The sequence below is a fragment of the Lentibacter algarum genome, from assembly GCF_018860975.1.
Lineage (GTDB): Bacteria > Pseudomonadota > Alphaproteobacteria > Rhodobacterales > Rhodobacteraceae > Lentibacter > Lentibacter algarum_A.
Genome location: NZ_JAHKQI010000005.1, coordinates 510,439 through 567,075, shown reverse-complemented (window position 1 = coordinate 567,075; position 56,637 = coordinate 510,439). Strand labels below are relative to the sequence as shown.

55 protein-coding genes (2 of these 55 cut by a window edge) are annotated in these 56,637 nt (G+C 57.5%); 24 read left to right on the top strand and 31 right to left on the bottom strand.

All coding sequences use genetic code 11. From position 1 onward, the window contains the following. Together ccoN and fnrL are read right to left on the bottom strand one after the other, a co-directional pair. On the bottom strand, positions 1 to 413 hold the 5' end (the start) of the coding sequence (ccoN, locus tag KO498_RS06980) for a cytochrome-c oxidase, cbb3-type subunit I (protein ID WP_215959154.1). 1,195 nt of this gene lie to the left of the window's left edge; 413 of the gene's 1,608 nt are visible here — the first part of the coding sequence; it begins with the start codon at positions 411 to 413; its stop codon lies beyond the left edge, outside the window. Between the two features lie 129 nt (positions 414 to 542). Further along, entirely contained in the window at positions 543 to 1,289 is a 747-nt protein-coding gene (fnrL, locus tag KO498_RS06975) for a transcriptional regulator FnrL (protein WP_215959153.1), read from the bottom strand. Positions 1,290 to 1,354: 65 nt separating this feature from the next. Here fnrL and hemN point away from each other — a divergent pair, with 65 nt between their 5' ends. Beyond that, a complete protein-coding gene (hemN, locus tag KO498_RS06970) occupies positions 1,355 to 2,710 on the top strand; it encodes an oxygen-independent coproporphyrinogen III oxidase (RefSeq protein ID WP_215959152.1) in 1,356 nt (451 codons plus the stop codon). 159 nt (positions 2,711 to 2,869) lie between these two features. On the opposite strand, the gene KO498_RS06965 is transcribed toward hemN, so the two are convergent. From KO498_RS06965 to KO498_RS06945, 5 genes are all read right to left on the bottom strand, one after another. Beyond that, positions 2,870 to 4,459 carry an ABC transporter ATP-binding protein gene (locus tag KO498_RS06965; RefSeq protein ID WP_215959151.1) on the bottom strand — a complete coding sequence of 530 codons (1,590 nt, stop codon included), beginning with the start codon at positions 4,457 to 4,459 and terminating at the stop codon, positions 2,870 to 2,872. Next, positions 4,456 to 5,562, bottom strand: a complete 1,107-nt coding sequence (locus KO498_RS06960; RefSeq protein WP_215959150.1) for an ABC transporter permease — start codon at positions 5,560 to 5,562, stop codon at positions 4,456 to 4,458. The genes KO498_RS06965 and KO498_RS06960 overlap by 4 nt, the downstream gene beginning before the upstream one ends. Further along, positions 5,562 to 6,650, bottom strand: coding sequence for a microcin C ABC transporter permease YejB (locus KO498_RS06955; RefSeq protein ID WP_215959149.1), 1,089 nt, complete (start codon positions 6,648 to 6,650; stop codon positions 5,562 to 5,564). Before KO498_RS06955 ends, KO498_RS06960 begins: the two co-directional genes overlap by 1 nt. A gap of 4 nt (positions 6,651 to 6,654) precedes the next feature. Further along, on the bottom strand, positions 6,655 to 8,592 hold the full coding sequence (locus tag KO498_RS06950) for an extracellular solute-binding protein (RefSeq protein ID WP_252731306.1): 1,938 nt from the start codon (positions 8,590 to 8,592) through the stop codon (positions 6,655 to 6,657). A 189-nt stretch (positions 8,593 to 8,781) separates the two neighbouring features. Beyond that, positions 8,782 to 9,321: a c-type cytochrome gene (locus KO498_RS06945; RefSeq protein WP_215959147.1), complete on the bottom strand. Its 540-nt coding sequence runs from the start codon at positions 9,319 to 9,321 to the stop codon at positions 8,782 to 8,784. A gap of 120 nt (positions 9,322 to 9,441) precedes the next feature. Here KO498_RS06945 and KO498_RS06940 point away from each other — a divergent pair, with 120 nt between their 5' ends. The 7 genes from KO498_RS06940 to KO498_RS06910 all read left to right on the top strand — a co-directional run bounded on the left by KO498_RS06940 (position 9,442) and on the right by KO498_RS06910 (position 16,190). Further along, complete coding sequence (locus KO498_RS06940) at positions 9,442 to 10,272, top strand: prephenate dehydratase (RefSeq protein WP_215959146.1); 831 nt, start codon at positions 9,442 to 9,444, stop codon at positions 10,270 to 10,272. An 81-nt stretch (positions 10,273 to 10,353) separates the two neighbouring features. Further along, positions 10,354 to 11,250, top strand: a complete 897-nt coding sequence (locus KO498_RS06935) for a CPBP family intramembrane glutamic endopeptidase (protein WP_215959145.1) — start codon at positions 10,354 to 10,356, stop codon at positions 11,248 to 11,250. A 1-nt stretch (position 11,251) separates the two neighbouring features. Next, positions 11,252 to 12,157, top strand: coding sequence for a CPBP family intramembrane glutamic endopeptidase (locus KO498_RS06930; RefSeq protein WP_215959144.1), 906 nt, complete (start codon positions 11,252 to 11,254; stop codon positions 12,155 to 12,157). A 61-nt stretch (positions 12,158 to 12,218) separates the two neighbouring features. Further along, on the top strand, positions 12,219 to 13,169 hold the full coding sequence (gene accD, locus KO498_RS06925) for an acetyl-CoA carboxylase, carboxyltransferase subunit beta (protein WP_215959143.1): 951 nt from the start codon (positions 12,219 to 12,221) through the stop codon (positions 13,167 to 13,169). Further along, positions 13,166 to 14,437 (top strand): bifunctional folylpolyglutamate synthase/dihydrofolate synthase, encoded by a 1,272-nt coding sequence (locus tag KO498_RS06920; protein ID WP_215959142.1) that lies wholly within the window; start codon positions 13,166 to 13,168, stop codon positions 14,435 to 14,437. Before accD ends, KO498_RS06920 begins: the two co-directional genes overlap by 4 nt. Before the next feature lie 200 nt (positions 14,438 to 14,637). After that, the gene (locus KO498_RS06915) at positions 14,638 to 15,264 is read left to right on the top strand and encodes a rhodanese-like domain-containing protein (RefSeq protein ID WP_215959141.1); all 627 of its coding nucleotides are present in this window, start codon (positions 14,638 to 14,640) and stop codon (positions 15,262 to 15,264) included. Then, positions 15,261 to 16,190, top strand: coding sequence for a LysM peptidoglycan-binding domain-containing protein (locus KO498_RS06910; RefSeq protein WP_215959140.1), 930 nt, complete (start codon positions 15,261 to 15,263; stop codon positions 16,188 to 16,190). The genes KO498_RS06915 and KO498_RS06910 overlap by 4 nt, the downstream gene beginning before the upstream one ends. A gap of 70 nt (positions 16,191 to 16,260) precedes the next feature. Here KO498_RS06910 and zapE read toward each other — a convergent pair whose 3' ends face one another. Beyond that, the gene (gene zapE, locus KO498_RS06905; protein WP_215959139.1) at positions 16,261 to 17,325 is read right to left on the bottom strand and encodes a cell division protein ZapE; all 1,065 of its coding nucleotides are present in this window, start codon (positions 17,323 to 17,325) and stop codon (positions 16,261 to 16,263) included. 136 nt (positions 17,326 to 17,461) lie between these two features. On the opposite strand from zapE, the gene KO498_RS06900 reads away from it, so the two are divergent. Then, the gene (locus KO498_RS06900) at positions 17,462 to 18,700 is read left to right on the top strand and encodes an MFS transporter (protein ID WP_215959138.1); all 1,239 of its coding nucleotides are present in this window, start codon (positions 17,462 to 17,464) and stop codon (positions 18,698 to 18,700) included. Between the two features lie 9 nt (positions 18,701 to 18,709). Continuing rightward, a complete protein-coding gene (locus KO498_RS06895) occupies positions 18,710 to 19,333 on the top strand; it encodes a hypothetical protein (RefSeq protein ID WP_215959137.1) in 624 nt (207 codons plus the stop codon). 205 nt (positions 19,334 to 19,538) lie between these two features. On the opposite strand, the gene KO498_RS06890 is transcribed toward KO498_RS06895, so the two are convergent. From KO498_RS06890 to mbfA, 6 genes are all read right to left on the bottom strand, one after another. Next, a complete protein-coding gene (locus KO498_RS06890; RefSeq protein ID WP_215959136.1) occupies positions 19,539 to 20,453 on the bottom strand; it encodes an ornithine cyclodeaminase family protein in 915 nt (304 codons plus the stop codon). A gap of 17 nt (positions 20,454 to 20,470) precedes the next feature. Then, positions 20,471 to 20,911: a YaiI/YqxD family protein gene (locus tag KO498_RS06885; RefSeq protein ID WP_215959135.1), complete on the bottom strand. Its 441-nt coding sequence runs from the start codon at positions 20,909 to 20,911 to the stop codon at positions 20,471 to 20,473. After that, positions 20,908 to 22,335: a Si-specific NAD(P)(+) transhydrogenase gene (gene sthA, locus KO498_RS06880; RefSeq protein ID WP_215959134.1), complete on the bottom strand. Its 1,428-nt coding sequence runs from the start codon at positions 22,333 to 22,335 to the stop codon at positions 20,908 to 20,910. The genes KO498_RS06885 and sthA overlap by 4 nt, the downstream gene beginning before the upstream one ends. Positions 22,336 to 22,343: 8 nt before the next feature. Then, positions 22,344 to 23,174 carry an S-formylglutathione hydrolase gene (gene fghA / locus KO498_RS06875; RefSeq protein ID WP_215959133.1) on the bottom strand — a complete coding sequence of 277 codons (831 nt, stop codon included), beginning with the start codon at positions 23,172 to 23,174 and terminating at the stop codon, positions 22,344 to 22,346. A gap of 139 nt (positions 23,175 to 23,313) precedes the next feature. Next, entirely contained in the window at positions 23,314 to 24,246 is a 933-nt protein-coding gene (locus KO498_RS06870) for an AEC family transporter (RefSeq protein WP_215959132.1), read from the bottom strand. A 35-nt stretch (positions 24,247 to 24,281) separates the two neighbouring features. Beyond that, complete coding sequence (mbfA, locus tag KO498_RS06865) at positions 24,282 to 25,256, bottom strand: iron exporter MbfA (protein WP_215959131.1); 975 nt, start codon at positions 25,254 to 25,256, stop codon at positions 24,282 to 24,284. A 119-nt stretch (positions 25,257 to 25,375) separates the two neighbouring features. Between mbfA and KO498_RS06860 the strand changes: the two genes are divergently transcribed. Further along, positions 25,376 to 25,990: a TetR/AcrR family transcriptional regulator gene (locus KO498_RS06860; protein ID WP_215959130.1), complete on the top strand. Its 615-nt coding sequence runs from the start codon at positions 25,376 to 25,378 to the stop codon at positions 25,988 to 25,990. Here KO498_RS06860 and KO498_RS06855 read toward each other — a convergent pair. Then, positions 25,987 to 26,976 (bottom strand): 4Fe-4S dicluster domain-containing protein, encoded by a 990-nt coding sequence (locus KO498_RS06855; protein ID WP_215959129.1) that lies wholly within the window; start codon positions 26,974 to 26,976, stop codon positions 25,987 to 25,989. The two genes, KO498_RS06860 and KO498_RS06855, sit on opposite strands and share 4 nt — an antisense overlap. Before the next feature lie 142 nt (positions 26,977 to 27,118). Here KO498_RS06855 and KO498_RS06850 point away from each other — a divergent pair, with 142 nt between their 5' ends. Continuing rightward, complete coding sequence (locus KO498_RS06850) at positions 27,119 to 27,457, top strand: cupin domain-containing protein (RefSeq protein ID WP_215959128.1); 339 nt, start codon at positions 27,119 to 27,121, stop codon at positions 27,455 to 27,457. A 157-nt stretch (positions 27,458 to 27,614) separates the two neighbouring features. Here KO498_RS06850 and KO498_RS06845 read toward each other — a convergent pair whose 3' ends face one another. Next, positions 27,615 to 28,823: an aminopeptidase P family protein gene (locus tag KO498_RS06845; RefSeq protein ID WP_215959127.1), complete on the bottom strand. Its 1,209-nt coding sequence runs from the start codon at positions 28,821 to 28,823 to the stop codon at positions 27,615 to 27,617. Between the two features lie 148 nt (positions 28,824 to 28,971). Here KO498_RS06845 and KO498_RS06840 point away from each other — a divergent pair, with 148 nt between their 5' ends. Continuing rightward, positions 28,972 to 29,958, top strand: a complete 987-nt coding sequence (locus KO498_RS06840; RefSeq protein WP_215959126.1) for a P1 family peptidase — start codon at positions 28,972 to 28,974, stop codon at positions 29,956 to 29,958. Here KO498_RS06840 and KO498_RS06835 read toward each other — a convergent pair. Further along, positions 29,955 to 30,746 (bottom strand): alpha/beta hydrolase, encoded by a 792-nt coding sequence (locus KO498_RS06835; protein ID WP_215959125.1) that lies wholly within the window; start codon positions 30,744 to 30,746, stop codon positions 29,955 to 29,957. The two genes, KO498_RS06840 and KO498_RS06835, sit on opposite strands and share 4 nt — an antisense overlap. Positions 30,747 to 30,832: 86 nt before the next feature. Between KO498_RS06835 and KO498_RS06830 the strand changes: the two genes are divergently transcribed. Continuing rightward, positions 30,833 to 32,305: an NAD-dependent succinate-semialdehyde dehydrogenase gene (locus tag KO498_RS06830; protein ID WP_215959124.1), complete on the top strand. Its 1,473-nt coding sequence runs from the start codon at positions 30,833 to 30,835 to the stop codon at positions 32,303 to 32,305. A gap of 53 nt (positions 32,306 to 32,358) precedes the next feature. Here KO498_RS06830 and KO498_RS06825 read toward each other — a convergent pair whose 3' ends face one another. The 7 genes from KO498_RS06825 to KO498_RS06795 form a co-directional block, all read right to left on the bottom strand. Beyond that, positions 32,359 to 33,543, bottom strand: coding sequence for a PLP-dependent aminotransferase family protein (locus KO498_RS06825; protein WP_215959123.1), 1,185 nt, complete (start codon positions 33,541 to 33,543; stop codon positions 32,359 to 32,361). 195 nt (positions 33,544 to 33,738) lie between these two features. After that, positions 33,739 to 34,206, bottom strand: coding sequence for an Hsp20 family protein (locus KO498_RS06820; RefSeq protein ID WP_215959122.1), 468 nt, complete (start codon positions 34,204 to 34,206; stop codon positions 33,739 to 33,741). Between the two features lie 141 nt (positions 34,207 to 34,347). Next, entirely contained in the window at positions 34,348 to 35,172 is an 825-nt protein-coding gene (locus tag KO498_RS06815) for a trypsin-like serine peptidase (RefSeq protein WP_215959121.1), read from the bottom strand. Positions 35,173 to 35,241: 69 nt separating this feature from the next. Then, on the bottom strand, positions 35,242 to 36,537 hold the full coding sequence (gene glcF / locus KO498_RS06810) for a glycolate oxidase subunit GlcF (protein WP_215959120.1): 1,296 nt from the start codon (positions 36,535 to 36,537) through the stop codon (positions 35,242 to 35,244). Beyond that, entirely contained in the window at positions 36,537 to 36,872 is a 336-nt protein-coding gene (locus KO498_RS06805) for a hypothetical protein (protein WP_215959119.1), read from the bottom strand. Before KO498_RS06805 ends, glcF begins: the two co-directional genes overlap by 1 nt. Then, on the bottom strand, positions 36,869 to 38,002 hold the full coding sequence (locus KO498_RS06800) for an FAD-binding protein (RefSeq protein WP_215959118.1): 1,134 nt from the start codon (positions 38,000 to 38,002) through the stop codon (positions 36,869 to 36,871). Before KO498_RS06800 ends, KO498_RS06805 begins: the two co-directional genes overlap by 4 nt. Then, positions 38,002 to 39,438, bottom strand: a complete 1,437-nt coding sequence (locus tag KO498_RS06795) for an FAD-linked oxidase C-terminal domain-containing protein (protein ID WP_215959117.1) — start codon at positions 39,436 to 39,438, stop codon at positions 38,002 to 38,004. Before KO498_RS06795 ends, KO498_RS06800 begins: the two co-directional genes overlap by 1 nt. A gap of 155 nt (positions 39,439 to 39,593) precedes the next feature. Here KO498_RS06795 and KO498_RS06790 point away from each other — a divergent pair, with 155 nt between their 5' ends. Both KO498_RS06790 and KO498_RS06785 read left to right on the top strand, forming a co-directional pair. Beyond that, positions 39,594 to 39,953 carry a hypothetical protein gene (locus KO498_RS06790; protein WP_215959116.1) on the top strand — a complete coding sequence of 120 codons (360 nt, stop codon included), beginning with the start codon at positions 39,594 to 39,596 and terminating at the stop codon, positions 39,951 to 39,953. Positions 39,954 to 39,968: 15 nt separating this feature from the next. Beyond that, a complete protein-coding gene (locus KO498_RS06785) occupies positions 39,969 to 40,769 on the top strand; it encodes a crotonase/enoyl-CoA hydratase family protein (protein WP_215959115.1) in 801 nt (266 codons plus the stop codon). Between the two features lie 135 nt (positions 40,770 to 40,904). Here the strand turns inward: KO498_RS06785 and KO498_RS06780 are convergent, their stop codons facing one another. The 5 genes from KO498_RS06780 to ypfJ all read right to left on the bottom strand — a co-directional run bounded on the left by KO498_RS06780 (position 40,905) and on the right by ypfJ (position 47,385). Continuing rightward, the gene (locus KO498_RS06780; RefSeq protein WP_215959114.1) at positions 40,905 to 43,568 is read right to left on the bottom strand and encodes a TRAP transporter large permease subunit; all 2,664 of its coding nucleotides are present in this window, start codon (positions 43,566 to 43,568) and stop codon (positions 40,905 to 40,907) included. 13 nt (positions 43,569 to 43,581) lie between these two features. Further along, positions 43,582 to 44,571 (bottom strand): TRAP transporter small permease subunit, encoded by a 990-nt coding sequence (locus tag KO498_RS06775; protein ID WP_215959113.1) that lies wholly within the window; start codon positions 44,569 to 44,571, stop codon positions 43,582 to 43,584. A 133-nt stretch (positions 44,572 to 44,704) separates the two neighbouring features. Then, complete coding sequence (locus tag KO498_RS06770; protein ID WP_215959112.1) at positions 44,705 to 45,790, bottom strand: TRAP transporter substrate-binding protein; 1,086 nt, start codon at positions 45,788 to 45,790, stop codon at positions 44,705 to 44,707. Between the two features lie 252 nt (positions 45,791 to 46,042). Then, positions 46,043 to 46,546, bottom strand: a complete 504-nt coding sequence (locus tag KO498_RS06765) for a protein-tyrosine phosphatase family protein (RefSeq protein ID WP_354667631.1) — start codon at positions 46,544 to 46,546, stop codon at positions 46,043 to 46,045. Beyond that, positions 46,543 to 47,385: a KPN_02809 family neutral zinc metallopeptidase gene (gene ypfJ, locus KO498_RS06760; protein WP_215959111.1), complete on the bottom strand. Its 843-nt coding sequence runs from the start codon at positions 47,383 to 47,385 to the stop codon at positions 46,543 to 46,545. Before ypfJ ends, KO498_RS06765 begins: the two co-directional genes overlap by 4 nt. Positions 47,386 to 47,485: 100 nt before the next feature. Between ypfJ and KO498_RS06755 the strand changes: the two genes are divergently transcribed. The 6 genes from KO498_RS06755 (at position 47,486) to recR (ending at position 51,643) form a co-directional block, all read left to right on the top strand. Continuing rightward, on the top strand, positions 47,486 to 47,851 hold the full coding sequence (locus tag KO498_RS06755) for a YidH family protein (RefSeq protein WP_215959110.1): 366 nt from the start codon (positions 47,486 to 47,488) through the stop codon (positions 47,849 to 47,851). 68 nt (positions 47,852 to 47,919) lie between these two features. Then, on the top strand, positions 47,920 to 49,671 hold the full coding sequence (locus KO498_RS06750) for a DNA polymerase III subunit gamma/tau (RefSeq protein WP_215959109.1): 1,752 nt from the start codon (positions 47,920 to 47,922) through the stop codon (positions 49,669 to 49,671). Positions 49,672 to 49,674: 3 nt separating this feature from the next. Continuing rightward, positions 49,675 to 50,142 (top strand): TauD/TfdA dioxygenase family protein, encoded by a 468-nt coding sequence (locus KO498_RS06745; RefSeq protein ID WP_215959108.1) that lies wholly within the window; start codon positions 49,675 to 49,677, stop codon positions 50,140 to 50,142. Then, complete coding sequence (locus tag KO498_RS06740) at positions 50,135 to 50,569, top strand: NUDIX hydrolase (protein ID WP_215959107.1); 435 nt, start codon at positions 50,135 to 50,137, stop codon at positions 50,567 to 50,569. The genes KO498_RS06745 and KO498_RS06740 overlap by 8 nt, the downstream gene beginning before the upstream one ends. 57 nt (positions 50,570 to 50,626) lie before the next feature. Then, positions 50,627 to 50,971, top strand: coding sequence for a YbaB/EbfC family nucleoid-associated protein (locus tag KO498_RS06735; protein WP_215959106.1), 345 nt, complete (start codon positions 50,627 to 50,629; stop codon positions 50,969 to 50,971). Positions 50,972 to 51,046: 75 nt separating this feature from the next. Further along, complete coding sequence (recR, locus tag KO498_RS06730) at positions 51,047 to 51,643, top strand: recombination mediator RecR (protein ID WP_215959105.1); 597 nt, start codon at positions 51,047 to 51,049, stop codon at positions 51,641 to 51,643. A 1-nt stretch (position 51,644) separates the two neighbouring features. On the opposite strand, the gene KO498_RS06725 is transcribed toward recR, so the two are convergent. Next, positions 51,645 to 52,100, bottom strand: coding sequence for an Lrp/AsnC family transcriptional regulator (locus KO498_RS06725; RefSeq protein WP_215959104.1), 456 nt, complete (start codon positions 52,098 to 52,100; stop codon positions 51,645 to 51,647). A gap of 146 nt (positions 52,101 to 52,246) precedes the next feature. On the opposite strand from KO498_RS06725, the gene KO498_RS06720 reads away from it, so the two are divergent. Further along, positions 52,247 to 52,681 carry a universal stress protein gene (locus KO498_RS06720; protein ID WP_215959103.1) on the top strand — a complete coding sequence of 145 codons (435 nt, stop codon included), beginning with the start codon at positions 52,247 to 52,249 and terminating at the stop codon, positions 52,679 to 52,681. 19 nt (positions 52,682 to 52,700) lie between these two features. Continuing rightward, the gene (locus KO498_RS06715) at positions 52,701 to 54,245 is read left to right on the top strand and encodes an alanine/glycine:cation symporter family protein (RefSeq protein WP_215959102.1); all 1,545 of its coding nucleotides are present in this window, start codon (positions 52,701 to 52,703) and stop codon (positions 54,243 to 54,245) included. A gap of 140 nt (positions 54,246 to 54,385) precedes the next feature. On the opposite strand, the gene KO498_RS06710 is transcribed toward KO498_RS06715, so the two are convergent. Next, positions 54,386 to 56,637: the end of a Hint domain-containing protein gene (locus tag KO498_RS06710; RefSeq protein WP_215959101.1), read on the bottom strand. The gene runs 4,207 nt beyond the window's last position; only the last 2,252 of its 6,459 coding nucleotides appear in the window; its start codon lies beyond the right edge, outside the window; its stop codon occupies positions 54,386 to 54,388.

Sequence of the window (56,637 nt, the reverse complement as noted above, 5' to 3'; positions counted from 1 at the left end):
ACAACATAAAACGAGGTCGCGATCAGCGCGTTGCCACCAAAGGCAAAGATAACAGCACTGGTGTGTAGCGGGCGCAGACGTCCGAAGTTCGCATACCCCTCGGCCCACTCAAAATTGAGCGCCGGAAACGCGAGCTGAAAGGCAATCGTTACCCCGACAAGAAAGCCGACAACGCCCCAAAGCGCGGTCGCGATCACACCGGCCTTCACGACACCGTCCAGGTATTCTCCCGAGAGATCGACGTTGTAAACAGGCTCGTCCGTCTGACGCAGCGTGTAAATAAACGTCACAAACGCCGCGAGTGCAAATGTGGTCAGGTTCACCTGATACGCCAGATCCCGCCCAAAACTGGCAGCGATCAGCGCGAATAACGTGACCACCCCCAGCACAACCAATTTTATGTAGTTACTCATTTTCTGTCCCTTCAGCTTCCTACGCCGAATCGCAATTCGCCCGTAAAAAGAGTTTGCCTTGCGGGGTTTTCTCGCGACAAGCCCCCATGCGCTTTGATCTGTGTCAAAAACTTGCGGTTTCGGGCCGGCTTACGCCAACATCCCACCGTCTGCATCATCGCCAGCTTCCGCCAGCAGACGCTCGAAATCAGGCACAAGCACATGTCGCTTGCCCTGCAACCCGATAACACCGTCCCGCTTGAGAGCCGATATCTGTCGGCTGACAGTTTCAAGCGTCAGCCCAAGGTAGTCGGCCATAGCTTCCCGCGTCAGCGGCAAGTCAAACTCGAAGCTGTCGCTGCCGGCCTTCATGTGCAGCGTCGCATCCCGCCGCGCAATGATGCTCAGCAACGAGGCGATCTTCTCGCGTGCTGTTTTGCGGCCCAGAACCAACATCCACTCGCGCGCCGCGTCTAGCTCGTCCAGTGTCATCTGCAACAAGCGTTGCGCAATATGTGGTGTCTGCACCATCATTTTCTCAAACGGCTTCTTGCGAAAGCAGCACATCACTACATCGCTGGTCGCAGTCACATCATAGGCCGCCGTTTCGCGCCCTGGCCGGCCAACAAAATCAGAGGGCAGCAACAAGCCAACCATCTGGCGGCGCCCGTCTTCCATCGTTTGTGTCAGCGAGGAAACACCCTTCACCACAGAGCCGACAAACTCCATCTTCTCGCCCGACCAAACGATCGTCTGGCCCGCTTCAAAGCTCTTGTAATACTTGATTTCGTCGAGTTGCGCCAACTCGTCGGCCTCGCAACTCGCACAGACCGCGCGGTGCCGGATAGGGCATTCTCCGCAATCACGCGGAATCTGGGCCGTCATCGTCTTGTGCATTGTTTCACTTCGCGCGCTTGATCTGTGTCAAAGAAATTTCCGGTCTTCAGACCAATCCTAGGCCCATGACAAACAGAACACAACTCGCCAGCATGGGGCTTTTTGACGCAAAAGTGCCGCGTTATACAAGCTACCCGACAGCGCCGCACTTCGCGCCGACATTTCCCGCCGGCTCCTTTACCAACTGGGTCAAAGCGGTGCCCGAGGGCGGCAAAATCTCGCTCTATATTCACGTGCCCTTTTGCCGCCGCCTCTGCTGGTTCTGCGCATGCCGCACCCAAGGCACAACAAAAGACGCTCCCGTTATCGCCTATGTAGACGTGCTCAAAGCCGAGCTTGCGATGCTTGCAGCAATCTTGCCCGCTGGCGTGCAACTGTCGCGTTTGCACTGGGGCGGCGGCACACCAACCCTGCTCTCCCCCGCGCTTATGACAGAGCTGGCGCAAGCGATATCGGACGTCGCACCCTTCGCTGACGACTACGAGTTCTCCGTCGAGATCGACCCCAACGAAATAGACGAAGCGCGCTGCGATGCACTTGCTGCTGCAGGCATGAACCGCGCCTCTATCGGCGTGCAAGACTTCGACGAGCAAATCCAGCAAAGCATCGGTCGTCTGCAAAGCTACGAGATCACCCGCGACGCCGCCGAGATGATCCGCGCACGTGGTGTGCATTCGCTCAACGCCGACATCCTCTTCGGTCTGCCGCATCAGTCAAACGCCCGCATCACCGAAAGCGTGCAAAAACTGCTCGCCCTCGCGCCTGATCGCGTGGCGCTTTATGGCTACGCCCATGTGCCGTGGATGGCCAAGCGGCAACAGCTTATTCCCGAAGACGCGCTGCCAAGCCCCGAGCAACGGCTCGATCTGTTTGAAACCGCCCGCCGCCTGTTTGTCTGGGACGGATATCAGGAGATCGGCATCGACCACTTTGCGACCCCCGAAGACAGCCTCTCCAAGGCGCAACATTCGGGTGCTATGCGTCGCAACTTTCAAGGTTACACCGATGATCCCGCCGAAGTGCTCATCGGCCTCGGTGCCTCGTCAATCTCGCGCTTTCCGCAGGGCTACACGCAAAACGCCCCCGCGACCTCGGCCTATACCAAGGCCATCGGCGAAGGCCGCTTTGCCACGCACAAGGGCCACGCCCTGTCAGCCGACGACAAGCTGCGCGCCCGTCTGATCGAAATGCTGATGTGTGATTTTGAAATTCGCAACCATGAGGTGCTCAGCAATTTCGACATTTCTAAACCCGCGCTTCAGGCGCTGCTCACCGAGGCCAATGCCGCGTTTGAAGGGCGGCTCTCGCTCACGCCCCTCGGCCTTGGCATCCCGCCCGACATGCGCCCGCTTACGCGCCTGATCGCCCGTCACTTTGACGCCTACGACCTCAGCAAAGCCGGTCACAGCTCGGCGATCTAAAACCGCGCCGTTAACCAATTTCGCGCCGTGACTGGCCACAAAAACTGTCTGCACGCATTATGCATGTGTTTATGCACTGTGGTATGCACTGTGGTATGCACGCAGTGTGTAGGCCTGTTGTTTAGCCTTTTGTGGCGTTAACCATACCGCGCGCCGCGTTTACACTTGCACGTCCATCGTCGCGGCCAGCAGCGTTTTTGCATAGTCGGTTTGCGGGTTCTCAAACAGCGCTTGCGCCTCTCCGGCCTCAATCACGTCGCCCTGCTTCATAACGATCATTTTGTGGCTCATGGCGCGCACAACGTTGAGGTCATGACTGATAAACAGGTATGCCAACCCGTATTTTTCCTGCAATTTCCTCAACAAATCAACAATTTGCACCTGCACCGTCATATCCAGCGCTGACGTAGGCTCATCAAGCACAACCAGTTTTGGCCGCAGGATCATCGCCCGTGCAATCGCGATGCGCTGGCGTTGTCCACCTGAAAACTCATGCGGGTAGCGGTCCATCGTCGCCGGGTCGAGTCCGACCTCGACCATCACTTCGCTGACCAGGTCCCGTTCGCTTTTTCCGCTTTCATTCCCATGCACTCCAAGCCCCTCGGCAATGATCTGCGCACAGCTCATTCTCGGGCTCAAAGAGCCGTAGGGATCCTGAAAAACGATCTGCATTTCGCTGCGCAAAGCCCTTAGTTTCTTGGTGCTCCAGGCCCTTACATCCTGTCCGTCATAGGTGATTTCGCCCTCTGACGCGATCAGCCGCATCACCGCCAAAGCCAGTGTGGTTTTGCCTGATCCGCTCTCGCCAACGATGCCCAGTGTCTCGCCCGCGCGCACAGAAATATTGGCCGCGTTAACCGCTTTCACATGATCAACGGTGCGTTGCAAGAACCCTTGTTTGATCGGAAACCAAACCTTCAAGTCATTGGTTTTGACCAGTTCTTTCGCATTTTCCGGCACATCAGCCGGCACACCAGTGGCCCGCGCTCCGAGCAGCATTTTGGTGTAATCATGCTGTGGATTGGCGAAAATGTCAGCGGTTTTTCCTTGCTCGACGATCTCGCCCTGACGCATCACACAAACACGATCAGCAAACCTCTGCACGATGCCAAGATCATGGGTAATGAACAAAAGCCCCATGTTTTCCGAGGCTTTCAGCTCGTTGAGCAGTTCCAGAATTTGCGCCTGAATGGTCACGTCAAGCGCGGTTGTCGGCTCGTCAGCGATCAGGATGTCCGGCTTGTTGGCCAGCGCCATCGCGATCATCACCCGTTGCCTCTGTCCGCCAGAAAGCTCATGCGGATAGGCATTCAGCCGGCTTGCAGCATCGCGGATACCGACTTTCTCAAGCAGTTCAAGAATACGCCCCCGCGCCGCGTTTTTGCCGACCCCTTGGTGCAATTCAAGGCTCTCGCCAAGCTGCTTCTCGATTGTGTGCAGCGGGTTGAGAGATGTCATAGGCTCTTGAAAGATAAAGCTAATGTCGTTCCCACGGACTTGTCGCAACAACCGGTCTGAGGCACCGATCATTTCCTTGCCATCGTAGGTAACCGAGCCGGACACTTCGGCACTTCCAGCCAGCAAAGACACCGTAGAGAGCGCGCTTACCGACTTGCCAGAGCCACTCTCCCCGACCAAGGCAACTGTCTCGCCACGGTCAACATGAAACGACACATCGCGCACCGCGTGGTTGGCCTTTCCGTCTTGGCGGAAAGTGACGTTCAGCCCTTTGACATCAAGCAGGTTCATTGAAATGTCTTTCTTGGATCAAACGCATCGCGCACGCCTTCAAAGATGAACACCAGCGTCGACAGCATAATCGCAAAGGTGAAAAACGCCGTGAACGCCAGCCAGGGAGCCTCTAGCTTCTGTTTGGCTTGCAGCGCCAGTTCTCCAAGGCTCGGCGCGCTCGTTGGCAAGCCGAACCCGAGGAAATCAAGCACCGCCAGCGACGAGATCGTGCCGGTTACAATGAACGGCAGCATCGTCACCGTCGCGACCATCGCATTGGGCAGCATATGGCGGAACATGATAACACCATTGGACACGCCCAGCGCCTTCGCGGCGCGCACATACTCAAGGTTGCGCGCCCGCAAAAACTCGGCCCTGACAACCCCGACCAAAGCCATCCAGCCGAACAGCACCATAAGCCCGACCAACAGCCAGAAACTGCGGCCCAGAACGGCGAACATGATGATGATCACATAGAGCTGCGGCGTTGCTTGCCATATCTCGATAACCCGCTGAAAGATAAGATCAACCCAGCCACCGAAATAGCCTTGCACTGCTCCGGCAATAATCCCGAGAACCGAGGACGCCAAGGTTACAATCAACGTGAACAGGATCGACAGCCTGAAGCCGTGAATGACCCTTGCCAGCACGTCGCGTTTGGTGCCGTCGGTGCCAAGCAGGTTCTGCCGGTTGGGCGGCAAAGGCGCTGCGCCGGGCCTGTCAACAGCGGTGTCATAGGAGTAAGGAATGAGCGGCCAAAGCGTCCAGCCTTTGACAAAGCCTTCTGCTTCAAAAGTGCCCGCGTCGATGCTTTCAAGCATTGGCTCCGGGTCATCCAAACACTCAGTCAAGCCGCCCGACTTGATCAGACATTGCACCTCGGGGTCGCGGTAGACGGCCTCAGTCTCGAAGTCACCGCCGAAGGCTTCTTCAGGGTAGAACTTCCAGATCGGTGTGTAAAACTGTCCTTGGTAACGCACCAATATCGGCTTGTCGTAAGCCAGCAACTCGGCGCAAAGGCTCAGGCCGAAAAGCACCGCGAAAATCCAAAGGCTCCAGTAAGCCCGGCGGTTGGCCTTAAAGTTTCGCCAGCGCCGTGCGTTGATCGCTGAAAGCGCCATTAGCCTTCCCTCCGCTCAAAGTCGATCCGCGGATCAACCAGCACATACATGAGATCAGACAGAATGCCGACGACGAGGCCGATCAGCCCGAATATGAACAAAGTGCCGAACACCACCGGATAGTTGCGCGCCACCGTCGCCTCAAACCCGAGCCGCCCCAAGCCATCAAGCGAAAAAATCGTCTCGATGATCAGCGAGGCCCCAAAAAACACGCCGATGAAAACCGACGGGAACCCTGCGATCACGATCAGCATCGCGTTGCGGAAAACATGCCCGTAAAGCACCGCACTTTCTGAAAGGCCCTTGGCCCGTGCCGTGATCACATATTGCTTTTTCATCTCGTCAAGAAAGCTGTTTTTGGTCAGCAAAGTGAGTGTCGCAAAGCCAGCAATCGTCGAGGCTATCACCGGCAAAGTAATGTGCCAAACATAGTCTTTGATCTTGCCCCAAGTGGTGAATGTCTCGAAATCTTCACTGGTCAGCCCACGCAGCGGGAATATCTGCCAATACGAACCGCCCGCAAACAAAACCAACAGCATAATGCCGAACAAAAACCCGGGAATAGCATAGCCGGCAATGATCGCGCCGCTTGTCCAGGTGTCAAAGGGCGTGCCGTCTTTCACCGCCTTGCGGATGCCCAGCGGGATCGAGATCATATATGCGATCAGCGTCGACCAAAGGCCAAGGGTGATCGAAACAGGCAGCTTTTCCTTGATCAGACTGATCACACTCTTCGAGTGAAAGTAACTCTCGCCAAAATCAAAGCGCGCGTAGTTGCCAAGCATCAGCAGGAAGCGTTGGACTGGCGGCTTGTCAAAGCCGAACTCCTTCTCAAGTTCGGCGATAAACTCGGGCGGCAGGCCCCGCGCCCCGACATATGTGCTGTCAGAGCCCATGTTGAGATCATTGTTGCCAGTGCCCGAAGAGCCGTCAAAACCGCCGAAGACATTGCCCTCGCCGGTAATCCGCGCGATCGCTTGCTCAACAGGGCCGCCGGGCACGAATTGCACCAGAGCGAAGTTGACCAGCATAATGCCGAGCAGTGTCGGGATGATCAGCAAAAGCCGCCTTAAAATATACCCGCCCATGCGCTTACCTCAGCACCCCCTGTGCTTTGAGGTCGGCCGCCTTTTCAGCGTTGAACCACCAGAAATCCAGCTGACCCAAATCAAACGGAGGGATCTCGTCTGGGTGCTCATAGATGTCATAGTAAGCAACCCAGTGATCTTTGTTAAACCAAGTCGGAACAATGAAATGCTCGTGCCGCAAAGCGCGGTCGAGCGCCATGATCGAGGCTTTTTCTTCCTCCAGCGTCTCTGTTGCCAGCGAAGCTTCGATCAGTGCATCGACAAACGGGCTTGAGAAGCCGGCAGGGTTGAACAGGCTGAACGGCGCAACTTCAGAACCGAAGAACTGCATCAGGCCTGTGCCGGTGTCCTGAAACGAACGGTAGCCACCATAGATCATGTCATAGTCACGGTCGCGCCGGCGCGTCGAAAACTGCGCCGAGTCGACTGAATCAATCAACGCATTAATGCCCATGCCCTTAAGGTTGCTCACGTAGTTCTCGATGATAGCAACAAGGTTCGGCGAACTCACCGAGTTAACGACAAAGTTCACTGTCAGCAGCTCGTTCTTGTCGTTGCGGCGCTTGCCGTCACTGCCAACGGGCCAACCGGCGTCATCAAGCAACTTCATCGCACGCCGCAGATTGCGGCGATCGCTCAATCGGTCAGGCTTTGAGGTATGCGGCAGCGTCACCTCTTCCGAGAAAATCTCGGCAGGCACGACATCACCCAAGCTTTGCAAAAATGCCAGTTCAGCACCTTGCGGCAGGCCCGTGGCCATCATGTCGGTGTTTTGCACAAACGACGTGCGTTGCGCGAACAGGCTGTGTTGCAGTGAGGTGTTCGTCCACTCGAAGTTGTAGCCAAGCGAAATAGCCTGCCGCACGCGCTTGTCTTTGAGTTGCTCGGAGCCGAGGTTAAACACAAAGCCAACCGAGTTCGGCACTGATCCGTTAGGCAGTTCTTCGCGTTTCACCTGCCCTTTTTTAACTTTGGGAAAGTCATAGCCCTTGGCCCAAATCGCAGACTGGCCTTCTGCACGGAAGGTGACTTCACCCGCCTTGAAAGCCTCAAAAGCTGCGGTGCTGTCGCCAAAATACTCAATACGGATTTCATCAAAGTTGTGGCGACCGCGGTTGATCGGCAGGTCCTTGCCCCAATAGTCGGGATTGCGCTTGTAAACCACGCGGCGGTTCACATCGACATCATCAAGCACATATGGCCCCGAGCCGGGCGAAGCCGTCAGCCGTGCCTCGTCAAGCCGCGCGCCCGTTTCTTCATACCATGCCTTGGAGAACACCGGCACAGTCGCGACTTGCTCAATCAGCGAGCGCCGCGAGATGCCGTCGGTGAAGTAGAACTTGATCGTGTGATCATCAATCACTTCGGTCTTCGGGATGCGTTTGCGCACCGCATCGGCATAAGACTTCAGGCCTTGATCAAGCAGCAGGTTGTGCGAAAACGCGACATCATGTGCCGTCAGTGGCGTGCCGTCAGAAAACCGCGCCTCGGGACGCATGTGAAAAATCACCCAGCTTTTGTCTTTCGGGTATTCGACCGTGTGCGCCAGCAAGCCGTAGAACTCGCCGAAGGTATCTGCTGGCAATTGCACCTGCTGACCGTTGACGAGCGACTCGCCCAGCAGGCTCTCGTAGAAGATGCTGGCCAGCGAGTCGGCGTTGCCTTTGCGTGCATAAACATTCATCGAGTCAAACGTGCCCACCGCGGCCAGCGAAATGCTCCCGCCTTTGGGTGCGTCCGGGTTCACGTAGTTGAAATGCTGGTAGTCCGCCGGATAGCTCAATTCGCCATAATAGGAGAAACCATGCGACTTGATGATCTCTTCCTCGGCTTTCAAGGCCAAACTGGCGAGGCCAAGGAAAATGAGGCTCAACAGCGCAATTGGTCGCAGATCGGGCAAACTGCGGGCGCGGGTGGCTGGTTTAGGCTTTTTGCTGGTCATCATGGCCTCCTGTCGCAACTCTTATCTGAGCTTGTTTATGGTTAAGATACCCTAAATTCCTTGGGGCATGACATTCAAGTTGAGATTTTGTGAGCACGGCGTGATTGCGCCTCAAATTGAGTAGGCGAAAACGCAAAAACCGCCAGCCTTTCGGGCCAGCGGTTTTCAATACTCAATGGCGCGCTGCGATCAGCCGCCAAGGCTTTCAAGATAAGCAATCAGGTTGGCGCGGTCTTTGTCTTTCTTAAGGCCGTTGAAGCTCATCGCTGTGCCCGGTGCAAAAGATTTTGGCTTGGTCAGGAAAGCGTTCAGCTCATCCGTGCCCCATGTCTCAGCAACTGCTTTAAGTGCGCCCGAATAGCCAAACCCGTCAGTCGATGCGACAGATTTGCCGACAATACCGTGCAGCGACGGGCCCGTTTTTGTTTCACCAGCTTCCAACGAGTGGCATGCGGCGCATTTTTTGAAAACGCTTGCGCCTTTGCCAACGTCAGCTTCTGCCAGCAACGTTGCAAAATCGGGGCCTTCATCAACCGCTTCGGCGTCGCCTTGGCTATCGTCACCCGTTTCGATGATGTAGGCCGCGTGTATTTCGCCTTCGCCGTGGCCGCCGTGGCCAGTAGCGCCAACATGGTAAAGCGCTTCTCCGCCCCACTTGGCAAACAGAAAAACCAGAAGCGATCCGCAAACCGCGCCAAGGACTTTTGTTGAGGTCATTGTATCAAACATGGGTCAGATTCCATTTCTTAGCGTTTGGCGGTTATCTATCCGCTTCCCCTCCCTTATGGCAAGGTGTAGTTTCTGCGGCGAATTGCCCTTTTTTATGCATTTAGCCAGAAAGGCTTAACAATGACGCAACGAATTGCCTTTCAGGGAGAGCTTGGTGCCTACAGCCACGAGGCCTGCATGAGCGCCCGTCCCGACGCCGAGCCTGTGCCTTGCGCCTCGTTTGAGGCCGCGATTGAAGCTGTGCAAAACGGTGTGGCCGACTACGCGATGCTACCGGTCGAAAACTCGACATATGGCCGCGTTGCCGACAACCACCGCCTGCTGCCCGACTGTGGTCTGTTCATTGTTGACGAGGCTTTTGTGCGGGTGCGCATTGCTCTCATGGCCGCAAAAGGTGTTGCGTTGAGTGACATCAAGAGCGTGCGCGCTCATCCGGTGTTGCTGCCGCAATCAGCGAAATTTCTAAAAGCAAACAACATCGAAGCCATCAGTGCCGCCGATAGCGCAGGCGCCGCCGCAGAACTGGCCCTGGCCGGTTCCAAAGACGAGGGCGTGCTGGCCAGCGAGCTTGCCGCCGACATTCACGGGCTGACGGTGCTTGCCTCGGACATTGAAGATCACGGCCATAACACCACGCGGTTTCTGATCATGGGCCGCGAGCCTGACACCTCCCGTCGCGGTGAACTTGGCATGATGACGACCTTTGTTTTTGAAGTTCGCAACATCCCCGCTGCGCTCTACAAAGCGATGGGCGGTTTCGCGACAAACGGCGTCAACATGACCAAGCTCGAGAGCTATATGGTTGATGGCAACTTCACCGCGACGCGGTTTTACTCCGACATCGACGGGCATCCCGAAGACGCGAACGTAAAACTTGCGATGGAGGAACTCGACTACTTTACCTCCTACATCAAAGTGCTCGGAACCTACCCCGCCGACCGGCAGCGCTAGAGCCACAATCGCCCAGAAATTGCGCAGCTCGCCCAACGATTGGCTTTGTTTGTGGCGCATTTGGGGGTAAAGCCCTGTAAAATGCGGTATCTCGGCCAACAAACCCTCTCTGACGCGGCCCGCCCGGCAACCGAGCTGTGGCGCTTGGCGCTTGGTGTGGTGTTGATCGTTGCTTGCTATCTGGCGCTTGGCTACACCTATTTCACCGTGCTTGCAGAGCTGGTCACACCCGTCAACTGGCCCGCTTTTTCTGCCGAGATCGACAAAGGCAGCTCGGCGCGCAGTTTGCTGGCTATACTTGCGTCTTTCGGCTTGCTTATCATCTCGATCGCGCTGGTCTTGTCGCAGCTCCACGGACGGCGCATCGGCACGCTGTTTGGCGAGGGTTGGACATTCCTGAACAACATCTGGCGGGTGACGATATCGCTCACCGGCCTTGCCGCGATCCTCTGGTTGTTGCCCGAACCAGAGATGCTCTTGCCGTTTCACAACATCGACTACCTGCGCTGGCTGGCACTCCTGCCGATGTCGGTTCCGCTCTTGATGATACAGGTTTGCGCCGAAGAACTGCTGTTTCGGGGCTATCTTCAAAGCCAGTTGGCGGCGCGCTTCAAAAGCCCCCTTGTTTGGCTGCTGCTGCCTTCGCTGGTGTTCGGCCTGTTTCACTTCTTCCAATATGATACGCAGATTGCCGGAGGCAACGCATGGGCATTGGCGCTCAGCGCGACGGTTCTTGGCCTCGCCACTGCCGATCTGACAGCGCGAGCAGGCTCGCTCGCTCCAGCACTTGCGCTGCATTTCCTTGTCGGGTTCGCAACCCTGCTCTATGTGGCCCCGGGCAACGTAAATTACGGCCTCGCGCTCTATACCTACCCCTTTGAGCTGTCTGATCAAACACTGCGCACCGTTTGGCTGCCCTACGATCTGATGATCACCTTCGTCGCGTGGTTGACCGCGCGCCTGTCGCTTGGTCGCTAACGTGAACCCCTATCATCCGCTCAAAGCCTTCGCAGCACCCGCGGCTGCCCGCAGCGGCCTCATCACGCTGGTTGTCGGTTTCGCGTTGGTCGAGATAGGCTACTACTACGGCTATAACCTGCTTGACGCGCTTCTGCTCAGCATTGCCCCCGAAAACTACGAAAGTTTTTACTTCGGAGCGAGCTTTGCCTCCTTGTTCGCACAGCTGATGTCGTTTTGCATTCTGGGTGGCAGTGTGGTGCTGGCTGTCGGCTTTTTGCACGCGCGGAGCCCTCTTAGCCTGATCGGCAACCTCGGCCGCGCCGTGCCGCAGTTTGCGGTCTGTTTCGGGCTGCTTGTTGCATTGCTTGTAGCGCTTGAGTTCGTGCCTCCCTGGTGGAGCTTCGACGCCCTGGAAACCACCCGCCCGCTGCTGACTTGGCTGGCGTTACTGCCTGTCGCGCTGTTTGCGATTCTGGTGCAAATCGGCTCTGAAGAGCTGCTCTACAGAGGGTATCTGCAACAGCAACTCGCCGTTAGGTTCGCGCATCCGCTGGTCTGGATGCTGATTCCCAGCTTGCTGTTCGGGTTTGCACATTGGAGCTCAACCTCGCCCATTGCCCAAAACACGCAATACGTCGTCTGGGCGTTTTTCTTTGGCCTCGCCGCGTCTGACTTAACGGCGCGGGCGGGCACGCTTGGCCCTGCGCTTGCGCTGCACCTAGCCAACAATGCCTTCGCCTTTTTGCTTTACGCCGAGCACAACGGCCCCAGCTCGGGCTTTGCATTGCTGCTGTTCCCGTCAGGCTCGATGGGCGAGGCCTTCGAGACAGCAACCGAAGTTCAGGCCATAAGCTGGCAACTGTTCATCGAGCTTTGTGTTCTGTTTGTCATGTGGCTGACAGCACGGCTCGCCTTGAAGCGCTGATTGCATTTCTTCCCCGCGAAGTTTATCTCAATCTCAAACAGCTAAAGCAAAAGGCCAGCTCATGAACTGGATCACCAACTACGTTCGCCCCCGGATCAACTCGATCTTCTCGCGTCGCGACACCCCTGAAAACCTTTGGTCAAAGTGTGATGAATGCGGAACCATGCTGTTTCACCGCGAGTTATCAGGCAACCTGAACGTCTGCACCTCTTGCGGGCATCACATGGCGATCACCCCGCGCGAGCGCTTTGAAACCCTGTTCGACGGCGGCGTCTTCACCGAGATTGACGTGCCAGTGCCGCTGGAAGATCCGCTCAAGTTCCGTGATCAGAAGAAATACCCTGAACGCATGAAAGCCGCGCAGAAAAACACCGGCGAGAAAGAAGCCATGCTTGTGGCCGAGGGCGAGATAGGCCGCACGCCCATCGTTTCCGCTGCGCAGGACTTCACGTTTATGGGCGGCTCTATGGGCATGTATGTCGGCAATGCGATCATCGCTGCTGCCGAGCGTGCTGTGCTTAAAAAGTGCCCGCTTATCCTGTTTTCGGCCGCTGGCGGCGCGCGTATGCAAGAGGGTATTCTCAGCCTCATGCAAATGCCACGCACAACAGTTGCCGTGCAAATGCTCAAGGAAGCTGGCCTGCCCTATATCGTTGTGCTTACGCACCCGACGACAGGCGGCGTAACCGCGTCCTACGCGATGCTTGGTGATGTTCAGATCGCCGAACCAAACGCGCTGATCTGTTTTGCTGGGCCGCGCGTCATCCAACAGACTTTAGGTGAAAAGCTTCCCGAGGGCTTCCAGCGCGCCGAGTATCTGCTTGACCACGGCATGCTTGACCGCGTTACACCACGCACCGAAATGCGCGATGAACTGATCACAATCGCCCGCATGCTCATGGGCCAACCGCCTGCCGTGATGGGCGATTTGCCCGCTCCGGATATGGTCGAGGCCTTGCCAACGCCCGAGAAAGCGGCTGAAAAGCCTACAGAAAAACCCGAAGACAAATGACCACCACATCCGATGTCATCCTTCAGCGGATGATGGCGCTGCACCCCAAGCTTATAGACCTCACGCTTGATCGCATGTGGCGCTTGCTTGACGCGCTCGGCAACCCGCAAGACAGCTTGCCTCCGGTTATTCACCTTGCCGGAACCAATGGCAAAGGCTCGACGCAAGCTATGCTGCGCGCCGGGCTTGAGGGCGCGGGGCTCAAGGTTCATGCCTACACTTCGCCGCACCTGGCGCGCTTTCACGAGCGGATCCGGCTGGCAGGCGAGCTGATTTCAGAGGCCTACCTCACCGAGGTGCTTGACGAATGCTACGCCGCCAACCAAGGCGAAACGATTACGTATTTCGAGATCACCACATGTGCCGCCTTGCTGGCCATGTCGCGCACTCCTGCTGATTACACACTGCTTGAAACGGGCCTCGGCGGGCGTGTTGACTCAACCAATGTAGTTGCCAAACCTGCCCTCACGGTGATCACCCCGATCTCCTATGATCACCCGCAGTTTCTTGGTGAAACTGTCGGAGAAATTGCCAGCGCCAAAGCCGGTATCCTCAAACGCGGCGTGCCTTGCGTTATGACGGCACAACCTGACGAGGCCGCCGAAGTGGTCGAAGCCGAAGCCGCCCGCCTTGGCGTGCAACTGGTTGCTCAAGGCCAACACTGGCATGTCTCTGAAGAGCGTGGCAGGCTGGTCTACCAGGACGAGACAGGCCTGCTTGATCTCCCGCCGCCATCACTCATGGGCGCGCACCAGTTTCAAAACGCCGGCGCCGCCATAGCCGCCCTGCGCCACCTCGGCTTTGACGAGCGCGCCTGTGAGGCCGCCGTGACGCAAGCCACATGGCCCGCACGGATGCAAAGGCTTGTGAGTGGCCCACTGCTTGACGCGGCACCCGAGGCCGAGTTCTGGCTTGATGGCGGGCACAATGCTGCTTGCGGTGCGACGCTGGCAGAAAGCCTCGGCCGCCTGCCCGCACGTGAAACCTTTATGATTTGCGGCATGCTCAACACCAAGGATGTCTCCGGCTACCTTGCACCGATGGTCGGCCATGTCAGGGCACTGCACGCGGTGTCGATACCAGACGAGGTGAACACGCTTCCCGCCGACAAGACCGCCGCAATCGCGAAGGAAGCAGGGCTCGTCGCTGTTGAGGCCCTCAGCCTGCAAACTGCCGTTGCCGCAATCACCACTCAAAGCCCCAACGCACGCATCCTGATCTGCGGCTCGCTCTATCTGGCAGGCCATGTTTTGCGCTCGCACAGCTAGCAAAACCAAGCGAATTTTGCCGTTCGAGCAAGAAATTTGCGCAAAATACGAATCACAACCAAGCGCTTACGACGAATCACCCGAATCGCGAATCACTTGGCCTTGACCGATTCGCACTGATTCGCCTATATGTTGGGGAACGGTCAAAGCACGTCAGCTAAAATTGGTATTGTGTGCGAAGAATTTGGGGGAATTCACCGATGCGCCTTATGGGTCTTCTATGCGCGAGTCTCGCGTTTTTTGCGAGTTTTGCCAGCGCTCAAGATGTGCGCTTGACGCCTGAAGTTGCCTCTCGGTCAATTACACTTGGCAATGGCCAAGAGCTTGTGATCGAGCGCATTCAAGACACCTCACACCGGCTCGACAACGAGTTCACCAAGACCTCACGGCCCTGCCCTCCGTTTTGCATCAGCCGGATCAGCGCAGCACCGGGTGTCGAGACAGTGGGCGAACTAGAAGTTGTCGACTTCCTCGAAGGGTCGGTTGCAGGCGGCACAGGCCTGCTGATCGACAGCCGTATGCCCGAGTGGTTTGTTAAGGGAACGATCCCGGGCTCTGTCAACGTCCCCTTTGCGGCACTTGAAGCCAACAATCCTTACCGCAGCGAGATTCTCAAAGCGCTTGGTGCCAGCGACGCATCGGGAACATGGGACTTTAGCGAAGCCAAAGAACTCTTGTTGTTTTGTAATGGGCCGTGGTGTGATCAGGCGCCGCGCGCGGTTCGCAGCCTCGTCGGAGCGGGCTATCCTACCGGGAAAATCAAGTTTTATCGGGGCGGTATGCAAGTTTGGATGTTGCTCGGCCTGACAGTGAGCCAGCCATCATGAGTGATACGTTCGACATGCAAGAAAACCTTCCGCGCATCCTGACGATCGGTGCCGCGTTTGCGACGGTCACTCTGGCGCTCATCTTGCTGCAACCAAGCGGTGAGAGCACCGCTGACAATACCGCTGCCCCCGAGCCAGACGCCGTGACACGGGCACAAACCGACGTCCTCGGTTTGACAGAAGACAGCACAAGCTTGCTGCGTAACGGCGCGGTTGTAGGCAAATCCGAAACACCTGCCAACATTGGCGCCAAGCCAGAGACTAAAGCCGCGTTGGTCGTCGACGCTGAATCGCAGGCGCCAGCAGTTGATGACCTCACCGCCACTGTCCTGGCCAGTTTGCAAGCAGGCGCCAGCCAGCCCGATGCCGCGACCACAGCAACCACAGCGAGCGCTGCAACCGCCGCGACACCGGAAGACGATGTTCTGCGCAGCCTGACATCCAGCGTGTTGTCAGGCCTCAAGAGCAACTCAGCCGACAGCGCCAGCAGCATGGAGCGGCTTGTTGTGCAAGCCTTGAAGCAAGGTCAATCCGACAGCTACATCGAGGCGATGATCAATGCCGCCGCCGATGCTGGCGATATCGTCGTGCCAAGCGCATTGCGCACTGGTGAGGGCAATGTTGATACTGGCACGCTTTTGGCCGAGTTGGTGCGCAAGTCAGATCCTGACGCCGAACAGCCTGCTCCCGTTTCACACCAGGAAGGCGTCGAAGTCCGCGTCGTGCAACGCGCCAACGAAACCCGTCACTACAACTTTTACACGGTGCAACCGGGCGACAGCCTCGGCGCGATTGCGCACCGCATCTATGGCGATGCCGCTTTCTACAAAGTTATCTTCGAAGCAAACAAGAAGTTCCTTTCACGGCCAGACAAGATCCGCGTCGGCTTGCGTCTGACCATCCCGGAGTTGGAGACATCCGGCTGACACAAAGAACACGGGCAGGGTGAGATTGAGGGGTCGAATCAACGACCCCCTTTCTTTTTGCAGGACAGGCTTAGTTGTTTTTGCCCCAGTCGGCTGCCTGCATCTCTCGAAGACGGCTTGCCGTGCGCTCGAACTCAAAAGTGCCCTCGCCCTCGACATAAAGCATTTCAGGCTCGGCGGCGGCGCTGGCAATGAGCCGGACATGCGCCTCATAGAGTGCATCAATCAGCGTCACAAAACGCTTGGCCTCATTGAAATTACTGCGTGACAGACGCGGGATATCGTCCAACACGAGCACGCGCACAGCGTCCGCGATCGCCAGATAATCTGCCGGGCCAAGTGGCTTGCCGCATAACTCATGAAAGCGCGCACGGGCAGCGCCGTTGCTAAACGCTGGCAATTCGACTTCGCGCTTGTTGACAATCAGCTTGAGCGGTTCGGGTTTGTCGCCTGTCATGTCTTGCCAAATCGCATCAAGTGCCTCGCGCGCCTCTGCGTTGGCGGGGCTAAAGTAGGTCTGCGTATCTGACAACCTGTCTTGCCGGTAGTCAGTGGGGCTGACAAGTTCATGACTGTGCAAGCGCTCTTTGATCAAAGCGATGAAGGGCAAAAACAGCTGGCGGTTCAGCCCGTCTTTATACAATTCATCGGGCACGCGGTTTGAGGTGGTCACAACCACAACCCCTGCCTCGAAAAGAGCCTCAAACAGGCGGCCAACGATCATCGCATCGGTGATATCGGTGATCTGCATCTCATCAAATGCAAGGCAGCGCACTTCGTCGATCACCTTCTTAGCGACAGGCGCCAACGCGTCTTGAACGCCTTGGTCACGGGCAGCATGCATGCCCTGATGAACCTCCTGCATGAAAGCGTGGAAGTGAACCCGCCTCGCCGGCACATCAAGACAGTCAACGAACATGTCCATCAACATTGATTTGCCGCGCCCGACACCACCCCAGATATAGAGGCCCTTGATGGGCTCGGGTTTCTTGGCAAACCAGCCCTTCTTCACGGGTTCGGAAAGGGCCGCTCTGATGCGCTCGAACTCGGGCAGCACAGCCTCTTGTGCGGCGTCGGCTTGCAACTCTCCGGCACTCACACGGGCGGCGTATTCATCTTGTATCCTTCGCGTCATAGGCCAGCCATAGCGCCATTCTCGCGGCTTGTGTAGGGGCTGACATCAGCAAACTTCAACTGCCCTATCACACAATGTGAATTGACGGCATATGCGGAGCGCGCCAAGGTTTCTGCCTGCACAGCGGAGCGACAGAATGACCACCAAATCTCCCCTCTTCACACCTGTCTTGATCACAGGATGTATCATCATTCTGGTTTCCTTCGCAGTGCGCGCGTCTTTTGGTGTTTTTCAAATACCCATCGCTGAAGAGTTCGGCTGGGCGCGGGCCGAGTTTTCGCTGGCGATCGCCATTCAGAACCTCGCTTGGGGCATCGGGCAGCCAATTTTCGGCGCTATTGCCGAAAAGGTTGGCGACAGACGCGCGATCATCATTGGTGCAATCGTATACGCAGCCGGCTTGGTGCTTTCATCCTTCGCCGTAACGCCCGGCGCGCACCAGTTCTATGAGGTGCTTGTCGGCTTCGGGATCGCCGGCACGGGCTTTGGTGTGATCCTTGCGGTTGTCGGGCGGGCCAGCTCGGACGCCAACCGCTCGATGTCGCTTGCTATTGCAACAGCCGCAGGCAGCGGGGGGCAAGTCTTTGGCGCACCGGTCGCCGAGTGGATGTTGTCGATCATGTCTTGGCAGTCGGTCTTCCTGATCTTTGCCGCAGTCGTTCTGTCGCTAATCTTGCTTCTGCCGCTCATGCGCGCTCCGCAAGTCGCGTCAAAGCAAGAGCTGGAAGAAAGCATGGGCGCGATCCTTGGCAAAGCCATGCGTGATCCGACCTTCTCGCTGATCTTCCTCGGGTTCTTCTCCTGCGGCTATCAACTGGCCTTTGTCACAGCGCATTTTCCGGCCTTCGTCACCGAAATGTGCGCGCCGCTTATGGCTGGCTCACTCCTGCATGACATCGGCATCACCAGCACCTCGCGGCTCGGCGCTTTGGCGATCTCGCTGATCGGGCTGGCGAATATTGCTGGCACGCTAACGGCTGGCTGGCTGGGCAACCGATACTCAAAAAAATACCTTCTGGCAGGGATCTACCTAGGCCGAACTTTCATCGCCGCAGCCTTTATCCTTGTGCCGATGACACCAGTAACAGTGCTGTTGTTTTCCGTCACAATGGGCGCATTGTGGCTGGCAACTGTGCCGCTCACCTCGGGGCTGATCGCCCATATCTACGGGTTGCGATACATGGGCACACTCTACGGCATTGTCTTCTTCTCACATCAACTCGGCAGCTTCATGGGCGTCTGGCTCGGCGGGCGAATGTATGATATCACTGGCAGCTATACGATGGTCTGGTGGATCGGTGTCGGTGTCGGATTGTTTTCAGCGATCGTGCACTTGCCGGTTCGCGAAAGGCCGATGACCGCAGCAACAGCTTAAGAGAGTCCCATGGCACGTTTTCTGATCATCTTGTCCTTCATTTTTTCGTTCACAACGCTTGCTTCAGTCAGCGCCGATCCGATTGCAGATGCCATTTCCAAGGCACCTTACAAATTCCGCCCGTCGATCCGCAATGTGCTCAACTCTCCGGTGCATGCAAAGGCGCTCGCGACCTGCCCTGCTGATGTGTTCCCGAACAAAGGGCGCTACCCGGCCGGAATGACCAACTGCGAAGACAACCCCGACGCATGCTACCGCGACTGCCTGAAGGGCGACGGCAACGCTTGCTTTGGCCTCGCACATGCCTTTGAGCGCAGCGACAAAAACGGCAAACGCGGCGGAGACTATTCCGATTTCACCTACACGCTGTTTTTGGCTTCCTGTCAGCAAGGCAACGCCAACGCCTGCACCAACGCGGGCGCGACCGCCAAGAACGGCACCTGGATAAACCAGCCGCCCGCCAATGCGCGCAGCATTTCCTGCCAATACCGGACTTACAAGAAGTCGTGTGACGCCAACGCCTATTGGGGCTGCTCGATGCTGGGCGGATTGCACAACCGCGCTGACGCAGGCAAGTATCACTCGGCAGCAAAAGCAAAGGCGGCATACGCTAAGGCAAAAACTCTGCGTTAAAGCGTCTCGCCTTTAACCTGATGCAGTTGAAAGGAGAGGCGCGGCTCGACATCTTGGTGTTGTGGGCGTTTCCCGCAAAGCCTGTGATTCAGGTTTGAAGCGAAACACTTTGGGTTTTGGGGTTTCGAATTTGCTTCGCAAATCCGACTCGCGCCGCTGCGCGGCGGATTGAGTATTTATACAAAAGGAAAGCCAGAGGTCGTGACTATCGGGCAAGCCACTGCTTGAGGATATACCGGCTTGTCATCAGGTCGAGATGGGCTCCACCACCGTTCTTGAACAGGGTGATTTCGGAGGCAGAGGTGCGCTTCATTTTGTCCGGCTCATAGTAGTCGGCGAGCAAATGCTCGCGAGCGATTGCTCCGGTTTCGAGCGGGGTTTTGATTTCACCGATGTGGCCAACGGTTGTGTCAAAGCTATCAACAAATATGCGGGCGCGTTGCAGGGCTTCATCATCGACTTCGCGCATGTCGGGGCGGTAGGCACCGATGAGGTCAACATGCTGACCCTCCTGAAGCCAAGCGCCTTTGAGGTTGGGCTCAGTGACCATGGTTGCCGAGGTGATGATGTCGGCCTCTTTGACGGCTGCTTCAAGATTTGTGGCAACTTGCATTTTGTCGTCGCTCGCGGCGAATTTCTCGGCGTTGGCCTGTGTGCGGTTCCATATCGTGAATTCAGCATCAGGAAAGCCTGCGCCGTAAGCTTCGCGCAGGGTGCGCCCGACAGTTCCGGCACCGATGATCAAGATCTTGCGGCTGTCTTTGCGGGCCAGTTTGAGCGCACCTAACAACGAGTCTCCAGCGGTCTTCCATTTGGTCACAAGATGAAAGTCAACAAGCGCTTCAAGCGCGCCGTCACTATCAGAAAAAAGGTTCACCCCGCCGCCAACGACAGGTTGGCCAAGGCTCGGGTTGTCGGGGAAAATCGTTGCCGATTTCACAGCGATCCCCATACCGTCGATCCAGGCCGAGCGGCTGAGCAGGGTGTCTTTACCGCGGTAAAGGAAGGTATCGCCGATCTCGGCTTTGGGGAGTTTGTGACCAGCCGTGAGCGCCTCGGTCAGGCCGATCCAGTCGAGCAGCTTCTCGCCTTCTGCGAAGGGTATAATAGGTAGGCTCATCGGGCTGTCTCCTTGCTTTACTTAGTGGCGCGCACTTCCCGTTCAAGCGCTTCTAGAAAACGCGAGCGATCCGTTTTTGAAAAGGCCTTGCCGCCGCCTTGGCGGAATGGGTCGGCGGCGCGCAGATCATACATGAGATCGCGCGTGGCCAGCACGTTGCCGATATTGGCAGCAGTCAGGGCTTCGCCGTTGTGCTTGAGCACCCGCGCACCAGCCTCGACGCATTTGGCCGCGAGAGGGATGTCGGAAGTGATCACTACATCACCTGTCGCAGCGCGTTCGGCGATCCAGATATCGGCGATGTCAGGCCCGTCAGGCACGATAACATGCTCGATGAACGGGTTAGCCGAGGGCCGCAAACCGCCGTTTGACACCAGCACAGCCCTAAGCTTGTGGCGCGTCGCGACGCGCTCGACTTCGGCCTTCACGGGGCAGGCATCGGCGTCAACATAGATCACTTCTTTTTCTTTCCTTTAGGAGCTTTGAACTCTTCGGGGATGGGCATGCGGTTGAACGCATCAAGACCAGCGATTTTGTAAGCTTCCGCCAAGGTCGGGTAGTTGAAAGTGTTCTGCACAAAGTAATCGACTGTGCCCTTCAGGTTCAAAACCGCCTGCGCGATGTGAATGAGCTCTGTCGCGCCTTCGCCAACGATCTGCACGCCAAGCACACGCCGCGTTTTGAGACTGACGAGCATTTTCAGCATGCCGTGCTCAAGGCCCATGATGTGTCCGCGGCTTGTCTCGCGAAAGCGCGCAACGCCGACTTCGTAGGGAATCTCTCGCTCCTGCATTTCTTCTTCGGACATGCCGCAAGTGCTGATCTCGGGCACAGAGTAAATGCCATAAGGGAACCAAGCGCTTTCAGCCAAAGTCGGCGTGTCAAGCGCGTGACACGCCGCAACGCGCCCCTGCTGAAGTGACGTTGAGGCCAGCGATGGGTGGCCGATCACGTCGCCCGTGGCATAAATATGCGGAACTTTGGTTTGGTAGCTCTTGCGGTCAACTTCAAGCCGGCCGCGGTGATCGGTTTCAAGGCCCACAGCGTCAAGCCCGAGCTTATCTGTCGCGCCCATACGACCCGCAGCAAAAAGCAACATCTCGGCGCGCACGTGGCGGCCGTTGTCGAGCGTGACTTCGACATGATCGCCGCTGTCGTCGATCTTTTCAACCTTGGAGCCGAGCCGCAGATCAAGGCCGTTCTCTTTGATCTGATGGGTGAAGTCGGCAATCAGCCCTTTGTCGATAAAATCAAGAAAACTCTGGCGGGGCTCGATCAGGGTCACATGCACATCAAGTGCGGCAAACATTGTCGCGTATTCAACACCGATCACGCCAGCACCAATGACAACAAGCGAACGCGGGATCTCGGCCATCTCGAGGAATTCGTCACTGTCGACAACCGTTGTGCCGTTAAAGGGCACATAGTCGGGCCGGAACGTCTTGGTGCCTGTGGCAATCAAAAACTTGTCGCCCGTAACGCGCGTTGTGTCGCCGGCGTCAGTGGCGACTTCTAGCTCGTTGGCTCCAACAAACTTTGCCATGCCGTGCAGCGTATCAACATGGTTGCGGTTGAACTGGTGCTCAAGCACGTCAACCTCGTGATCAAGCGTCATGTGCAATCGCGCCTTGAGGTCACCCGCGCCAATGTCGTCTTTCACACGGTAAGACTGGCCATAAAAGCTACGCTCGCGCCAGCCGGAAAGGTTTAGCACGGTTTCCCGTAGTGTTTTCGAGGGGATGGTGCCTGTGTGCACCGATACGCCGCCGAGGCGGTCTTTGCGGTCAATCACCAAAACACTTTGCTTAAGCTTGCCTGCCTGAATGGCGGCCGCGCGGCCCGAAGGGCCGGAGCCAATGATGATCAAGTCATAATGCGGCATAAATAATCCTAACGATAAAGCGCTTCAGCATGGAAGGTTATGTGATCTTCCATGAAAGTTGAAACAAAGAAATACGAGTGGTCATAGCCGCGTTGAAGGCGCAGCGTGGCTTCTTGGCGGCGGGCATTTGCCGCGTCAGCCAAAGCCTCGGGTTTGAGCAAGTCGATGAACTGATCGTCAGTGCCAGTGTCAACAAGCACTGGCCCGTCAAAGCCTGTCTCGCGCATCATCAAGCTCGCGTCATGACGCGACCATGTGCTCTCGTCGTCGCCGAGATAGGCACCGAGCTGCTTGCGGCCCCAGTCGCTGCCGGTTGGGTTGCAGATCGGTGAAAAGGCCGAAACCGAGCGGAACCTGCCCGGCAGGCCCATCGCCAGTGTCAAAGCGCCGTGGCCGCCCATCGAGTGGCCGGTTATCGCCTGACGCTCGGCATCAACCGCGAACTCGGAAGTGACCAAAGCAGGCAGCTCTTCAGCGACATAATCCCACATCTGGAAATGCGGCTTCCAAGGGTCTTGTGTGGCGTTCACATAGAATCCAGCACCTTGGCCAAGGTCATAAGCGTCATCATCGGCAACACCTTCACCGCGCGGCGATGTATCAGGGAACACCAAAGCAATACCCTGCTCGGCCGCCCAGGATTGCGCGCCGGCCTTCACCATCGCGTTCTCGTGGGTGCAGGTCAGCCCCGAGAGATACCAAAGCACAGGCACAGGCCCGTCTTGCGCTTCTTCCGGCAAGAACAACCCAAAGGTCATGTCGCAATTCGTGGCCGCGGAAGCGTGCGTGTAAACCCCCTGCACACCACCAAAGCAGCGGTTCTCGGAAACTGTTTTCATAGCCTATCTCTCCTTTGGTTTGGTCACTGCCATAGCAAGGCCAGCGCAATGAGAAAACTATAAACGCTATCTGCCAGGCGAATATGCTTGCCCAATCGCCCAAACTGTCGAGCTATCACCCGATGATCTTTAGGTGTAGTTAGTAAAGCCGCACCACCCAAGCGATGATCACCGACACGGTGACAATGCTGCACACTGTCGAGATCAGGATCGAGGCCGAAACGCGGTGCGGGGCGACACCGTAATGCTGCGCAAGGATATAGACGTTACCCGCCACAGGCAGGCTCGCCGCCGCGATCATCACAGCCGCGGGGTAAGGATCAACCGGAAACAACAGCAGCGCGCCTATGGCAACAAACAGCGGGTGCAGCACCAGTTTGCAAAAACTCAGCCAGCTCGACACATAAAACCGCTCGGCTGATTTGCTCGCCAGAGATGCGCCGATGGCAAACAAAGCGCCGGGTGTGGCGGCAGCACCAAGGATACCGACAAACTCGTTGAGAGGGCCCGGGATCGGAATGTTGAACGCCGACCAAAGCAAGCCAAGCGTGATAGAGGCGATCATCGGGTTCTTGATCAAGCCCAAACCGACATTGCCAAGCGCGGCAAGGCTCACCCGCCCATCACGCGCGGCAGTGACCATGATCACGATCAGCGAGCCAAACACGATCAGATCAATCGCCAGCACCAGCATCACCGACTTCACCGCATCTTCGCCCATAAGCAACGCCAACATGGGTATACCCAGAAAGCCGACATTGCCGATCGCCGCACATTGCGCCTCAATAGCCGCTTCCTCGATGTTGCGGCCAACATAGAACGACACCGCCATTGCCAGCCCGTAAACAAACGCTGTGCCCCAGAGATAGGCCGAAATAAAACGCACATCGAGCAAGTCGCCAAAGCTCAGGTTCGCCGAAAAGCGAAACAGCATCGCCGAGAGCGCAAAGTAAAACACAAACTTGGTAAGATAAGCCGAGGCTTCCTCACTAAAAAACTCGGTCTTGGCCGCACCAAAGCCCAAGCTGATGATGGCAAAGAACGGCAGCGTTTTCAGGAAAATATCGATCATGGGATATGACTAGCGCCAAGGCTAGGAACGTGCAACTACCCGCCGCCGATTATCGCCCCGGCAGCAAAGACCAACGCGCCCCCTAGAACGACTTGGAATGTGGCCCGCAAGAAAGGCGTGTCCATGAATTTGTTCTGTATCCAGACAATTGCCCACAGCTCAACAAACACCACGATGAAGGCAAGGAATGTCGCCGTCCAAAAGTCGGTGATCAGGTAGGGCAGCGCGTGGCCCAAACCGCCGAGCGTGGTCATGATCCCGCTGGCAAACCCGCGTTTCCAAGGGCTGCCCCTGCCCGAAAGCTCGCCGTCATCCGACGCCGCCTCGGTGAAGCCCATCGAGATGCCCGCGCCGACACTTGCCGCCAAGCCAACCAGAAACGTTGTCCAAGTGTTTTGTGTTGCAAAGGCCGTCGCAAAAATCGGTGCAAGCGTGCTCACAGAGCCGTCCATCAGCCCCGCAAGGCCCGGCTGTACCCAGGTCAGCAAAAACTGCCGCTTAGCTTGCGCCGCCTCGCTTTCGAGTGCGTCCTCGTCAAGATGCTCTGCCGTAAGCTCGCCTGCCGCTTTCTGGTGCCCCGCCTCGGCCGCCGCCAAATCTCCTAACAGTTTGCGTGTGTCCGCATCCCTGCTGCGCTTGGCAGCACTCACATAAAACCGCTCGGCATCACGTTCCATGGCTTCGGCTTCAACGCGGATCTTTTCGATGCCGAGGTTTTCGACAAGCCACACCGGCTTACGCGCATAATAGCCCGCAACATGCTCGCGCCGGATCAGAGGGATCACATCGCCAAAACGCTTTGTGTGTAGGTCAATCAACGCCTGCCTGTGTGTGTCTTCTTCAAGTGCCATGCCGTCAAACACCTTGGCGCTGTCAGGGTATTCCGCACGTAAGCCTTCGGCATATTGCCGGTAAATGCGGGCGTCATCCTCCTCGGATGAAATCGCCAGTGCCAGCACTTCCTGCTCGCTCAACTCGGAAAATTTGCGCCGTTGGGTGAGAAACCGCATGATTGAAATCCCCAATTTAGAATGGTTCTAATTTACCTTCAACTGCCCCGACGTTCAAGGGAAAAGCCTTGCCTGAACTAAACTGACTAGTTTAAGTTGACCCCAGCTAAGGGAAACCAATGAACACAGCCCCCACCATTCGCAAAGGTCGCAAATATGAAGAGGTGCTCGGCGGTGCACGCGCGGTCTTCATGCGTGACGGATTTGAAGGCGCCTCTGTTGACGACATCGCCCGCGCGGCCGGTGTGTCAAAGGCAACCCTCTACAGCTACTTCCCCGACAAACGCATCCTGTTCATCGAAGTGTCGCGCCTTGAATGCGAGCGCATGGCGCAGGACACCGGCAATGTCGCCGACTTTTCGGCCCCTCCACGCGAGGTGATGACAACCACCGCCAACACCCTGCTGCGCTTTTTACTTTCCGAGTTTTCGCTTCAAATGTTTCGCATCTGCAGCGCCGAAGCCAAGCGCTTTCCCGAGTTGGGGCAAGCCTTCTACCAAAGCGGCCCCGAGATGGGGTGCAAACGTATGGCCGCCTACCTGCGCTTCGCCATTGAGCGTGGTGAAATCATCTGCGATGACCCGCAGTTGATGGCCGAACAGTTCACAGAACTCTGTAAAGCAAAGCTCTGGCCGCGCGCAATTTTTGGCGTGCAAACGTCCTTCACCGACGCCGAAATTTCGGAAGTGGTCACCGCTGCCGTTGACACGATCCTCGCGCGCTACGGCGCTTAGCCCTCTGCCTCTTTTCGCGCGGCTCGCGTGGCCAGCTTGTCAGCCAGCCGCAGCCCAATACCGGGCCGTGACCACGGGCAAACCGCAATGCATATAGCGCAACCGTGATGCTGGTTGAAAAACGGCAGGCATTTGTCAAAATCCACATACCACTTTTCAACTCCGCGCACCTGTTGCTTGTCAGCGCTCAGCGCTTCCGGCGGGCAGGCATCTTCGCAGATCCGACAATTCCTGCAAAATTCGTCAATGCCATGTTCCCGCGCCTCGGTGTGGGCAATCGGCGCATCCGTCAGCACAGCGCTCAAGCGAAATGACGCGCCCATCGCTGGGTCTATTATGCTGCCGTGCTTACCCAGTTCTCCCAGCCCCGCCGAGAGCGCAGGCGGTATCATCGTAAGCTTGCCAGCCATTGGGCCTGTCAGCGGTTCGGCCTCCCAGCCTTGCGAGCGGAGCCAGCCCGCAATTTGCTTCGCCGCTCCCGCCGCACGGCCATATTGGCGGATAACTTCTCCGCCCGCGTCCGGTTCGGGCGCTTTGGAAATCTCCTCGTAGTCATGCTGCACGGCGCAAATGACAACATTTGAGAAGGCGCGCTTATAGCCTGCATAAAGCCAGTCCGGATCAAGCCCCGTAACGCCAACGCGCTCGCAGGTTCCGTCAGCCTCAAACCGACGCAATTGCGCAAGCCAAGCGTCGTCACTCTGCTCGATAGGACTATCAGCCAACTCGGCAATCGGCGCATCTAAAATAACCTGCCTCTCGGCTCTCGCTTTGATCAAAGCCGGCTCGTCTGGCCGCACCGAGTAAAACCACCGCTGCATATCGCCATGCGCAATATCGTCAGGGTCCGGCGCCCAATAGACCCATGTTGGCCGCCGGAATGCAGCCTCACCCAGCCCGTTAATGTCATTCCCGGACACAGCCGGCTTCAAGGCCATCTGCTCGGGCTCGGGCGTAAACGGACGGTATGGCGACGGTTTCGACATGGCCTAAGCTTACCCCAGCGCCGCCAAAAAACAATTGTCCGCTTAAACCCGCGGCCTCTTTGTCGATTTCGGGTTTGATTGTTCCGACCAAATGAACAAACCTGACGACGTCAAGTAACCCTCCCCTCAAAAGGCCAAAGCCATGTCAAACCTTCTGAAAGTCAGCGAAAACGACAGCCCCGAAACCGAACGCCCCGACCCGTCAAAACTGATCGCAGGCGACCCTGTGTTCACCACATGGAACCTTGAAGAGCGCGACGGCCTCTACGCAGGCATCTGGCAGTCGACCCCCGGCAAATGGGAAGTCTCCTACAACGAATGGGAGTATTTTCGCATCCTTGAAGGCGTCAACATCATCACTGACACAGACGGAAACGAAACCCGCCTTTCAGCCGATGACAGCTACATTCTGCGCCCCGGTTTCTCCGGCACATGGGAAGTCGTGGAAACAACCCGCAAAGACTACGTCATCCGTCTCTAAAGACGTTTCGAGATAGAGTTTTAGCACAGCTTCATTTCAAAGCGCGCCCAACATCAATAGCTTGCACGCGCTTTCGCTTTTTCTTGGAAAAATATCCTGGGGGGTGCGGGGGGCTAGCCCCCCGCCACGGTCGGATTTGCAAAGCAAATTCGACACCTCACCCCACCACATTAAACTCCGGCCCATAAGGATAGCCGGTGATGTTTTCGTTGCCGCCTTCGGTGATGATCAAAATGTCGTGCTCACGATAGCCGCCAGCGCCCGCTTGCCCCTCTCCAACCGTTAGCATCGGCTCCATGCTGATCACCATCCCGGCCTCAAGCACAGTGTCGATGTCCTCGCGCAGCTCAAGCCCCGCTTCGCGCCCGTAATAGTGGCTCAACACACCAAACGAATGCCCGTACCCAAAAGTGCGGTGCTGCAACAACTGGCGTTCTTCAAAGAATGCGTTGATCGCGTGGGTCACCTCCGCACAGCTCACCCCCGGCTTGAGCAACGAAATGCCAAGCTCATGCGCGCCGACATTGGCCTCCCAGAGCTTCAGACTGGCATCATCAACCTCGCCAACAAACAGCGTCCGCTCCAGAGCCGTGTAATAGCCCGAGATCATCGGAAACGTGTTGAGGCTCAGGATATCGCCGCGCTCAAGCTTGCGTGCTGTCACAGGGTTGTGTGCCCCGTCGGTGTTGATGCCGGACTGAAACCAAACCCAGCTGTCGCGGTATTCCGCCGCGGGAAAGCGCTTGGCTATTTCAAGCTCCATCGCATCACGCCCCGCCATGGCAACATCGATCTCGCGCGCACCGACTTTCACAGCCTCGCGAATGGCGTAACCGCCGACATCGGCAACCGCGGCTCCTGCACGAATGATCTCAAGCTCGGCAGCCGACTTATGCATACGTTGCACCATCGTCGCCTCGGCCACATCGACGCGGCGCGCAGGTTTCATGAACTGGTCCAGCTTCCCGCTTTGCAAGAGCGACAGATGATCCCCCTCAAAGCCGACAGCACAGCCTTCACCCGTCACACTGACAATCGCGCGCCAATAGTTGTCTCGCTGCCAGTCGGTGTAGGTAATGTTGTCGCACCACGACCGTCGCCAAGGTTGCCCCGCGTCAATGCCGGCGCTGATGGTGACACATTCGCGCGGCGTAACGACAAGCGCATAAGGCCGCCCGAAGGCGCAGTATGTGAAGCCGCTGAAATATGAAACATTGTGCATCGAGGTGAAGACAACGGCTTCAACTCCCATCGCACTCATTGCAGCGCGCAGCTTCGTCACCCGCGCTTCATACTCGGCAACTTCAAACTGAAGCTCCGCCTTTTCACCGTTGTGAAACCGATACATTTCTGGACGTGCAGTCATAACGACCCTCCTTTAATGAAAGAAAGACCCGGCGTGCAGGAATTTGGAAAAAACGCATAATTCAGGCGGCGCCACCGCCCTCGCGTGTGTCCTTCCTTGCTCATCTCGCGCAATCTGGCAAGATGTTTCTAAACTTAGGAGACACTCAATGCCCAAAACCGGCCCCCTCAACCTGATCACTGATGTCGCCGGACTGCGTGTCGGCAACGCTTCGGACGCGCAAGTCAAAACCGGTGCGACTGTGCTGCTTGGTGATGCTCCCTTCACCGCTAGCGTTCACGTCATGGGCGGTGCTCCGGGCACGCGCGAAACCGACTTGCTCGCACCCGACAAAACCGTTGAGCAAGTGGATGCTCTGGTGCTGTCGGGCGGGTCCGCCTTCGGGCTTGATGCCGCCTCTGGCGTGGCCGACGCCCTGCGTGCTCAGGGGCGTGGCTTCGCTGTCGGCGATCAACACGTGCCGATCGTGCCCTCTGCAATCCTGTTTGACCTGATCAATGGCGGTGACAAAGCCTGGGCCGAGAACCCTTACAAACGCCTCGGCGCTGAAGCGCTTGAGGATGCCAGCGAAAGCTTTCAGCTCGGGCGCACCGGCGCAGGCATGGGCTGTACGACGGCAACTCTCATGGGCGGCCTCGGCTCGGCCTCGGTTGTGCTTCCTTCGGGTCACACAGTCGGCGCACTCGTGGCAGTCAACGCGCTCGGCTCGGCCACGATTGGCAATAGCAATCAGTTCTGGGCCGCCCCCTTTGAGCTCGGTTCAGAGTTCGGCGGCGCAGGCCTGCCCGCAAGCTTCCCCGAGCCGCACATGCCACCAACCAAACTTGCGGCCCACGCCAACACCACCATCGGCATCATCGCGACAGACGCAACTCTGAGCCAGGCGCAGTGCACACGTATGGCAACGGCAGCACACGACGGCTACGCCCGCGCGCTTGTGCCCTCACACACGCCAATGGACGGTGATCTGATCTTCGCCGCCAGCACGGGTGCGCTGCCCCTCGGCAACCCGATCGAAGATACGCTCTACTTGGGCCACGCAGCTGCAACCGTCATGGCCCGCGCTATTGCCCGAGCTGTTCATGCCGCCACCTCGATGGAAAACGATCCGCTGCCAGTTTGGTCAGCACTCTAGCCGAGCAAAACCGAAAGCATTTCGCTATCCGCATCACACAGTGGCTCAACCACGTCATAGTGGTGCCTCGGCGGGTCGATCACATGCGGCACATTCCAAGCCTCCCAAAGACTGCGCGCCTGTTCGATAAACGCTGGCCTCTCGGCGCCGCCAATCCACACCGTCACAGGGCAGGCAACACGATCACGCATCAGCACCGGGCTCTCGGCCTCGGCCAGTGCCATATCAAGTTTGAAGTCGGCGTTCATCGAGGTTTTGAGCATCGGCCGCAAATCCGCCACCGGCGAGATCGGCACGACATGCTGCAAACGGCTGGCAACAGCCTCGGGCAACCGCCCCACTTCCAGCATCCGGCTTACCAAATGCCCGCCAGCGGAGTGCCCCGTTAAAGCGATTGGCCCCGCGACGGTGCCTGCCGCCAAGCAAACTGCCTGAGTTATCTCACCCGTGATCTCGGCAATCCGCGCCTCGGGGCAGAGCGTGTAACTCGGCACGCAAACGGCCCAGCCTTTTGCAACAGCCCCTTTCGCCATATGCGACCAGTCCTCTTTGCCCAGCATGTGCCAGAAGCCACCATGCACGAAGACCATCAGCCCCTTTGGATCACCGCTTGGCAAAAACACATCAAACTTCTGTCTTGGCGCAGAGCCGTAACTCACATCAAGCTGTGCTCGCCCATCCCCGCGCATTGCATCGCGAAACTTCTGAGCCTCAGACACCCACTTTGCAGGGTAACTCTCGCCGTCTTCAATGTAAGCCATGTTCGCATAAGCTTCGTCGAGTTCCACTGGCGCTCCGTCAATTTGATCAAACCTTCTAGACAATCCTAGCCGCAAATGCTTTCCCTTACGAGAACCATTCTCGGAGACATGCCATGCTTGACACAGTTACAAACCTCGCTTCCCTGCTCAAAGACCCGGCCTTGCTGGTGCAAGATGCCTACGTAAACGGACAATGGGTAAAGGGTGACGGCACTTTCGAGGTTACAAACCCTGCCCGCGGTGACGTGATCGCTAACGTGGCTGATCTCTCGCGCGCGCAAGTGGGCGACGCAATCAAAGCCGCTGAAACGGCGCAGAAAGACTGGGCCAAATGGACGGGCAAAGAGCGTGCCGCCGTGTTGCGCCGCTGGTTTGATCTGATGATGGAAAACGCCGATGATCTCGCCGTGATCCTCACCGCCGAAATGGGCAAACCGCTTGCCGAAGCCAAGGGCGAAATTGGCTACGGCGCATCTTTCATCGAGTTCTTCGCCGAGGAAGCCAAGCGCATCTACGGCGAGACAATTCCCGGTCACCAGCGTGACAAACGCATCACCGTGATCAAACAGCCCATCGGCGTTGCCGCTTCAATCACGCCTTGGAACTTCCCCAACGCGATGATCACCCGCAAGGCTGCTCCGGCCCTCGCCGCAGGCTGCGCTTTCGTTGCCCGCCCCGCCGAGCTCACGCCGCTCTCTGCCCTTGCGCTCGCCGTTCTGGCCGAGCGTGCCGGCATCCCTGCTGGCGTGTTCAATGTGGTTACAACCTCTGATGCGTCGTCAACCGGCATGGAGTTCTGCGAGAACCCCGCCGTGCGCAAACTGACCTTCACAGGCAGCACCCAAGTCGGACGTATTCTGCTGCGCCAGGCCGCTGACCAAGTGATGAAATGCTCGATGGAACTCGGCGGCAACGCGCCCTTCATCGTCTTTGATGATGCAAACCTCGACGATGCCGTCGAAGGCGCGATCATGTGCAAGTTCCGCAACAACGGCCAAACCTGCGTCTGCGCCAACCGCATCTATGTGCAGTCAGGTGTTTATGACGCATTCGCCAAAAAGCTCGCCGCAAAGCTGGCCGAAATGAAAGTCGGTGACGGACTGGATGACGGCATCGCCTTTGGCCCGCTGATCAACGAAAAAGCCGTGGCAAAAGTGCGCGCGCATATCGATGACGCTCTTTCAAAAGGTGCAGCACTCGCGGCGGGAGGAGCCGAGCACAGCCTCGGCGGCACTTACTTTCAGCCGACAATCCTCACAGGCGTCACCCAGGACATGCTTGTCGCCAGCGACGAAACATTCGGCCCGATGGCGCCTCTGTTCAAGTTCGAGGATGAAGACGAAGTCATTGCACTCGCCAACGACACGATCTTTGGCCTCGCAAGCTACTTCTACGCCAACGATCTTTCGCGAGTCTACAAAGTCGCCGAAGCCCTCGAATATGGCATCGTCGGCGTCAACACCGGTATCATCTCAACAGAACAGGCCCCCTTCGGCGGCGTCAAACAATCAGGCCTCGGCCGCGAAGGCAGCCACCACGGCATCGAAGACTACCTCGAGATGAAATACATCTGCATGTCAGTCTGAACACATTCGCAAACAAACAAATGCCCGCGTCGCAACAACGCGGGCATTGGTGTTTAGAGGCTGGCAAGCAGCTTGCCGAGCCGCGAGATACCCTCTTCGATCTGGATCTCGCTCGGCATCGAAAAGTTGAGCCTTATGGTGTTTTGCCCTGATCCATCAGCAAAAAATGCAGCCCCCGGAACGAAAGCGATGTTATGCTCGGCGAGGGCGCGCTCCAAGAGGGCCGCCCCATTCGCCCGCTCGGGCAAAGTCACCCAGACAAACATCCCGCCCTCAGGCTTGGTCCAGCTCACACCCTCCGGCATATGCCGCTCAAGCGCCGTCAACATTGCAGCAAGCCGCTTGCCGTAAGCCGCCCTCAACTTGGGCACATGCGTCGCAAATTCCCGCTCGGCAACATCCGCAACAAGCGCCTGATTGAGCGTGGCACTGTGCAAGTCTCCGGCCTGTTTGAGCAGCACCAGCTTGTCGATAACGCCGCGTGAAGCGCAAACCCAACCAACGCGCAAACCGGGCGAAAGCGTCTTGGAAAACGAGCCGCAATAAATGGTCCGGCAGCCCTCAAGCCCGCCGTTCCGAGCAGCTTCCAAGGCCAGAATTGGCGCAACATCCTCACCCGCATAGCGCAGGGCCTGATACGCCGCATCTTCGATCACTGCAGCACCCAAAGCCTCGGCCTGCTCCAACAAAGCCAGCCGCTCGGCGCGAGTCATCGTCACCCCTGTCGGGTTGGCAAAATCAGGCGTCACATAGGCAAATTTCGTCGCGCCGGTTTGTTCCGGAGCAGTGTTTCGCAGCACATCCAACCGTTGGAACTCGGGCTCGTAAGCATTAAATGCCCCCAAAGCCCCGAGATATGTCGGCCAGCCAACAAGCGCCCCATCGCCCGCATCAAGCATCAGCTTCCCGAGGTAATCCAGCGCCTGTTGCGAGCCCGAAGTGATCAAAATGTCGTCCGCTGTCGCCGGCACAGCCAACCCGCGCATATGCTCGGCGATCCACTCTCGCAGTCCCGCATGGCCCTCCGAGGCCGAATACTGAAGGTTCTTCTCATATTGCCCCTCGCCCAGTGCCCGGGCGCTGGCCTCCCGAAACGCCTCGGCTGGAAACAACTCGGGGTCAGGTATTCCGCCCGCAAACGAAATGACCCCCGGCCGGTCCAACAGCTTTAGCAACTCTCTGATCTCCGACGCCTTCATGCGCCCTGCACGCTGTGCAAACATATCCGTCAGCTTCATTGACCTATCTCCTCCACAAGCCCAAACTTTGCAATTCAAACCGAGTTAAGTCAATATCTATGACCAATACCCCGTCAGGCCCTTCTCTTGCCGAGAACTTCGCCGCAGCCGCGCGCCAAAACCCGAGCCACAAAAAAGGCGCCAGCCTCTCAGCCAGCGCCAATTTTCTTAGTTAAAAAAACGCACCCGATTGCGTCAGTTTACGGCTTTCGCATCCACGACGTCGGCCTGCTTGGCACCGCTTGAAGAGATCTCGATGCGACGTGGCTTCAAAGCCTCGGGAACTTCCCGCATGAGCTCGATGTGCAGCATACCGTCTGCATGCTCGGCACCGGTGACCCGCACGTGGTCAGCAAGCTGGAAGCGGCGCTCGAACGCACGGGTCGCAATCCCGCGGTGCAAATAGCTGCGTTCGCTGTCGTCCTCGGCCTTGCGTGCCGTCACGATCAAAGCGCTTTCCTTCACATCAACGCTCAAATCAGCATCAGAAAAGCCCGCAACCGCAATCGAAATACGGTAGGCGTCATCAGCGGTTTTCTCAATATTATAAGGTGGGTAGCTGTTCGCGTTCACATCCTGAGCAAGCGCGCGGTCCATCATGTCAGCGATCTGGTCAAAGCCGACAGTGGCACGGTAAAGGGGTGTTAGATCAAAGTTTCGCATGGGTTATCCTCCAGTGAGCAATACCTGTTAGCGGCCCTCCCGAACGGGACGAGCCAAGAAGCTCAGAGCCCGACATCGGCGCTCTGATACTGTTCAAATGGGGAGAGGTTCAGGCCGTTTCAAGGGCCGAAATGGCAGGTTTCAGTTGTTGCCCGAAGTCACAAACTTAGCACCGGTATCGTTGCGCTTTGTTTTCGCACCAATGCGGTTTGTGCGTGGCGCGACACTCTGAAACACGCCCTTGCCTGCGTCGAGCTCGGCTATGAGCAAAGCCAGCGGAGCCTCAAGCTGCGTGCCCAGTGACACCGGCAACCCTTCAACTTCGGCCTTGGCCGAAACAACCGAAACGATCTTTGGTGCACCGTCACGAAACGAGAAAATCGGCGCACCTGATGAGCCAAAATCAACGTTACAAGACATCACCAACACACCCTGTTGGCGTGCCAGAACGTCACAAACTTCCTGCAAGCTTGGCGCATCCGAGCGGTCGTGAGCGTATGACACCACGCCGATCTCATCGCCTTTTCTGGGGCGCACGTCTGTCTCGAACGGCTCAATGGTGGTGTTGCGAATAGGGTGATGCAGTTCAAGCAGCGCCACATCGTTGCGCACGCGTTCAGCCGAAACCTTACTGCTAAAGTCATAATCAGGGTGAACCACAGCGCGCCGCACCATGCGGTAAGCCGAGGCGCGACCGTTGCGAAGCCCTGCAAGGAACTCGACTTTCGAGTGGTCAATCCGCCTGCCGGTGTTCGTATCAAACAAGCAATGCGCCGCAGTCAGCACAAGGTTCGGCGCAACAAGCGCGCCTGTGCAAAAGCCTTTGCCGTCGATGTTCAGCTTGCCAACAGCCTCCCAACCGCGGCTGTCGTCACCCGTGTCGAGCCGCTTGAGCCGCGAGGTGTCAGCACTTATTGGCGCCGCAATAACGAGGCTAAAAGCAGCAATCAAAATGGTGCGAAACATTCAGTAATCCGGTTCAAGGAAAGTGTTGTTGCGCCCGTGTAATGAAAAGTTGCGGCAAAATTGAGGCAATCAGGCCTCGCCTTCCGTAAGGGCACGCGGTTTCGGCCCGCCTGTCGCCCAGTCAAGCAGTTCGACGGTGTGAACAATCGGCACGTCGGTTCCGCCGCCGATCTGCATCATACAGCCGATGTTGCCCGCAGCGATCACGTCAGGTTTGCGCGCTTCCAGTGTTTCAACCTTGCGCTTTTTCAGTTCGCCAGACAGCTCCGGTTGCATCAGGTTGTAGGTGCCAGCCGAGCCGCAGCACAGGTGGCTATCCGCTGGCTCGACAACCTCGAAACCAACCCGCTTGAGCAAGTCTTTAGGCGCGTGTTTTATTTTCTGCCCGTGCTGGAGCGAGCAGGCCGAGTGGTAAGCCACACGCAGCCCCTTTGCCGCGCCCTCAGGCAGCTCAAGCTTGCTCAAAATCTCGGATACATCCATCGCCATGCCTGCAACATTTGCCGCCGCTTCAGCTTGGTCAGTCTGGGCAAACATATGCCCGTAGTCCTTCACCGTCGTGCCGCAACCAGAGGTGTTGATCACGATCGCATCAAGCCCTTTATCGTCAGCCTCGGCTGTCCAGGCTGCAATGTTTTTGCCAGCCGTCGCGTGGCTCTCGCCGGCCTTGCCCATATGGTGCGTCAGCGCCCCGCAACAGCCCGCGCCCTTGGCCACAACAACCTCACAACCAAAGCGCCTGAGCAGCCTTATGGTGGCATCGTTGATATCGGTGTTGAGCGCCTTTTGGGCGCATCCCGTCATCAATGCCACACGCATTTTCGGGGTGCCTTCAGCAGCAAAACTCTGCGGGTCATCATTGCGGCTCACGGGTGGAATGTGCTTTGGTGCCATCTCAAGCATCGCCCGAAGGCGCGCATCCGGCACCAACCGCTTGAACGGCTTGGCAATTTTTGCGCCGAGTAACGCCAGCCTGAAGCGCGTCGGATAGGGCAGGATTTTCGCCAGTATCCAGCGCAACGCTCGGTCGCCCATCGGGCGCTTGTAGTTGTCTTCAATGTAAGCGCGCGCGTGGTCGACGAGGTGCATGTAATGCACACCGCTCGGGCAGGTTGTCATGCAGGCAAGGCAGCTTAGGCAACGGTCTACGTGCAGCACGGTTTGCTTGTCGGGCACACGCTCGTTCTCCAACATATCCTTGATCATATAGATCCGCCCACGCGGGCTGTCGAGCTCATCACCAAGCACTTGGTAAGTCGGGCAAGTCGCGGTGCAAAAGCCGCAGTGCACACAGTTGCGCAGTATCTCGTTGGCACGTTTGGTGCCTGCGTCAGTCAGCTGTTCGGGTGTAAAGTTTGTTTGCATCAGCCTGTCATCCAATCTGCCGTCGCCAGCCCGAGCCACGGGATGACAGTTGCCATCGCCCCAAGGGCCTTGATAAATGCTACAGTGCGTTTTGTGTCAGAGCGGCGCATGCCGACACGCACGCAAAGCGCCACGGTTCCGACCCACGCAAGCCAGAGCATCCCGACTGACTCGGGCCCCGTTGCGCCGCGCGAAAACACCGCCGCCGCAACAAGCGCCGCAATGATCGCACCGCCCAGCACCAAACTCGTTTGCGTTGTTGCTCGCTGTGTGAGCAGCAGCATCAAAAGCGGCCCACCGATGAAGGCTATAAAATACGCCTGCATAAAGCTCATGACGACGCACTCATCAGGTTCGGGTTCAAGCGCTTGAGCGGGTCAAACTTCTGCCGCACGGCATCACTAAGCCGTGCAACCCCTGCCGTTTCCGGCTGAAAAACCGGCCCCACATCCGGCCCCTTAATCAGCGTCGTGTGCCCACCGGACTTTGCGCTGTAGTCCTGCAAAAACATCAGCAAATCCTGCGCGTTTGCGTTGTCCATGTCGGCCCCGACCCAGGCCAAACCACCGCCCCAGTCAAGCTGCACTTGTACCTCAAACGCCTCGTTCAAAGCCGCCAGCATCGCAGGCTGTGCACTTGGCCGAAGCGAGGTTTTCGCCACAAATCCGTGCTCGGACAAACCCCGCACATCACGGATATCTCGCCAGAGTTTTACCGACGCCTCAGCGCCGATCTCGCCGCCCTCACCATGTGCCTTCAAAGCGCTCCGTAGTTTTCCAAACCGCTCTCGCACAGCCGCTTCAAAGCCCTCAAGCCGCAGGTATGTTTTGCCGCTCACATGGGCCGCCCCCGTCACTTCATAGGGCGAACCAAGCGCCTCAGACATCGCCGCAACCGCCTGTGAGCAGTCTTGGCCGTCAAGCACCAACGTCAGTTCTGTTTCCGGCACGGGCAGCACCTTGAGGCTCACCTCGCTCAGCACACCGAGCGTGCCATAACTGCCAGACAGCAGCTTTACCAAATCATAGCCGGTGACGTTCTTCATCACCCGCCCGCCGTTCATCAGCACACGCCCCGTGCCGTCAACAAAGCGCACGCCAAGCGCAAAGTCACGACAGGCACCAACCGCCACACGCCGCGGCCCGCTGACGTTCGCAGACACCGCGCCGCCAAGCGTCGGCTCACCCGCTGTGCCAAGCAACACGCGGTGGTCCATCGGCTCGAACGCCAACCGCTGCCCCTCACCTGCAAGCATCGTTTCAACCTCGCTCAAAGGCGTGCCCGCTGCGGCAACCAGCGTCAAAGCGCCGGGCTCATACAGGCTCACACCGCTCAGTTTGGCCACGCTCAACACGTCATCACCGCCGCGCACAAAGCCGCGCGTGCCCCCGCCGAGCACCCGCACAGCAGCGCTCAAACCAGCAACAACTTCAGACAGTTCTGCCTCACTTGTAGGAGCAAACATCACTCTGCCTCCCGCCGCGACTGTGACGCATCCAGCGGAAACACCTTCGCCGCGTTGAGCAGCCACATCGGGTCAAACACATCCTTCATCGCCATCTGCACATCTAGGTCGTCAGGCGCAAATTGATCACTCATCAAATCACGCTTTTCAATGCCGACACCGTGCTCGCCCGTCAGGCAGCCGCCGACTTCAACACAAAGCTTGAGCACGTCAGCGCCCATAGCTTCGCAAGTCTCCAGGTCACCGGGCTTGTTGGCGTCATACATGATCAGCGGGTGCATATTGCCGTCGCCCGCATGAAACACATTGCCGACACCAAGCCCGTATTGCTTGCTCAACTCGCCAATCCGCTTGAGCACGTAGGGCAGTTGGCTGACAGGAATCGTGCCATCAAGACACATATAGTCGCTGATCCGCCCAACGGCACTGAACGCCGCTTTGCGTCCGGCCCAGATCCGTGCAGCCTGATCGGCACTTTCGGCCACGCGAAAGGCCACAGGGTTGTGGCGCTCGGTGATCTCCTTGATCAACCCGAGCTGATGTTCAATCGCGGCGTCACTGCCTTCGACTTCAACAATCAGCAATGCTTCACAGTCGGGGTAGCCCGCTTTGGCAAACTCTTCGCAAACCTCAATAAGCACACGGTCCATAAACTCGATCGCCACGGGCAAGATACCAGCCTTGATGATATCGCTCACGCACGCGCCAGCAACCTCGTTGCTGTCAAACCCGATCAGCACCGGCCCTGCGCCCTCGGGCTTGGGAACAATCCGCAACGTGGCCTCGGTGACGACACCAAGCTGCCCCTCGCTGCCGCAAATGAGGCCGAGCAAATCCAAGCCGCCCGCGTCCATATGCGCGCCGCCAAGCTCGACAACTTCGCCGTCCATCAGCACAAGCGTCACGCCGAGCAGGTTGTTGGTCGTCACGCCGTATTTGAGGCAATGCGCCCCGCCCGAGTTCATGGCGATGTTGCCGGCAATCGCGCAGGCAAGCTGGCTCGACGGGTCAGGTGCGTAAAAGAAGCCATCAGCCTCGACAGCACCGGTCACCGACAAGTTCGTGCGCCCTGTCTGCACCTTCACAATCCGGTCGGCATAATCGCTCTCAAGCACAGCGTTCATCCGTGCGACACCCAGCACAACACTATCAGCCGAAGGCATCGCGCCGCCCGCAAGCGAGGTGCCCGCGCCGCGCGGCACAACAGGCACGCGCATCTCGTGACACACCTTCAAAGCCGCCGAAACCTGTTCGGTGCTTTCCGGCAATATCACCAGCAGTGGCGCACAGCGGTAGGCTGTCAAAGCATCGCACTCATAGGCCTTAAGCTCGCGCTCGTCTGCGATCACACCGCGCTTGCCCAACACGGCTTCAAGCCGCTCTCGCAACGCCTGCTTATTGGCCAATGTTTCCGGGTTGGGTGTCGGCATCTGCATGGCGCTTCTCCATAATTGGTAAAAGATTATTACCAAAATGCACGAACTTCAACCGATTCCTTGCTGCACTCGCACCCGTGCATATTCGACACACCTCACAGTTTCACACAAAAATGTGTCGTGTAAGAACTGTATCGCTCTGCTAGGCCAAAGATATGAAACACCTACTCGCCCTCCCCCTTGCCATGATGCTCGCAAACACAGCCCTTGCTGAAGCTCCTGTTATTCATGCCGTTGAAGCAACCTATGGTGACATGGGCTGGCGCTTTGACGTGACACTTGAGCACCCCGACTCCGGCTGGGATCACTATGCTGATGGTTGGGAAATCACCGATGCCGCGGGCAACCAGATCGGCTATCGCGAGCTCATGCACCCGCATGTCGACGAGCAACCCTTCACCCGTAGCCTGCGCAACGTGATGCTGGCTGACGGCGTGACTTCGGTGTTTATCCGTGCGCGCTGTTCTGACGAGGGGTGGAGCAATGAACGCTATGAGGTTACGCTCTCCCGATAGAACCGGGAGAAACCTATGAGCATTCGCATCGAAAAGTCCGGCCCTGACGGGTCAGAAACTGTTTGGACAATCATTCATTCCCGCCCCGAAGCCCGCAACGCAATGGACCCAGCCAGTGCGGCAGAACTGCACGCCGCCTTCCTCGCGTTTGACGCCGACGAGAGCGCGCGCGTCGCCGTTTTCTGGGGCGAAGGCGGCGCCTTCTGCGCGGGGTTTGATCTTAAGTATGCAATGACGATGTCCGGCCCCGAGGCGATGGACGCACTCGACGATCACAGCGACAACTCTGCCGGCCCGATGGGGCCATCGCGGCTTGAACTCACCAAACCGGTGATCGCTGCAATCGCTGGCCCCGCGGTTGCTGGCGGAATGGAACTGGCGGCATGGGCCGACATGCGCGTGATGGAAGAGACTGCCTTTATGGGTGTGTTCTGCCGTCGCTGGGGCGTGCCGTTAATCGACGGTGGAACCCACCGCCTGCCGCGCCTCGTTGGTGAGGGCCGCGCGATGGATCTCATCCTCACTGGCCGCCGCGTTGACGCCGCTGAATGTCTGGCAATCGGTCTCTGCGAATACGTGGTGCCTGAAGGGCAGGCCCGCGCCAAAGCCGAGCAGCTTGCGCATGACATCTCCCGCTTTCCGCAGGGCTGTATGCGTGCCGACATGCGTGCCGCAAAGGCCCAACACGGACGCAGTGCCCGAGCAGCTCTGGCTGACGAATGGTCAGGCAGCAAGGCCGCATTATCCGAGGGCATCCAAGGCGCTGCGCGCTTTTCGTCGGGCAAAGGCCGCGGCGGCGATTTTTCAGAGATATAGAGCGACGCGTTAACTTTTGGCCGCAGTTTCTGCCGCCCAAAACTGTGCATACGCATTATGCACTATGGTATGCACTGAAATATGCACCCGAGTCACAGCCCCAAAGGGGCTGCGACTCAAAGGTTAACGAGCGCCTTAGAAGTTCAGCGAAATGTCGCGATGCTTGGAACTACATCCCGCCATATAGAGCGCTTGTGTGCGGTTCAAACGCGGCTGCGATCGCATACCAAGGGTGCCTTTGATACCGTCCAGATAGGCGCTCAATTCGGGCTTGAGACCAGCCGCATTTGCGCGCCAAACCTTCTGTTCGGCATAGGCTTCTGCGGCCTTGTCAAACTCGGTCAACGCCTTCTCGCGGTCAAACTTTTTGACAGTCAAAACCCGTCGTGCCTTGCCCAGCGCAGACTTCACATCGCCCGCACCTTCGACAGCATTGAACTTGGCTTCCAGCGCTTTGACGGTGTCTTCTGCCGCCGCATCGCCTTCCGCTACTGTGCTGATATAGCTGCGCATTTCACTCAACTCAGCCTCAAGTGCGGCAAAGTCTTCGTTGGCATTGAGCGTTGCCAGAACCTCGCTTGGTGCTTCCCAAGCCGTGTCGGCATTGCGGCGGTAAGAGGTGCGCGCTTTTTGCTCGGCAGTGGTCAGCTTCGCAAAGTCCTCGTGCACAGCTTCCCAGCTTTCAGGGATCTGCTCTTGAATATGCGTAACCTCGGCCAGCATAGCTTCGCGGCGGGCTTCAAGCCGCTCGCGGCGCGCGGCGTTTTCCTCGCCCCTCGCGCGACCAATCAGAACGCCTAGCTCTTTAGCTTCATCCTCGAGCTTGCGGATCTGCTTCTCAAGGCGGCGCACTGCTATCTGCTGCGGACGATACGCCCCGGCAGCGGCACCTACAGCCTCCTCGGCAGCCAGCGCAGCAGTCAGGTTTTCAACCGCCGCCGACCCTGCTTCAAAGCCTTTACCAAGGTCGCTTGCGAGCGATTTTGGCAGCACCGAAATATCCAGCCCCTGAGCCTTGGCGATAGCCGCCGAAAGCCCGTTTGATCCGCCTGCAAGTTCATTACCAACAAACTCTTCCATGCAGTATTGCAGCTTCGGATTGCGCGGCGGTGGCGCGTTATCCGACAGGAAAGACACGCGATTTGGCAGGTAATTCACCAGCGGCGGGTAGGCCCCGACCACGGCCAATGCGATGATCTGCAAGGTGATGAACGCGATTACACCTTTATACATTTGCACGGTTTTCACCACAGCAGGCGCAACCCCGCGCAAGTAGAACAAAGCAAAGCCGAAAGGCGGTGTGAGGAAGCTGGTTTGTATGTTCAAACCGATCATCACGCCCAACCAAACAGCGGTGATATTTGCACTCGGATCAGCCAGCAAAATCGGCGCGACGATAGGCACAACAACCACGGCGATCTCGATGAAGTCCAGGAAGAAACCTAGAATGAAAATCACCAGCATCACGATAACAAACTGCGCCCAGAAGCCGCCCGGAAGCGTGACCAGAAACTCGCGCACAAGCTCCTCACCGCCAAAGGCACGGAAGGCCGAAGTGAGCATCGCAGCGCCGAGCAGAATGATGAAAACCAGCGAGGTTGTCTTGGCGGTTTCCATCATCACGCCATCAAGTGTGCCGTGGGTTTTGAACACCCGCCAACCGCTCCAGAGAACAGCCGCAACAAGCAAAGCCGTCGCCAACAGACCAAGGCGAATACCAATCACGTCTTGAGCGCTGTCAATCAGCTTGGCGTTCATGTCAAAGTTGTTGAGCAGAAAGCCGAGCGCCACCAAAGCAACCAGCGCCATGATCGCCGGAATATAGGTGTAGCGTTTGTTGCCTTCGTGCAGCCTGTAGCCCGCCATGATCATCGCACCAGCGGCACCAATCGCACCGGCTTGGTTGACGGTCGCAACACCGGTGATGATCGAGCCGAGCACGAGGAAGATCAGTGTCAGCGGCGGAATAAGCGTGAGGGCGATCTTGGCCCAGAACGCGCCGTCAAACTTGCCTTCTACCTTCACAGCAGGCGCGGACTCGGGCTTAATAAATGCGTAACACAAAATGTAGAGCATGTAGATCAAGACAAGCAAAATACCTGGCACAAGCGCGCCAAGGAACATCTCGCCCGCTGACGTAGACGACACATCAAACGACGACGGCATCGAAAGCTCGCCAGTCGACACCTTATGCAGCGCTTTACGCGCGCCGCTGGCTTGGTCGGTCGCGCTGGCAAGTTGGTCAGCAAGGATGATCAATACAATTGACGGCGGGATGATCTGACCCAAAGTGCCTGATGCAGCGATTGTGCCTGTCGCCAGTGATGGCGAGTAGTTGTTGCGCAGCATAGCGGGTAGGCTGATCAGGCCCATAGCAACCACTGTTGCGCCAACGATGCCTGTGGTCGCAGCCAAAAGCGCGCCAACAAAAACAACCGAAATACCAAGGCCGCCGGGCACGGGGCCAAACAGTTGCGCCATCGCGACAAGCAAATCTTCCGCGATTTTCGAGCGCTGAAGCATGATACCCATGAAAATGAACAACGGGATGGCAATGAGCGTGTCTCGCTCGACTTCCCAGAACACCCCTCGCAGGTTTGTCACCCCCGCCGAGAGCCACTGTTGCGGCCCTCCCGAGTGGAAGAAGGCAGTCGTGTCACCTGCAAAGAGATAGCCCGAAACAGCCGCGAGCAAGATGGTGATAACCGCAGAGCCGGGCAGCGCGAAAGCGACCGGAAAGCCCGACCCCAGCGCAGTGGCCATCGTCACAACAAGAACGGCTAGAAAAAATAGTTCCATGGGTCCGCTCTCCTCAGTGGCCGGTTGGTGTGACGGTGCGTTGGCCGGGTTCGTCCCGCTTGTCTGCAACCGATTCAAGGAAGTAGCTGACAAACTGGATCAGCATGGTGATAGCGAAAACGCCGAGAAAGGCCGCCATCTGATATTTGACATACATGCCTGTCGGGCCTGATTGGGTGATCTCTATGTTCATCACTGGCGAGTTGATGATCGACTGTTTGCCGCCCAACCCGATCCAGATAATCACCCACATCGTCGCCATGCCAAGGAAGATCGACCCCCAAGCATTGACGAAGCCTTTTTTGGTGCGTCCAAAACCTGCGTAGAACACATCAACCCGCACATGCCCGTCTTCAAACAGCGTGTAGGCGCTGGCAAACAGGAACAGGGCCGCATACCAGTAGCGCACCAAGTCACCCATCAGGGCTTGCTCGTAAGAGAACACAAACCGTGACAAAACGATCGCCAGCTCGGCACTAACGATCAGCAAAGCAAGCCAGTGAAAAGCGGGGCCTTTGCCCCAGAACGCTATCAACGCTCCAAGGATAACCAGCGGCAAATGCACCCGCGGCCCGACAAACTGCGAGCGCGTCAGGCTACGCACCATTTCGTCGCTCACTACACCGTCAAACAGGCTCTCAACGCGGCCCAGCGCGAGGAGCGCATCAGCAAAGCCGATCAGTAGCACAATCCAGAAACAGGCGCGGATAAGGTAAGTGTTGAAGCGGTGGATTTTCATCGCATCCCAGCGCAATGCCTGTGTTGGAGTGCGGACAACATATGCAAGCGCCAGTGCAACGCAGACGACATAGAGCGCTATCGGTTGCCACATATCGGCACCCGCTTTTCCAGCCAGAACATCGGCGAGGTTTGGAACCTGCCAGCCGATGTTGGCGATGTTGTTGATCAGGAACGCTCCAAGGAAGCCAAGCATCCCCCAGCCGAACATGCGCGCTATAAGCGCAGGGTCACCGTCGCGTGAAATCTGCGTGGTCGCTGTCATGAAGTCCCCCTTCGAGAGCGCTGTTGGCTGGCCTCAAGGACTGTATCGTCCGAGGCATCCTAGCGCTAGTATTCTGTGATGGTGTAGAAAAACGGGGCCGCTTGGGCCCCGCTTTTACATGCTTAAGTTGAAGTTAGCTAATGCCCAGAACGCGGTTGCGTTGGTTCACAAACTGACCGTCAAAGTTTGACAGATACGTGCCGTAGTTGCGCAGCGCAGCTTGGAAGCTGTCGTCAATCTTGGCCGCAAGCGCTGAGTGCTCACGTGTTTCTGCAAACACTTCCGCTGAGGCTTCACCGAAGGCATCCCAGATGTCTTCGCTGAACGAGCGAACCTGAACACCATGCTCGTTAACGAGCTTATCAAGATACTCGCCGTTTTTGGCGACAGACTCTTGGTGCGCACGGCCCTGCTCTTCGTTGCAGGCAACTTCAAGAATGAGCTGCTCGTGGGCTGTAAGACCGTCGAACCATTCTTTGTTCATACCAAACGCGATGCTCGCGCTCGGCTCGTGCATACCGCCAGTGTAGTAGTATTTGGCTGCTTCATAGAACTTCATGAAGTAGTCATTATATGGGCCAACCCACTCAGTCGCGTCGATTGCGCCTGAAACGAGGTTTTCATAGATCTGACCGCCTGGAAGCGACACAGTTGAAGCGCCCATTTTTGACAGAACCTGACCACCAAGGCCGGGCATACGCATTTTGAGACCTTTGAAGTCGTCAGCGCTTTCCATCTCTTTGTTGAACCAACCACCAGCTTGCGTGCCTGTTGGGCCAGCTTGGAAGGATTTGATGCCATACTCACCCGAGATCTCGTCCCAGAGTTCTTGGCCGCCACCGTATGTGATCCAAGCGTTGCGCTCAACGACGTTCATGCCGAAAGGAACCGCCGTGAAATAGGCAAAGCCCGGGTGCTTACCGGCCCAGTAATAGTCAGCGCCGATGTAGGCTTGCGAGTTGCCTGAAGCAACTTCGTCAAAGCTGTCAAATGCACCGACGCGTTCGCCTGCGGCGAAGTATTCAACATTGAAAGCACCGTCACCAAGCTCGCCGATACGCGCCGCAAGGCGCTGGGCAGACACACCCAGACCTGGGAAGTCACGTGGCCAAGTTGATACGATTGTAAGCTGCTTGCCGCCTTGCGCGAGCGCAGGGGCTGCGAGAGCAGTTGCTCCGGCGCCAATGGCAGCACCTTTCAGAAATTTACGACGATCCATATTTATCCTCCGAGTTTTATGGTATTATTTGAGTAGCCCATTCAGGCCAGAGCTCCTCCGACGCCAATTACTAAGCATGTGGTTATGGAATACAACGCATTTTTCTCAATCGTGGTCAAAAAATATTACCAATGCTTAAAAAATAGTCAAAACACCGAGAATTACTCATGTTTCAGAGATGTTTTTGGTAAACATGTTTGCAAACTACGTGTTTTTACGGATTTGCACTTTGCTTTTGGCGAATCAAAATCTTCAGAACCCTGCACGTGCCCATGTCATCTGAACATCCGTCTCGACCGCACAAGGCCGCACAGCGCGCAATCGTTTCAAAGCCTCGCTCGGGTCTTCACCACTGTCGACCATTAAGCGAAGAACCGCCATGCCAGAGCGCCCGCATCCGGCCTTGCAGTGCACCAGAACACGCCCGCCGCCAGCCAGTGCCGAGCGAGCAGCCGTACTTGCGTCGGGCCAGAGCATTGCCGTGTCTGTGGCGGGGGCGCAGTAGTCCATCACCGGTAAGTGAAACCAACGACTGCCCATTGACTGGATGTCAATTCCGAAGGACACCGCACCCGTATCGGTCAGCTCTGCCTCGGTTACCATCGTTAGAACAAGGCTTGGCATGAACTCGCGGAATGACTGCATATCTTGCTGATACGTCCCGCTACGACCCGGCAATGAAGCAATCGCAACAGTGCCGCCGCCGACTGAAAGCATCGAAAGCACCAATGCGTTTTCTGTGTCAGGCTCAATCAAAGCCGTGCAGCACTAAAGGTGTCGCAGCTGTTGGCATCGCCACTTTTGTAACCGACGCTAAACCAGCGCTGCCGCTGCTCGCTTGTGCCATGCGTAAAGGTATGCGGCTGCGGCACGCGGCCAGCATTGCGCTGTAGCGTATCGTCACCGATCTGCTTTGCTGCGTTCAGTGCTTCCTGCAGGTCACCGCGCTCAAGTGTGCTGCTCACCGCCCGCGCCCAGACACCGCTCAGGCAGTCGGCTTGCAGCTCAAGCCGCACGGTCAACGCATTGGCTTCGGTCTGCCCGACAGCTTGCCGCCTTTGGTTAACCTTCGGCAAAATACCCAGCTCGTTTTGTACGTGGTGCGCCACTTCGTGCGCGATAACATAAGCTGCTGCGAAGTCGCCGCCCGCACCGAGCTTCTGTCGCATGGTCGTAAAGAACGCAGTGTCGAGGTAGAATTTCTCATCGCCCGGGCAGTAAAACGGCCCAGTGGCTCCGCTCGCGTTACCGCAGGGGCTGCTGGTAACGCCCGAATAGAGCACCATCACTGGCGGCTGATATGCCTTATCTGCGATCTGCGGGAAGACCTGCCCCCAAACCTGCTCGGTTGTGCTCAGCACTCCGGCGGCAAATTCGCCTTCGCGCTGTTCGGCCTCAGTAAGCTCCCGAGAGGCCGTGCTCTGCTGTCCGATACCGCCCTGCCCTTCAAGCAAAGGCGTCACGTCGATTCCCGCAAAGTAGCCGACAGCAAGAACGACCAACAGCCCCACACCGCCAAGCCCGGCCCCTTTGCCACCACTCATCTTGCGCCGGTCTTCAACATTCCGGCTTTTACGCACACCACGTAGTCTCATCTTACATCCCACTTACAAAACGCCCGTCGAGACTGACGCATTTCAGCGCCGCTGCCAAGCTCTCGCTTGCGAAAGTCAAACCTAAAGCTATGTTTACCCCATGTCTGACAAATCCGAAGAACTCTCAAAACAACGCACCGAATGGTCGGAAGACCGGACTCTGATGTCGTCAGAGCGCTCGTTCTCGTCATGGGTCGGCACTGGTCTTGGCTGTGTCGGCGTTGCGATAGGCTTCAACGCCGTATTTGGTGAGCTCTCACCTACATGGCTTCCCAAAGTTGTTGCCAGCTTGTTTCTTCTCGCGGGTCTGATCTTTGTCTGGTCTGCCCGCAACCGTGCTTGCGCCACGCGCGACCGCCTCAGCGAGAACGACACCGACACGGGCGGGCGGTTGTCATTTTCACTCATCGCACTTCTTCTCTCTTTCTCGATCATCGCTACCGGAGTTGTTCTCTGGAAGATTTGAACGGGTAGCGCTAGACCTTGCCACAGCGCCCCGCTACCTTGCCCAAAGCCGATTCCGAGAAAGCAGCCATGAGCGAAACAACCACACCAGCCTATCAAGTTCTCGCGCGCAAATACCGCCCCGAGACATTCGCCGATCTTGTCGGCCAAGAGGCTATGGTGCGCACGCTCAAAAATGCCTTTGAAGCTGATCGCATCGCGCAGGCTTTCATCATGACAGGCATCCGCGGCACCGGCAAAACCACGACCGCGCGCATCATTGCCAAGGGCATGAACTGCATCGGCCCTGACGGTGAGGGCAGCCCGACAACCGAGCCTTGCGGTGTCTGCGAGCACTGCACCGCGATCATGGAAGGCCGCCACGTTGATGTGATGGAAATGGACGCCGCATCGCGCACGGGTGTCGGTGACATCCGCGAGATCATCGATTCTGTCGCCTACCGCGCTGCTTCGGCCCGCTACAAAATCTACATCATCGACGAAGTTCACATGCTGTCCAACAACGCCTTCAACGCGTTGCTCAAGACACTCGAAGAGCCGCCCGAACACGTGAAGTTTATCTTCGCCACGACCGAAATTCGCAAAGTTCCCGTCACAGTTTTGTCCCGTTGCCAGCGCTTTGACTTGCGCCGTATCGAGCCCGAAGATCAGATCGGCCTGCTGCGCAAAATTGCCGATGGTGAAGGCGCGCAGATCGCCGAAGACGCCCTTGCGCTCATAGCCCGCGCCGCCGAAGGCTCGGCCCGTGACGCGACATCTCTGCTCGATCAAGCCATAAGCCACGGCGCCGGAGAAACCAGCGCCGACCAAGTCCGCGCCATGCTCGGCCTTGCTGATCGTGGCCGTGTGATGGATCTCTTCGAGATGATCATGCGCGGCGATGCCGCAGGCGCTCTCACCGAACTCGCCGCGCAGTATGCTGACGGAGCCGACCCCCTCGCCGTGCTGCGTGATCTGGCCGAGCTCACGCATTGGGTTTCTGTCGTCAAGATCACGCCTGATGTGGCCAATGATCCAACCGTTAGCCCCGACGAGCGCGCGCGTGGCCAAGGCTATGCCGACAGCCTCGGTCTGCGTGTTCTGGCGCGTATGTGGCAAATGCTGCTCAAGTCGCTTGAGGAAGTGTCCCACGCCCCCAACGCCATGATGGCTGCCGAAATGGCGATCATCCGCATGACGCATGTCGCCGACTTACCGACACCTGACGAGCTGGTCAAAAAGCTGGGCGACACACCACCGCCCCCGCCTCCTTCCGGTGGTGGCGGCGCACCTGCTCCAAGCGCAAACCAAGCCACAACAGCCATGAGCCATACAACCGCCGGCGGCTCTGGCAGCGGGTCAGGTGGTGGCGTCACCGCTCTTGCCCAAGCGCCGGAAGTGGCCCTCAGCCGTTACCCGACGTTCGAACATGTGGTCGAGTTGATCCGCGCCAACCGCGACGGCCTCTTGCAGATGGAAGTCGAAAGCGACGTGCGCCTCGTGTCTTACCAGCCCGGCCGCATCACCTTCGAGCCCGGCCCACGCGCCAAGCCCGACCTCGCCCAACGCCTCGGCCAACGCCTACAAGGCTGGACAGGCAACCGCTGGGTTGTCACCGTCGTGAACGAAGGTGGTGCCGAGAGTATCTTGGAAAAACGCAACGCCGCCACAAATGCTTTGCACTCCGAGGCGCGCGCACACCCGCTTGTCGCCGCTGTGTTTGCCGCCTTCCCTAAGGCCGAAATCATCAAGGTCCGCACCGAGGCAGATATCGCCGCCGAAGCGCAAGTCGAGGCGCTGCCTGAAGTCGACGATGAATGGGACCCCTTCGAAGAGGACTAGACCATGAAGACCAGTGCCCTGCACCCCGACTTCGGCCTCGTCGTTCACGATGTTGATCTCAACAGCGTCACCGATGAAACTTTCCCCGGCATCCGCGCCGCGTTTGAACAACACTCGGCGCTCTTGTTTCCCAAGCAAAGCATGGACGACGCCACACACACCCGCCTCGCAGAAATGTTCGGCCCGTTGGAAAACCGCGCCGCAATGGCCGCTGGCCGTGACGTCGAGTTTGAAGTTTCCGACGTGAGCAACGAAACCGAAACAGGTGTGCTCGACGCCGCAATAGCACATTGCACGCGCCCCGAGGCCGTCTATTCGCACCAATGGCAAGTCGGCGATGTGCTAATCTGGGACGAGCGTGCCGTCTTGCACCGTGGCCGCCCGTGGGACTATTCCGAGCCACGATCACTCAAGTCCATTTGCTGCTCGGTCCCAGAAAACGACGGGCTAAAGGCGGTCAAAATTGTCTGAACAGCGCTTCAAATTCATCGCGGAAGCGCATCTCGTGCTCAGGCACGAAGGCAAGCTTCTGATGCTCTTGCGCCAGAACACCGGCTACATGGACGGGCACTGGGGCCTTGTCGCGGGCCACGTCGACGGCGCAGAAACCTTCCGCCAGGCGATGCAGCGTGAAGCACTTGAAGAAGCTGGCCTCTCCATCGCTCTTGATGATCTGCACCTCGCCCACATGATGCACCGCAACTCTGACAGCGAACGGGTGTCACTCTTCTTCACCACCGAGCACTGGCAAGGCACTCCGACCAACATGGAGCCCGACAAATGCGCCGCGCTCACTTGGACACCCGAAAACGCGCTGCCCGACAGCACAATCCCCTACATCCGCGCCGCCCTCGGCTTCATCGACAAAGCGCAGCACTACTCCGAGTACGGCTGGTAACTTGCTCAAAGCCACAGCAAGGCTTATCTAACACGTAACGCACAAAAGGAGAGAGCAATGCTCAAAGGACTAGGCAACCTCGGCGACATGGCCGGCATGATGAAAAAAGCACAGGCCATGCAAAAGCAAATGGAAGAGATGCAAGAGCAGCTGCACGTTCTCATGGTCACAGGTGAAAGCGGCGCCGGCCTGGTCAAAGCCACCTGCACCGCCAAAGGCGAGCTCAAAGGCCTCGACATCGACCCCTCAATCTTCCAGCCCGACGAGAAAGAAGTCGTGGAAGACCTGATCCTCGCAGCGATAAAAGACGCGCAGGGCAAAGCCAGCCAACGCGCTCAAGACGAAATGACCCGCATCACAGAAAGCCTCGGCCTCCCCGCCGACATGAAACTACCGTTCTAACTTTTTCTTGGTGAAAATATCCTAGGGGGTTTGGGGGACTAGTCCCCCATCTAATCCATCAAAGCAACGAGACGCATGAACAACTCGACCCGTGACATCGACAGCCTGATCGAACTGATGGCCAAGCTTCCCGGCCTTGGCCCGCGCTCGGCGCGGCGTGCGGTGTTGCATCTTATCCGCAAGCGGGCACTCATGCTCACGCCTTTGGCCGACCTTATGCAAACCGTCGCCGTTACCGCCCGCGAATGTCTGCGTTGCGGCAACATCGGCACGGCGGACATTTGCGATATCTGCACCTCCCATAAGCGCGCTACAGGCGAGATCTGTGTGGTTGAGGATGTCGCCGATCTTTGGGCAATGGAGCGCTCGAACGTATTCAAGGGCCGCTATCATGTGCTTGGCGGCACGCTCTCGGCGCTTGACTCAATCGGCCCTGATGATCTGCGCATACCACAGCTCCTCAGCCGTATAGAAACCGAAGACGTGCAAGAGGTGATCCTCGCCGTCGGCGCCACAATCGACGGGCAAACCACAGCGCATTACATCGCCGACCAGCTTGAGGGGCGCGTTAAGCTCACCTCTCTGGCGCAAGGCGTGCCAATCGGCGGCGAGCTTGACTACCTCGATGATGGCACCATCACAGCTGCCATGACGGCGCGCAAAGAGATTTGACCTACTTCAAGTAGTAACCGCCGAACTCCTTCACCGCCGACATGCTGATCAAAGTCTTCATCTGCGAGACAGACGGTATTTCCGAGAGCCGGTTGCGATAAATGTCTTCGTAGTCTTCCGTGTCACGCACGGCGACGCGCATCAGATAATCAAACTCCCCCGAAATCAGATGACATTCCAGCACTTCCGGCATGGCTTTGATTGCGCTCTCAAATGCCCCGATGCATTCGCGTTGCTGGCTGGTGAGCTTCACTTCAATAAACACTTGCAGAAAAAGCCCGATCTTCTTGCGATCGAGCCGAGCCTCATATCCTGCAATGCTCCCGGAAGCTTCAAGCATCTTTACGCGCCTGTGACAGGCTGAAAGCGAGAGTCCGACACGCTCCGAAAGCTGCGCCATCGAGATATTCCCGCTTTTCTGGAGAATGGAAAGTATGGACTTATCAAGCGCATCCATCGGAAAAAATCCTAATATTGATCACAATGCCATTCATTTTTCTGAAATTTTCTCAAAATGCAAGAAAAAGAAGAAACATTCCTTTTAGATGTAAGTTACCTTAGGGTTGTCTTACGTAGGACAGTCTAGAAAAAAGGGAGGGATAAATGTCCCATACAATTATCGTCGGATACGACGGAAGCCGTGGATCGGAGAGCGCGCTGGCGTTTGCCGAAAAACAGGCCAAAGCAAGCGGTGCGTCACTTGTTGTTGCGCATGTTCTTGAGTGGTCACCATACTCGTTCCTAACTCCACAAGAGCTTGAGGAACGTCACAAGCGCCGTGGTGAAGAGCTGGCCCGTGCCGAAGAAGCCATTCTCGCACCGGCCGTCAAGCGGCTTGCAAAAAGCGGCATCGAAGTTACCACCGCGCTTAAGTATGGCAACATCGCCGAGGTGATCATCGACATCGCGAAAAACGAGAAAGCCGAAATGATCGTGATCGGGCGCACCGGGCACTCTGGCCTTTCCGCCCGCCTCTTTGGCTCCGTTGCAGGCACAATGGCACAAGCGGCACCCGTGCCGGTTGTCATCGTTCCATAATAGATAAAGGGACAGTTTAATGAAAACTCTATTCAAACCTGCGGCACTTGCCGCTGCTGCAACGGCCCTGCTTCCGCATGCCGCTGTAGCACAGTCGTTTGACGAAAAGGTCAACGCAGCCTTTGCCAGCTCAACCGGCTGGTTCGTCAATCTCATCTTTAGCCCGTTTCCAGGAACAACCTTCCCGTGGATCGTGATGTGGCTGGTTATCGCCGCATCGGTATTCACCTTATACTTCGGGTTCATCCAGTTCCGCGCCTTCGGTCATTCGATCTCGCTGGTCAAGGGTGACTACTCCGATCCGAACGATGCCGGTGAAGTCAGTCACTTCCAAGCCCTCGCCACGGCGCTCTCAGGCACGGTTGGTCTGGGTAACATCGCCGGTGTTGCGGTTGCTGTCGGCATCGGTGGCCCCGGCGCGACCTTCTGGATGGTGCTTGCGGGCCTGCTTGGCATGGCCTCAAAGTTCACAGAGTGCACCTTGGGCGTGAAGTATCGCAACGAGTATGCTGACGGCACCGTTTCAGGCGGCCCGATGTATTACCTCACCAAAGGCTTCGCCGAGCGCGGCCTGCCGGGTGGTAAGATCCTCGCTGTGATGTTCTCGATCTTCTGTATCCTCGGCGCATTCGGCGGCGGTAACATGTTCCAAGCCAATCAGGCGCACGCGCAAATCGCCAATGTTGTGGGCGACTACCCGGGTGTCATCACGGGTGTGATCTTCGCGGTAATCGTCGGCATGGTTATCATGGGCGGCTTGCAGTCAATCGCGAAAGTGACAGAAAAGATCGTGCCGTTCATGGGTGTGCTTTACGTGGTGACAGCATTGATCATCATCCTGATGAACTACGACAAAATCGGCTGGGCCTTCGGTCAGATCTTCGGCGGCGCCTTCACGGGCCTCGGTGTAGCTGGCGGTATGGTCGGCGCGTTGATCCAGGGCTTCAAACGGGCGGCGTTCTCGAACGAAGCCGGTGTTGGTTCTGCGGCGATCGCCCACTCGGCGGTGAAAACCAAAGAGCCGATCACAGAGGGTTACGTTTCACTGCTTGAGCCGTTCATCGACACCGTGGTGATTTGCACAATGACAGCTCTGGTGATCATCATCTCAGGCCAGCTCGTCGCCGATCCTGCAACAGGCATCTATATGCTTGATGAAGGCGCAAACACAATCAAAACCGTGGGCGACAACAAAGGCGTGGCCCTGACTTCGGCGGCCTTCTCGTCTGCGTTTGGTGGCTTCCAGTATGTGCTCGCTCTCGCAGTCGTCCTGTTTGCCTTCTCAACCATGATCAGCTGGTCCTACTACGGCCTCAAGGCTTGGACATACCTGTTCGGTGAAGGCAAAGGCAAAGAGATGACTTTCAAAGGCATCTTCTGTGTCTTCATCGTCATCGGTGCATCAGCAAGCCTCGGTCCGGTCATCGACTTCTCGGATGCCGCGATCTTTGCAATGGCTGTGGTCAACATCTTTGGCCTCTACTTCCTGATGCCAATCGTGAAGCGCGAGCTTGACAGCTATGTTGCGCGCCTCAAGTCAGGCGAGATCAAACGCTTCAAGTAAGCTCTGATCGAAACCAAAAGGAAGGCCGCCCTGATTGCTCGGGGCGGCCTTTTTTGATCGTAAAGCCTGTCGCCATAACTCTCATTCATTGGAGTGTGGCGACGCGCCCGAAACGCTGAGATATTACCCAGCAGCTCGGATCACGACAGCCGGAACAGACGGCTTTCGTATGATTTGAGGCAAAGGCGCGCGGTGTCGCCATAGCTGCCTTCGTGGCTGCGAAGCTCGGGGAAAAGCGTGAACAGCTCCTCGCGGGCCTTCAACTCAACAGCGTCAAGACCAGTGCCGCCAGGGTAGAAACTCTCGCTTGCAGCCCCCTCGGCATAGACGATCTCGTGTTGATCAAACATGATATGCACATAAGTCACGTCACCGCCGTGTTGCTCGACAACACTGCCGCCGTTCACAAGGTGCTTGGCCGAGGCCAGCACTTCGCTTTTGCCAAACAAGAGCGAGGCCTCAGCACCCTGAATAAGCATCCGGTGTTGTGGTGACACCAAGAGCTCGCGCTCGTTACCAACGGTGTTCGGAGCAAAGCGGATCGGAGCAAGCTTGCCCACCGCAGGCACAGTGCGCTTGCCAACCCAACTGATCGGTTGCAGCCCGTGGTCACGGGTCACAACCATGTCACCGATCGCAAGGTCAGCCACATCTCGCGCGCCCCTCGGCGTCGCTATGCGTGTGCCCTCTGTGAAACAGATGATCACGTTTTCGATCTCGTCAAAGTTCACAACTGTGCCATCAGACAGCGTTGCCGAGCCGCTCATACCGCCGCCAACGCCCGGGTCGGTGTTGGTGTAGGTGATGTCGCCAAAGTCGATCAGCCCGTTAAAGTCGAGCGTATCGCCTGCGGTTTCGCCGCCTTCGCCGCCCGTAACCGAGATCGTTCCACCGTTAGACCCGGAGATAGAGAAGTGGTCGTCTCCATCGCCGCCATGGGCCGTGTCCCCATCTTGCAGGAGTATTTGGTCGTCACCGGCACCGGCATCAATGTAGTCAGCGCCTGCGCCACCTGAAATAGTGTCGTTGCCAGCTCCGGCTTCGATCACGTCGTCGTCGTTGCCTGCCGCGTTGTCGCCTGCGTCAACCATGTCGCCGTCAGGGTCACCCGTGTAACTCCCGTTGATCACATCGCCGCCCGCCGTGCCGCTGACGATCTCGTCAGTGCCCGGAATGCCCAGAGCTTCCAGCGCACCGTAGCTGTCAACATCTGCCGGATCCACGCCAACCAGCGTTATGCTCTCACCATTCGGGAAGGAAAGGATAGCATCGCCTGTTCCGTCGCCGTTGGTATCGGTGACTGTCACATCATGCACATTCACAGGGTCGCCGTTCGCGTCGGTCAAGCCGCTTACATCAAGCTGATCATGGCCCGTGTAACTGCCGCCACCTAGATCGGTCGGAGCTTCAAAGCTCATGACGGTATCGTCACCGTCGCCGTCACTAAAGACAATGGTATCGACAGCATTATCACCGGCAAAGGTATCGCCGCTAACGTTAATATAGTCGTCGCCGGAACCCGAGTGTATGGTGTCCGCACCTTCGCCCGACTGGATCGTCATCTGGCTGGTTGAGGCATCCGCATCAATCAGGTCGTCGCCGGAACCCGTCCAAACACCTTCGATCTCCGAGAAGGTCGCAGTGCTGCTGCCATCCGAGTAAGTGCCGGCCTCATCACCCGTGTAAATGACTGTCAGATCGTCGGTGACATCAGTGCCGCGAATGGAGTCATCATCATTCGCGCCGCCTTCGCCACCAACGATGGTATCGTTTCCAAAGTCGTTTGCTAAAATGAAACGGTCTTCGTCGTCACCACCATCAATGAGGTCATCGCCAGTGCCACCGTAGAACTCGTCTTCTCCGGCACCGCCTATCAGCGTGTCGTCACCAGTGCCGCCATGCAGATTATCATCGCCACTCTCACCGTAGAGAACATCGCTTCCGGCACCGCCTTCGACAATGTCATTTCCCGAGCCGGCCCAAACCGTGTCCGAACCCAAACCGGAGACAACACTATCATGTCCGTCGCCTGCGAGCACACTGTCGTTGTTTGAGCCATCCGACATATCATTGTTGTCGATCATATCCCCATCGGGATCACCCAGATAGGAGCTATCAATCGTGTCGCTGCCCGAGGTGCCTTCAACGATGTAGTCAGTGCCCGGAATGCCCAGAGCTTCAAGTTCGTCGTGGCTGTCAACATCGCTTGGGCTCACACCCACAAGCGTGACGCTCTCGCCGTTCGGGAAGGTCAGGATAGCGTCGCCGGTGCCGTCGCCGTTTGTGTCGGTCACGGTCACGTCAGTTACATTCACAGGGTCGCCGTTGGCGTCGGTCATGCCGCTTACATCAAGCTGGTCGTTGCCCGTGTAAGTGCCATCGCCGTTGTCTG

Coding starts and splice junctions, on each gene's coding strand:
- fnrL (WP_215959153.1), bottom strand. CDS start 1,289: ATGCACAAGACGATGACGGCCCAGATTCCGCGTGATTGCGGAGAATGC.
- hemN (WP_215959152.1), top strand. CDS start 1,355: ATGACAAACAGAACACAACTCGCCAGCATGGGGCTTTTTGACGCAAAA.
- KO498_RS06965 (WP_215959151.1), bottom strand. CDS start 4,459: ATGAACCTGCTTGATGTCAAAGGGCTGAACGTCACTTTCCGCCAAGAC.
- KO498_RS06960 (WP_215959150.1), bottom strand. CDS start 5,562: ATGGCGCTTTCAGCGATCAACGCACGGCGCTGGCGAAACTTTAAGGCC.
- KO498_RS06955 (WP_215959149.1), bottom strand. CDS start 6,650: ATGGGCGGGTATATTTTAAGGCGGCTTTTGCTGATCATCCCGACACTG.
- KO498_RS06950 (WP_252731306.1), bottom strand. CDS start 8,592: ATGACCAGCAAAAAGCCTAAACCAGCCACCCGCGCCCGCAGTTTGCCC.
- KO498_RS06945 (WP_215959147.1), bottom strand. CDS start 9,321: ATGTTTGATACAATGACCTCAACAAAAGTCCTTGGCGCGGTTTGCGGA.
- KO498_RS06940 (WP_215959146.1), top strand. CDS start 9,442: ATGACGCAACGAATTGCCTTTCAGGGAGAGCTTGGTGCCTACAGCCAC.
- KO498_RS06935 (WP_215959145.1), top strand. CDS start 10,354: ATGCGGTATCTCGGCCAACAAACCCTCTCTGACGCGGCCCGCCCGGCA.
- accD (WP_215959143.1), top strand. CDS start 12,219: ATGAACTGGATCACCAACTACGTTCGCCCCCGGATCAACTCGATCTTC.
- KO498_RS06920 (WP_215959142.1), top strand. CDS start 13,166: ATGACCACCACATCCGATGTCATCCTTCAGCGGATGATGGCGCTGCAC.
- KO498_RS06915 (WP_215959141.1), top strand. CDS start 14,638: ATGCGCCTTATGGGTCTTCTATGCGCGAGTCTCGCGTTTTTTGCGAGT.
- KO498_RS06910 (WP_215959140.1), top strand. CDS start 15,261: ATGAGTGATACGTTCGACATGCAAGAAAACCTTCCGCGCATCCTGACG.
- zapE (WP_215959139.1), bottom strand. CDS start 17,325: ATGACGCGAAGGATACAAGATGAATACGCCGCCCGTGTGAGTGCCGGA.
- KO498_RS06900 (WP_215959138.1), top strand. CDS start 17,462: ATGACCACCAAATCTCCCCTCTTCACACCTGTCTTGATCACAGGATGT.
- KO498_RS06895 (WP_215959137.1), top strand. CDS start 18,710: ATGGCACGTTTTCTGATCATCTTGTCCTTCATTTTTTCGTTCACAACG.
- KO498_RS06890 (WP_215959136.1), bottom strand. CDS start 20,453: ATGAGCCTACCTATTATACCCTTCGCAGAAGGCGAGAAGCTGCTCGAC.
- sthA (WP_215959134.1), bottom strand. CDS start 22,335: ATGCCGCATTATGACTTGATCATCATTGGCTCCGGCCCTTCGGGCCGC.
- fghA (WP_215959133.1), bottom strand. CDS start 23,174: ATGAAAACAGTTTCCGAGAACCGCTGCTTTGGTGGTGTGCAGGGGGTT.
- KO498_RS06870 (WP_215959132.1), bottom strand. CDS start 24,246: ATGATCGATATTTTCCTGAAAACGCTGCCGTTCTTTGCCATCATCAGC.
- mbfA (WP_215959131.1), bottom strand. CDS start 25,256: ATGCGGTTTCTCACCCAACGGCGCAAATTTTCCGAGTTGAGCGAGCAG.
- KO498_RS06860 (WP_215959130.1), top strand. CDS start 25,376: ATGAACACAGCCCCCACCATTCGCAAAGGTCGCAAATATGAAGAGGTG.
- KO498_RS06855 (WP_215959129.1), bottom strand. CDS start 26,976: ATGTCGAAACCGTCGCCATACCGTCCGTTTACGCCCGAGCCCGAGCAG.
- KO498_RS06850 (WP_215959128.1), top strand. CDS start 27,119: ATGTCAAACCTTCTGAAAGTCAGCGAAAACGACAGCCCCGAAACCGAA.
- KO498_RS06845 (WP_215959127.1), bottom strand. CDS start 28,823: ATGACTGCACGTCCAGAAATGTATCGGTTTCACAACGGTGAAAAGGCG.
- KO498_RS06840 (WP_215959126.1), top strand. CDS start 28,972: ATGCCCAAAACCGGCCCCCTCAACCTGATCACTGATGTCGCCGGACTG.
- KO498_RS06830 (WP_215959124.1), top strand. CDS start 30,833: ATGCTTGACACAGTTACAAACCTCGCTTCCCTGCTCAAAGACCCGGCC.
- KO498_RS06825 (WP_215959123.1), bottom strand. CDS start 33,543: ATGAAGCTGACGGATATGTTTGCACAGCGTGCAGGGCGCATGAAGGCG.
- KO498_RS06820 (WP_215959122.1), bottom strand. CDS start 34,206: ATGCGAAACTTTGATCTAACACCCCTTTACCGTGCCACTGTCGGCTTT.
- KO498_RS06815 (WP_215959121.1), bottom strand. CDS start 35,172: ATGTTTCGCACCATTTTGATTGCTGCTTTTAGCCTCGTTATTGCGGCG.
- glcF (WP_215959120.1), bottom strand. CDS start 36,537: ATGCAAACAAACTTTACACCCGAACAGCTGACTGACGCAGGCACCAAA.
- KO498_RS06805 (WP_215959119.1), bottom strand. CDS start 36,872: ATGAGCTTTATGCAGGCGTATTTTATAGCCTTCATCGGTGGGCCGCTT.
- KO498_RS06800 (WP_215959118.1), bottom strand. CDS start 38,002: ATGTTTGCTCCTACAAGTGAGGCAGAACTGTCTGAAGTTGTTGCTGGT.
- KO498_RS06795 (WP_215959117.1), bottom strand. CDS start 39,438: ATGCAGATGCCGACACCCAACCCGGAAACATTGGCCAATAAGCAGGCG.
- KO498_RS06790 (WP_215959116.1), top strand. CDS start 39,594: ATGAAACACCTACTCGCCCTCCCCCTTGCCATGATGCTCGCAAACACA.
- KO498_RS06785 (WP_215959115.1), top strand. CDS start 39,969: ATGAGCATTCGCATCGAAAAGTCCGGCCCTGACGGGTCAGAAACTGTT.
- KO498_RS06780 (WP_215959114.1), bottom strand. CDS start 43,568: ATGGAACTATTTTTTCTAGCCGTTCTTGTTGTGACGATGGCCACTGCG.
- KO498_RS06775 (WP_215959113.1), bottom strand. CDS start 44,571: ATGACAGCGACCACGCAGATTTCACGCGACGGTGACCCTGCGCTTATA.
- KO498_RS06770 (WP_215959112.1), bottom strand. CDS start 45,790: ATGGATCGTCGTAAATTTCTGAAAGGTGCTGCCATTGGCGCCGGAGCA.
- ypfJ (WP_215959111.1), bottom strand. CDS start 47,385: ATGAGACTACGTGGTGTGCGTAAAAGCCGGAATGTTGAAGACCGGCGC.
- KO498_RS06755 (WP_215959110.1), top strand. CDS start 47,486: ATGTCTGACAAATCCGAAGAACTCTCAAAACAACGCACCGAATGGTCG.
- KO498_RS06750 (WP_215959109.1), top strand. CDS start 47,920: ATGAGCGAAACAACCACACCAGCCTATCAAGTTCTCGCGCGCAAATAC.
- KO498_RS06745 (WP_215959108.1), top strand. CDS start 49,675: ATGAAGACCAGTGCCCTGCACCCCGACTTCGGCCTCGTCGTTCACGAT.
- KO498_RS06735 (WP_215959106.1), top strand. CDS start 50,627: ATGCTCAAAGGACTAGGCAACCTCGGCGACATGGCCGGCATGATGAAA.
- recR (WP_215959105.1), top strand. CDS start 51,047: ATGAACAACTCGACCCGTGACATCGACAGCCTGATCGAACTGATGGCC.
- KO498_RS06725 (WP_215959104.1), bottom strand. CDS start 52,100: ATGGATGCGCTTGATAAGTCCATACTTTCCATTCTCCAGAAAAGCGGG.
- KO498_RS06720 (WP_215959103.1), top strand. CDS start 52,247: ATGTCCCATACAATTATCGTCGGATACGACGGAAGCCGTGGATCGGAG.
- KO498_RS06715 (WP_215959102.1), top strand. CDS start 52,701: ATGAAAACTCTATTCAAACCTGCGGCACTTGCCGCTGCTGCAACGGCC.